Origin of the sequence: Rhodoblastus sp. (assembly GCF_019449565.1) — a bacterium.
Lineage (GTDB): Bacteria > Pseudomonadota > Alphaproteobacteria > Rhizobiales > Beijerinckiaceae > Rhodoblastus.
The window spans coordinates 1-57,671 of record NZ_JAGRPM010000080.1 but is presented as its reverse complement, the minus strand read 5'-3'; the positions used below and the strand labels follow the sequence as shown (position 1 = coordinate 57,671).

General features: G+C 61.4%; 48 protein-coding genes and 1 tRNA gene (1 of these 49 running past the window's edge). 27 read left to right on the top strand and 22 right to left on the bottom strand.

Annotation, left to right across the window (positions count from 1 at the left end; genetic code table 11):
• Positions 1-659, bottom strand: partial view of a hypothetical protein gene (locus QZ409_RS17615; protein WP_296713878.1) — the 5' portion only. Its footprint begins 829 nt before the window's first position; the window shows 659 of its 1,488 coding nt (coding positions 1-659); its start codon is at positions 657-659; its stop codon lies beyond the left edge, outside the window.
• A gap of 189 nt (positions 660-848) precedes the next feature.
• Here QZ409_RS17615 and pyrH point away from each other — a divergent pair, with 189 nt between their 5' ends.
• The 12 genes from pyrH to lpxB all read left to right on the top strand — a co-directional run bounded on the left by pyrH (position 849) and on the right by lpxB (position 13,929).
• Entirely contained in the window at positions 849-1,577 is a 729-nt protein-coding gene (pyrH, locus tag QZ409_RS17610; protein ID WP_296713876.1) for a UMP kinase, read from the top strand.
• 99 nt (positions 1,578-1,676) lie between these two features.
• On the top strand, positions 1,677-2,237 hold the full coding sequence (gene frr / locus QZ409_RS17605) for a ribosome recycling factor (protein ID WP_296713873.1): 561 nt from the start codon (positions 1,677-1,679) through the stop codon (positions 2,235-2,237).
• Positions 2,238-2,386: 149 nt separating this feature from the next.
• Entirely contained in the window at positions 2,387-3,172 is a 786-nt protein-coding gene (locus QZ409_RS17600; protein WP_296713871.1) for an isoprenyl transferase, read from the top strand.
• 33 nt (positions 3,173-3,205) lie between these two features.
• Positions 3,206-4,102, top strand: coding sequence for a CDP-archaeol synthase (locus tag QZ409_RS17595; RefSeq protein WP_296713869.1), 897 nt, complete (start codon positions 3,206-3,208; stop codon positions 4,100-4,102).
• A 7-nt stretch (positions 4,103-4,109) separates the two neighbouring features.
• Entirely contained in the window at positions 4,110-5,306 is a 1,197-nt protein-coding gene (gene dxr / locus QZ409_RS17590; RefSeq protein ID WP_296713867.1) for a 1-deoxy-D-xylulose-5-phosphate reductoisomerase, read from the top strand.
• Between the two features lie 82 nt (positions 5,307-5,388).
• Positions 5,389-6,534: an RIP metalloprotease RseP gene (rseP, locus tag QZ409_RS17585; RefSeq protein ID WP_296713865.1), complete on the top strand. Its 1,146-nt coding sequence runs from the start codon at positions 5,389-5,391 to the stop codon at positions 6,532-6,534.
• Positions 6,535-6,908: 374 nt separating this feature from the next.
• Complete coding sequence (bamA, locus tag QZ409_RS17580; RefSeq protein ID WP_296713864.1) at positions 6,909-9,386, top strand: outer membrane protein assembly factor BamA; 2,478 nt, start codon at positions 6,909-6,911, stop codon at positions 9,384-9,386.
• Positions 9,387-9,532: 146 nt separating this feature from the next.
• Complete coding sequence (gene lpxD, locus QZ409_RS17575; protein WP_296713861.1) at positions 9,533-10,585, top strand: UDP-3-O-(3-hydroxymyristoyl)glucosamine N-acyltransferase; 1,053 nt, start codon at positions 9,533-9,535, stop codon at positions 10,583-10,585.
• Between the two features lie 79 nt (positions 10,586-10,664).
• The gene (gene fabZ / locus QZ409_RS17570) at positions 10,665-11,144 is read left to right on the top strand and encodes a 3-hydroxyacyl-ACP dehydratase FabZ (protein ID WP_296713860.1); all 480 of its coding nucleotides are present in this window, start codon (positions 10,665-10,667) and stop codon (positions 11,142-11,144) included.
• 3 nt (positions 11,145-11,147) lie between these two features.
• The gene (gene lpxA, locus QZ409_RS17565; protein ID WP_296713859.1) at positions 11,148-11,948 is read left to right on the top strand and encodes an acyl-ACP--UDP-N-acetylglucosamine O-acyltransferase; all 801 of its coding nucleotides are present in this window, start codon (positions 11,148-11,150) and stop codon (positions 11,946-11,948) included.
• Positions 11,945-12,790, top strand: a complete 846-nt coding sequence (lpxI, locus tag QZ409_RS17560; RefSeq protein WP_296713857.1) for a UDP-2,3-diacylglucosamine diphosphatase LpxI — start codon at positions 11,945-11,947, stop codon at positions 12,788-12,790. The genes lpxA and lpxI overlap by 4 nt, the downstream gene beginning before the upstream one ends.
• Positions 12,787-13,929 carry a lipid-A-disaccharide synthase gene (gene lpxB, locus QZ409_RS17555; RefSeq protein ID WP_296713855.1) on the top strand — a complete coding sequence of 381 codons (1,143 nt, stop codon included), beginning with the start codon at positions 12,787-12,789 and terminating at the stop codon, positions 13,927-13,929. The genes lpxI and lpxB overlap by 4 nt, the downstream gene beginning before the upstream one ends.
• A gap of 14 nt (positions 13,930-13,943) precedes the next feature.
• Here lpxB and QZ409_RS17550 read toward each other — a convergent pair whose 3' ends face one another.
• From QZ409_RS17550 to gltX, 3 genes are all read right to left on the bottom strand, one after another.
• Entirely contained in the window at positions 13,944-14,510 is a 567-nt protein-coding gene (locus tag QZ409_RS17550; RefSeq protein WP_296713853.1) for a hypothetical protein, read from the bottom strand.
• Positions 14,507-15,793: a citrate synthase gene (gene gltA, locus QZ409_RS17545; protein ID WP_296713851.1), complete on the bottom strand. Its 1,287-nt coding sequence runs from the start codon at positions 15,791-15,793 to the stop codon at positions 14,507-14,509. Before gltA ends, QZ409_RS17550 begins: the two co-directional genes overlap by 4 nt.
• 146 nt (positions 15,794-15,939) lie before the next feature.
• Positions 15,940-17,394, bottom strand: a complete 1,455-nt coding sequence (gene gltX / locus QZ409_RS17540; protein ID WP_296713849.1) for a glutamate--tRNA ligase — start codon at positions 17,392-17,394, stop codon at positions 15,940-15,942.
• A 108-nt stretch (positions 17,395-17,502) separates the two neighbouring features.
• Here gltX and QZ409_RS17535 point away from each other — a divergent pair, with 108 nt between their 5' ends.
• Complete coding sequence (locus QZ409_RS17535; RefSeq protein ID WP_296713848.1) at positions 17,503-19,788, top strand: ComEC/Rec2 family competence protein; 2,286 nt, start codon at positions 17,503-17,505, stop codon at positions 19,786-19,788.
• Positions 19,789-19,813: 25 nt separating this feature from the next.
• Here QZ409_RS17535 and lexA read toward each other — a convergent pair whose 3' ends face one another.
• Complete coding sequence (gene lexA / locus QZ409_RS17530; RefSeq protein WP_296713845.1) at positions 19,814-20,518, bottom strand: transcriptional repressor LexA; 705 nt, start codon at positions 20,516-20,518, stop codon at positions 19,814-19,816.
• 201 nt (positions 20,519-20,719) lie between these two features.
• Positions 20,720-21,601 carry an ATP-binding protein gene (locus tag QZ409_RS17525; protein WP_296713843.1) on the bottom strand — a complete coding sequence of 294 codons (882 nt, stop codon included), beginning with the start codon at positions 21,599-21,601 and terminating at the stop codon, positions 20,720-20,722.
• 182 nt (positions 21,602-21,783) lie between these two features.
• Here QZ409_RS17525 and yajC point away from each other — a divergent pair, with 182 nt between their 5' ends.
• The 4 genes from yajC to QZ409_RS17505 are packed head-to-tail and all read left to right on the top strand — an operon-like array spanning position 21,784 to position 25,109.
• Positions 21,784-22,125, top strand: a complete 342-nt coding sequence (gene yajC, locus QZ409_RS17520; RefSeq protein ID WP_296713841.1) for a preprotein translocase subunit YajC — start codon at positions 21,784-21,786, stop codon at positions 22,123-22,125.
• A gap of 34 nt (positions 22,126-22,159) precedes the next feature.
• Positions 22,160-23,740 (top strand): protein translocase subunit SecD, encoded by a 1,581-nt coding sequence (gene secD, locus QZ409_RS17515; RefSeq protein ID WP_296713839.1) that lies wholly within the window; start codon positions 22,160-22,162, stop codon positions 23,738-23,740.
• Positions 23,741-23,752: 12 nt separating this feature from the next.
• Positions 23,753-24,718, top strand: a complete 966-nt coding sequence (secF, locus tag QZ409_RS17510) for a protein translocase subunit SecF (RefSeq protein WP_283364949.1) — start codon at positions 23,753-23,755, stop codon at positions 24,716-24,718.
• Position 24,719: 1 nt separating this feature from the next.
• The gene (locus QZ409_RS17505) at positions 24,720-25,109 is read left to right on the top strand and encodes an Mth938-like domain-containing protein (protein ID WP_296713836.1); all 390 of its coding nucleotides are present in this window, start codon (positions 24,720-24,722) and stop codon (positions 25,107-25,109) included.
• A gap of 365 nt (positions 25,110-25,474) precedes the next feature.
• On the opposite strand, the gene uvrA is transcribed toward QZ409_RS17505, so the two are convergent.
• On the bottom strand, positions 25,475-28,558 hold the full coding sequence (uvrA, locus tag QZ409_RS17500; protein WP_296713833.1) for an excinuclease ABC subunit UvrA: 3,084 nt from the start codon (positions 28,556-28,558) through the stop codon (positions 25,475-25,477).
• Between the two features lie 212 nt (positions 28,559-28,770).
• Here uvrA and ssb point away from each other — a divergent pair, with 212 nt between their 5' ends.
• From ssb to QZ409_RS17485, 3 genes are all read left to right on the top strand, one after another.
• Positions 28,771-29,280, top strand: a complete 510-nt coding sequence (ssb, locus tag QZ409_RS17495; protein ID WP_296713832.1) for a single-stranded DNA-binding protein — start codon at positions 28,771-28,773, stop codon at positions 29,278-29,280.
• 240 nt (positions 29,281-29,520) lie between these two features.
• Positions 29,521-32,265, top strand: coding sequence for a DNA gyrase subunit A (gene gyrA / locus QZ409_RS17490; RefSeq protein ID WP_296713830.1), 2,745 nt, complete (start codon positions 29,521-29,523; stop codon positions 32,263-32,265).
• Positions 32,266-32,274: 9 nt separating this feature from the next.
• A complete protein-coding gene (locus QZ409_RS17485) occupies positions 32,275-33,003 on the top strand; it encodes a class I SAM-dependent methyltransferase (RefSeq protein WP_296713827.1) in 729 nt (242 codons plus the stop codon).
• Between the two features lie 9 nt (positions 33,004-33,012).
• Here QZ409_RS17485 and mazG read toward each other — a convergent pair whose 3' ends face one another.
• The 3 genes from mazG to QZ409_RS17470 form a co-directional block, all read right to left on the bottom strand.
• Positions 33,013-33,855, bottom strand: coding sequence for a nucleoside triphosphate pyrophosphohydrolase (gene mazG / locus QZ409_RS17480; RefSeq protein WP_296713826.1), 843 nt, complete (start codon positions 33,853-33,855; stop codon positions 33,013-33,015).
• 68 nt (positions 33,856-33,923) lie between these two features.
• Positions 33,924-34,604: a cold shock domain-containing protein gene (locus tag QZ409_RS17475; RefSeq protein ID WP_283364956.1), complete on the bottom strand. Its 681-nt coding sequence runs from the start codon at positions 34,602-34,604 to the stop codon at positions 33,924-33,926.
• Positions 34,605-34,961: 357 nt separating this feature from the next.
• On the bottom strand, positions 34,962-35,249 hold the full coding sequence (locus QZ409_RS17470) for a hypothetical protein (RefSeq protein WP_296713823.1): 288 nt from the start codon (positions 35,247-35,249) through the stop codon (positions 34,962-34,964).
• A 3-nt stretch (positions 35,250-35,252) separates the two neighbouring features.
• Between QZ409_RS17470 and QZ409_RS17465 the strand changes: the two genes are divergently transcribed.
• Positions 35,253-35,840, top strand: a complete 588-nt coding sequence (locus QZ409_RS17465) for an acyltransferase family protein (RefSeq protein ID WP_296713820.1) — start codon at positions 35,253-35,255, stop codon at positions 35,838-35,840.
• Positions 35,841-36,042: 202 nt separating this feature from the next.
• On the opposite strand, the gene QZ409_RS17460 is transcribed toward QZ409_RS17465, so the two are convergent.
• On the bottom strand, positions 36,043-37,074 hold the full coding sequence (locus QZ409_RS17460; protein ID WP_296714044.1) for a Ppx/GppA phosphatase family protein: 1,032 nt from the start codon (positions 37,072-37,074) through the stop codon (positions 36,043-36,045).
• A 243-nt stretch (positions 37,075-37,317) separates the two neighbouring features.
• Here QZ409_RS17460 and QZ409_RS17455 point away from each other — a divergent pair.
• From QZ409_RS17455 to QZ409_RS17445, 3 genes are all read left to right on the top strand, one after another.
• Positions 37,318-37,391 (top strand) — tRNA-Gln (locus tag QZ409_RS17455).
• A 113-nt stretch (positions 37,392-37,504) separates the two neighbouring features.
• Entirely contained in the window at positions 37,505-39,427 is a 1,923-nt protein-coding gene (locus QZ409_RS17450) for a DUF6538 domain-containing protein (protein ID WP_296713817.1), read from the top strand.
• A 142-nt stretch (positions 39,428-39,569) separates the two neighbouring features.
• A complete protein-coding gene (locus QZ409_RS17445; protein WP_296713815.1) occupies positions 39,570-40,625 on the top strand; it encodes an AAA family ATPase in 1,056 nt (351 codons plus the stop codon).
• Positions 40,626-40,639: 14 nt separating this feature from the next.
• Here QZ409_RS17445 and QZ409_RS17440 read toward each other — a convergent pair whose 3' ends face one another.
• The 4 genes from QZ409_RS17440 to QZ409_RS17425 are packed head-to-tail and all read right to left on the bottom strand — an operon-like array spanning position 40,640 to position 47,580.
• On the bottom strand, positions 40,640-42,619 hold the full coding sequence (locus QZ409_RS17440) for an ATP-binding protein (protein WP_296713813.1): 1,980 nt from the start codon (positions 42,617-42,619) through the stop codon (positions 40,640-40,642).
• On the bottom strand, positions 42,612-43,802 hold the full coding sequence (locus QZ409_RS17435; RefSeq protein WP_296713811.1) for a restriction endonuclease subunit S: 1,191 nt from the start codon (positions 43,800-43,802) through the stop codon (positions 42,612-42,614). The genes QZ409_RS17440 and QZ409_RS17435 overlap by 8 nt, the downstream gene beginning before the upstream one ends.
• On the bottom strand, positions 43,799-45,424 hold the full coding sequence (locus tag QZ409_RS17430) for a class I SAM-dependent DNA methyltransferase (protein ID WP_296713810.1): 1,626 nt from the start codon (positions 45,422-45,424) through the stop codon (positions 43,799-43,801). The genes QZ409_RS17435 and QZ409_RS17430 overlap by 4 nt, the downstream gene beginning before the upstream one ends.
• Positions 45,425-45,432: 8 nt before the next feature.
• Positions 45,433-47,580: a DEAD/DEAH box helicase family protein gene (locus tag QZ409_RS17425; RefSeq protein ID WP_296713808.1), complete on the bottom strand. Its 2,148-nt coding sequence runs from the start codon at positions 47,578-47,580 to the stop codon at positions 45,433-45,435.
• A gap of 262 nt (positions 47,581-47,842) precedes the next feature.
• Here QZ409_RS17425 and QZ409_RS17420 point away from each other — a divergent pair, with 262 nt between their 5' ends.
• Positions 47,843-49,297, top strand: a complete 1,455-nt coding sequence (locus QZ409_RS17420) for an exonuclease domain-containing protein (protein WP_296713806.1) — start codon at positions 47,843-47,845, stop codon at positions 49,295-49,297.
• A gap of 111 nt (positions 49,298-49,408) precedes the next feature.
• Here the strand turns inward: QZ409_RS17420 and QZ409_RS17415 are convergent, their stop codons facing one another.
• Positions 49,409-49,762 carry a hypothetical protein gene (locus QZ409_RS17415; RefSeq protein WP_296713803.1) on the bottom strand — a complete coding sequence of 118 codons (354 nt, stop codon included), beginning with the start codon at positions 49,760-49,762 and terminating at the stop codon, positions 49,409-49,411.
• Positions 49,763-50,045: 283 nt separating this feature from the next.
• Here QZ409_RS17415 and QZ409_RS17410 point away from each other — a divergent pair, with 283 nt between their 5' ends.
• Positions 50,046-50,414 carry a hypothetical protein gene (locus QZ409_RS17410; RefSeq protein WP_296713802.1) on the top strand — a complete coding sequence of 123 codons (369 nt, stop codon included), beginning with the start codon at positions 50,046-50,048 and terminating at the stop codon, positions 50,412-50,414.
• Between the two features lies 1 nt (position 50,415).
• Entirely contained in the window at positions 50,416-53,163 is a 2,748-nt protein-coding gene (locus QZ409_RS17405) for a relaxase/mobilization nuclease domain-containing protein (protein ID WP_296713801.1), read from the top strand.
• Between the two features lie 3 nt (positions 53,164-53,166).
• Here the strand turns inward: QZ409_RS17405 and QZ409_RS17400 are convergent, their stop codons facing one another.
• From QZ409_RS17400 to QZ409_RS17375, 6 genes are all read right to left on the bottom strand, one after another.
• Positions 53,167-54,291, bottom strand: coding sequence for a hypothetical protein (locus QZ409_RS17400; protein WP_296713800.1), 1,125 nt, complete (start codon positions 54,289-54,291; stop codon positions 53,167-53,169).
• Between the two features lie 286 nt (positions 54,292-54,577).
• Positions 54,578-55,300 carry an arsenical resistance protein ArsH gene (arsH, locus tag QZ409_RS17395; RefSeq protein ID WP_296713797.1) on the bottom strand — a complete coding sequence of 241 codons (723 nt, stop codon included), beginning with the start codon at positions 55,298-55,300 and terminating at the stop codon, positions 54,578-54,580.
• Entirely contained in the window at positions 55,293-55,727 is a 435-nt protein-coding gene (gene arsC / locus QZ409_RS17390; protein WP_296713795.1) for an arsenate reductase (glutaredoxin), read from the bottom strand. The genes arsH and arsC overlap by 8 nt, the downstream gene beginning before the upstream one ends.
• Positions 55,711-56,796 (bottom strand): ACR3 family arsenite efflux transporter, encoded by a 1,086-nt coding sequence (gene arsB, locus QZ409_RS17385; protein ID WP_296713793.1) that lies wholly within the window; start codon positions 56,794-56,796, stop codon positions 55,711-55,713. Before arsB ends, arsC begins: the two co-directional genes overlap by 17 nt.
• 52 nt (positions 56,797-56,848) lie before the next feature.
• A complete protein-coding gene (locus QZ409_RS17380) occupies positions 56,849-57,373 on the bottom strand; it encodes an arsenate reductase ArsC (RefSeq protein ID WP_296713788.1) in 525 nt (174 codons plus the stop codon).
• Positions 57,366-57,671 (bottom strand): metalloregulator ArsR/SmtB family transcription factor (locus tag QZ409_RS17375; RefSeq protein ID WP_296713787.1); only part of this gene is annotated, 306 nt, incomplete at its 5' end. The genes QZ409_RS17380 and QZ409_RS17375, both read right to left, overlap by 8 nt.

Below are 57,671 nucleotides of genomic sequence, written 5' to 3'. Positions count from 1 at the left end.
CCACGCGCGGCGGCGATCCTCTTCTCCGGGCGTGCGGCCAGCACGGCCTCAAGCGCGAAGGGGCCAATCAAGGCGAGGCCGACGATGAAGCTGCCGTGCAAATTGGACCAGATCGTCATCACCGGGAGCAAAGCCAGCGACGGCGCTTTTTCTTTGTCGCGCGCCGAAAACAGCCCTGCGGCCAAAGCGGCGAGCGCGGGCAGGGCTAAGACATGCGGTCGGGCCAGCATGCTGCCGGTGACAAGGCTGAATCCGAGCGCGGCGAGGCAGAGCAGGGCGAACCCGTGGAGATCGCGGGCCAGTCGCCGCATGAAGATGAAAAGGGTGGCCGCTACCGCCGAAGAGGTCAGGACCACCACGCCGCTCCATCCGCCCAAGCGGAAGCAGAGCGCCAGCAGAACCTCGGACAGCCATTCATGGGCGGTCCAGGGTGCGCCGCCAAAGCTGAAGGTGAAGGGATCAGTGGTCGGAACGGCGCGATGGTCCAGGATCCAGTCGCCCGCAGCAATGTGCCAAAAGGTGTCGCCATCGTTGAGAATGGCGGGTGAGGCAAGGGTCAGGGCGAAGAGCAGCAAGGCCGCCGCCGCGGGCGTCCAGGCGCCCTGGCGGATCGTTCCGGCGGGGGACCGGGCAGTCAGGGGCAGGGTCGCAGAGGTCATGAGGCGAATTCGAGGCTCGTCGCGGCGGGCATTGCGGCGAGCTTAGACGGAAGGCGGTAAAGAAAGGCTGCTCTTGAGATATCCAAAGAGCCACGCCGGATTTCCACTCCGGCGATTCCAAAGATCGGCGCGATGCTTTAGAAGCGGGGCGCGGCCGGTCGAATCGCGGCCAGCGCAAGGGAGCCCGCCATGAACGCTTCTCTTCAGACCCCGAAATGGAAACGCGTGGTCGTGAAATTGTCGGGCGAGGCCCTTCAGGGCAGCCAGACTCACGGACTCGATTCAGCGACCCTCGACCGGATCGCTGACGATCTGGTCACGGCGGCCGATCTCGGCGTCGAAATCGCGGTCGTGGTGGGAGGCGGTAATTTTTTTCGCGGGATTCAGGGCGCCGACAAGGGCATCGAGCGCGCCCGCGCGGATTCCATCGGCATGCTCGCCACGATCATGAACGCGCTGGCGATTGAATTTGCGATTGAAAAGCGAGGACGCGCGGCCCGGGCGCTTTCCGCCGTGCCGATGCCGTCGCTTTGCGAGCCCTATTCGCGTCAGACGGCGCTCCATCACCTCGGCAAGCGCCGGATCGTCATTCTCGCCGGCGGAACAGGCAATCCCTTCTTCACGACGGATACGGGCGCGGCTTTGCGCGGCGCGGAACTGTCCTGCGACGCGATCATGAAGGCGACCCAGGTGGACGGCATCTATACGGCTGACCCCAAGAAAGACCCCAATGCGACGCGCTACGAGAGCCTGACCCACGACGAAGCGATCGCGAAAAACCTCGCCGTGATGGATACGGCGGCCTTTGCGCTTGCGAGAGAGAACCGGATTCCGATAATCGTGTTCTCGATCGCCGCGCCGCGCGCCATTACAGAGGCGCTGTCGGGGCAGGGCAAGGCGACAATCGTGGTTCCGTGATGGAAAAGACCGGGCTCGGCGCAATTGGCGATAGCCATCGCGACGCAGCCCGCTACAGAACAAGAAGGCGCTCGGGCGCCGTGAAGACAGGTGGTTTCGATGAGCGCTCCATTCGATCTGGCGGAAATCAAACGGCGCATGCAGGCCTCGATCCAGGCCCTCAAGCATGAATTGGGCGGCCTTCGGACCGGCCGCGCCTCCGCGGCCTTGCTTGAGCCTGTGCATGTCGTGGCCTATGGCCAGTCCATGCCGCTCAACCAGGTAGCGACCATTTCGGTGCCGGAATCCCGCGCCCTGGCCGTGCAGGTCTGGGACAAGGGCATGGTCGGTCCCGTCGACAAGGCGATCCGCGACGCCAATCTCGGCCTGTCGCCGACCGTCGAAGGCCAGATCCTGCGCATCCGCATTCCGGAGCTGAACGAGCAGCGCCGCAAGGAACTCGTCAAGCTGGCGCATAAATATGCGGAGGATTCCCGCGTCGCCGTGCGCCATGTCCGTAGGGACGGCATGGACACCTTGAAAAAGCTGGTCAAGGACAAGGCGATCAGCGAGGACGACGAAAAGCGCCACGAGACCGAGGTGCAGAAGGCCACCGACTCCGCCATCGGCGAGATCGATACGGTTCTGGCCGGCAAGGAAAAAGAGATCATGCAGGTCTGAGCGGCCTTCAATCCGTCGGGCGTCGTTTCCGGCGGATGATTGTGCTAAGGCAATTGGGCGTGCAATGATTGGCGCGCGCGGGAAGTCCGCTTCAACCCGGCTCCGGCGCTGGCGAAGCGGCGCGCTACAGGGGCGGCGGACGGAGCTCGATGAGCGAAAAGCAGACAAGCGGCGGCGGCGCCGATCAGGCGGACGCAGCTGACGCCCACGGGCTGCATGTCGGAATCATCATGGATGGCAACGGCCGCTGGGCGGCCGCGCGCAGTCTGCCGCGTTTCGAAGGCCACCGCCGCGGCGTCGAGGCCCTTCGCCGCACCGTGCGCGCGGCCACCGATCTCGGCGTGCGCTATCTCACCGTCTACAGCTTCTCCAGCGAGAACTGGGCGCGGCCGCCGCAGGAAATCGCCGAACTGATGGGCCTCTTGAAGCTCTTCATTCGCAATGACTTGCTCACGCTCCAGGAATCAGGCGTCCGCATCAGGGTGATCGGCGAGCGGGACAATCTCAAGCCCGATATCGTTGCGCTGCTCGACGAGGCCGAGCAGCGCACGCGCCACAATGACAAGCTGCACCTGATCGTCGCCTTCAATTATGGCGCGCGGCAGGAAATTACCGAGGCGGCGCGCGCTTTAGCGCGCGAGGCCGCAGCCGGGCGCCTTAACCCCGACGACATAGACGAAGCCGCCTTCACGGCGCGCCTTCATACCTCGGGCATCCCGGACCCGGACCTCATCATTCGCACCTCGGGCGAAATGCGGCTCTCCAATTTCCTGATGTGGCAGGCGGCCTATAGCGAACTGGTGTTCCTGCCGATCTACTGGCCCGATTTTGACCGCCAGTCCTTCGAGCAGGCGATTGAGAGCTTCCGCGCCCGCGAGCGGCGTTTCGGCGGCGTCGGCGCTGCCTGCGTCCCGAAAGTGAAATCCGCCTCATGATTTTCGGCTGCCTTGCCCAAGAACTTCGGCTGAATGGCCATGAATGAAAAGGATCTGGCGCCGCCCGCCGAACCGGCCTCGGCCATCCGGCCGGGCCTGATGTCGCGCCACCATCTGGAAGATCTCGGCGTCCGCGCGGCTTCCGGGCTGGTGCTGGTGGCGACGGCCGTCGGATCGCTCTTCGCAGGCGGCTGGCTGTTCGTGCTCTATTGGCTGATCGCCGCGCTGGCCGTGCATTGGGAATGGCAGCGCCTGATTGGCGCTCCGCTGCCCTGGCTGCGTTTTTTCAGCGGCGGCTTCGCCCTCTGCGCTGCCGCGGTGCTCTACCGGCTCGGGCTGACCGAACTCGCTTTCGCAATGATTCCGCTGGCCGCGGCCTTCGCCGCCTGGGCCGGGGGCTCAGGCTTCCTGCTCTGGAGCGGGTTCGGCCTGTTTTACGCGGGCGGCCTGCTGCTGGCGACGCTCTCCCTGCGTCATGCGCCCTTTTTCGGCGTCTGCGCAATTGGCTGGCTGTTCGCCGTCGTCTGGGGGACGGATGTCTGCGCTTATTTCGGTGGACGGCTAATCGGAGGACCGAAGCTCGCGCCGCGCATTTCGCCCGGAAAGACGTGGTCGGGTTTTCTCGTCGGCGTCGTTTTCGGCGCGGCTTTCGGCGCCTTCGTCGCCCATGTCTGGCCCAATGTGCAGGCTCCGCTGGCGCCGGTTTTCCTGCTCGGCCTCGCCGCCGGCGCCGTGGCGCAGGGCGGGGACCTGTTCGAATCCTGGGTCAAGCGCCGTTATGGCGTCAAGGATTCCAGCCGGCTTATTCCGGGACATGGCGGCGTCATGGACCGGCTCGACGGCTTCATCGCGGCGGCGATTTTCGCCGCCTTGTTCGGCATGGCGCGCGGTCTGCCAAGCGCGGCGGCCGGTTTGCTCTATTGGCAATAGGATTCGAATGACAGCTCCCGCTCCCGTCTCGCCGCCCCGCAAACTGACCATCCTTGGCGCCACCGGCTCGATCGGCAGGTCGGCGGAAGCGGTGATCCTCGGCGCGCCGGGCGCCTTCGAGACGGTCGCGGTCGCGGGCGGGCGAGACGCCAAAAATCTGGCGCGGGTGGCGCGGGCGCTGGGCGCCACATTCGCCGCCGTCGCCGATCCTGCGGCCTATGCCGAGCTCAAGGCGGAGTTGGCGGGAACCAATATCGCGGTCGGCGCGGGACCCGAGGCGCTCAAGGAGGCCGCCGCGATGGAATCCGACCTCGTCGTCGGCGCCATCGCGGGCGCGGCGGGCGTGATCCCGACTTTTGCCGCCGTGGAGGCGGGGCGGGACGTGGCGCTCGCCAATAAGGAATGCCTCGTCTGCGCTGGTGAGCCCTTCATGCGCCGTGCGCGCGAGATGAACGTCCGCATCCTGCCGATGGATTCCGAGCACAACGCCATTTTCCAGGCGCTGGGCGGGGAAAGCGCGAAAACCATCGAAAAAATGTGGCTCACCGCTTCGGGCGGCCCGTTCAGGACCTGGAGCGCCGAGCAGATCGCGGCGGCCACGCCGGATCAGGCGCTCGCCCATCCGAACTGGGCGATGGGCCCCAAGGTGACCATCGATTCGGCGAGTCTGATGAACAAGGGCCTCGAACTGATCGAGGCGCTGCATGTGTTCGGCATCGACGCCAGCAAGCTCGATGTTCTGGTGCATCCGCAATCCATCGTGCATGGGCTCGTTTCGTTCACTGACGGCGCCGTGACGGCCGGAATGGCCGTGCCGGACATGAAGGTTCCCATCGCGCATTGCCTCGGCTGGCCGGACCGCGTTCCCACCCAGGCGCGCCGGCTCGATCTCGCGGAGATCGGCTCCCTGACGTTCGAGAAGCCGGATTTCAACCGTTTCCCCGCGCTCCGCGTCGCCATGCAGGCGCTCGCGGCGGGCGGCGCCATGCCGACCATTCTGAACGCTGCTAACGAAATTATGGTCGCGGCATTTTTAGAAAAACGAATTTCCTTCAATGATATAGCGAAACATGTTGAAGCAATTTGCGAAATTTTCGACAAGGAGGGAGCGGCCCGGACTCCGCCAGACATTGATGCCGCCCTTGCCGTTGACCATATTGTGAGAGAAAGGTCGCTGGCGGTCCTCGCAGGCCTTGGCCATTAAACCGTGATGCGTCATGGTAACGAAATGGTAACCATTTTCGCGGCGGGCGTGACCTAGTCCTCCGTCGCGGGCGGAGTAGGTCATGGCGATTTTTCATTGGCTTTGGACTGCAGGGTCCTATCTCGTGCCCTTCCTCTTCGTGCTCAGCCTCGTCGTGTTTGTCCACGAATTCGGCCATTTCCTGATCGGACGGCTCTGCGGGATCAAGGTTGACGCCTTTTCCATGGGATTTGGGCCTGAATTGGCGCATTACGTGGATCGCAGCGGAACCCGCTGGCGGTTGGCGGCCATTCCGCTCGGCGGCTATGTCCGCTTTCACGGCGACGCCAATGGGGCGAGCCAGCCCGATTTCAACGGAGCTTCCCAGATGCCGGAAGCCGAGCGCGCGGTCTCCTTCTTCGCGCAAAAAGTTTGGAAGCGCGCGGCGGTTGTCGCGGCGGGCCCAATCGCGAATTTCATCCTCGCGATCGCGATCTTCACGGCTCTATTCTATATCGAGGGCCGCTCGGTCCTGACGCCGCGCATTGAAAGCGTGGTCGCCGGCGGCCGCGCCGCCGCCGCAGGGTTCCAGAAGGGCGATCTGGTCGTGTCGATTGACGGGCAGCCCATCGACAGCTTCGCTGAAATGCAGCGCATCGTTTCGTCTTCGGGCGACACGCAGCTGCGTTTCACGGTTGAGCGCGAGGGCAAGAAAGTGGCGATTGACGCCACGCCGGAGCGCAAGGACACCCGGACGCCATTCGGCGTCAGCCGGGGCGGGGTGCTTGGCGTCGCCGCTGGCGGCGCGCCGCAAGATTGGCGTACGGTCAACTACAGCCTCCCCCAAGCCTTCGTCGAGGCGACCGGCGAGACCTGGTATGTCATCGAGCGCACGGGTTCCTATCTGGGCGGGCTGGTGATCGGCCGCGAATCGCCGGAGCAGTTGTCGGGTCCGATCCGCATTGCCGAAGTATCCGGCGAAGTGGCCAAAGCTGGAATCTGGCCATTGTTCAATCTCGCGGCGATTCTCTCGATCTCGATCGGATTGCTGAATCTGCTGCCAGTGCCCCTGCTCGACGGCGGCCATCTGCTTTATTACGCCTGCGAAGCGATCCGTGGCAGGGCGCTGACGCAGCGGGCGCAGGAGTTCGGATTCCGCATCGGCCTCGCCTTCGTGGCGGCGCTTATGCTGGTCGCGACCTATAACGACCTCGTCCGCATTACCCGGCAATGGCTGAATATCGGCTGATATCCCATTTCGATGGGACGCAGCACTCCATGAAACGATGCGCCCGCCGCCCCAAGCGACGGGCGTTTTCATGGGGTTCTGTCGGGGATTGCGGCGAAAATGTGAAGCAAAAACGTGGCTTACCGGCCACGGCGGCGTAAAAAAACGAGACAGCGGCCGTTAGGCGTTTGCAGGGTTCCGTAAACCTTGTAGAAGCAGAGTGAGATGGGCAGGCTGGGTTTATGTTATCCAGCCGCGTCTGAAGTTCGGCCGAATCGCAAGATTTCGGCCTCCGCTTGCGGGGCGACTCCCCAAGCGCTGGAAGCGTTCACGGGGACCGGGTTTCAATGAAGTTTCGCCGAGGTCTTAAAGGTCGGTCCGCATTGGCGGTCGCGTTGGTTGTCGGTACGCTCGCGGCGCCGAACCAGGCGTTTGCCGAAACTATCGTGGTCGAAGGCAATCATCGCGTCGATGCGGAGACAATCCGCTCGTATTTCGTGGGCGGCGACGCCAACGATGCGGTCAAGAAGCTTTACGGCACCGGATATTTCTCCGACGTGCAGGTCAGTCATCGCGGTTCGACGCTGGTGGTGCATGTCGTCGAGAACTCGACGGTGATCAATCACGTCGTTTTCACCGGCAACAGCAAGGTCAAGTCAGAGGACCTCGAAAAGGAAGTCCAGCTGAAAAACCGCGGCGCCTATAGCCGCGCGGTCGCCGACGCCGACGTGCAGCGCATCATGGACATCTACCGTCGCGCCGGACGCAACGCCGCTTCCGTCACTACGCGCACGGTCGAAGTCCCCAATGGCACGGTCGACGTCGTCTATGACATCAAGGAAGGCGAAAAGACCGGCGTCAAGGAAATCCGTTTCGTCGGCAATCAGGCCTATTCCAGCGGTCGCCTGCTGGGCCTGATGGACACGACAGAGATGAATTACCTGTCGTTCTTCAAGACTTCCGACGTTTACGATCCTGACCGCCTGGCCAAGGACGCCGAGGCGATCCGTCGTTTCTATCTCAAGAACGGCTATGCCGACTTCCGCATCATCGGCGTGGACCCGGTCTACGATCCGGCGCAGGGCGGCTATGTCGTAACGATTTCCCTCGAAGAGGGCGGCGTTTATCACGTCGGCTCCGTCCAGGTCGAATCGCACATCGCTGGCGTTTCCGACGCCGCGTTGCAGTCATCGCTCCAGATTCACGCTGGCGACACCTATGACGGCGACGCCGTTCAGAACACCGTTTTGCGCATGACGAAGGAAGTCCAGAAACTGGGCTATGCCTTCTCGCAGGTTCGTCCGCGCGGCGATCGCGATCCGGCGAACCATACCGTTTCGATCGCCTTTGTCGTCGAGGATGGGCCTCGCGTCTATGTCGAGCGCATCAACATCCGTGGCAACACGGCGACGCGCGATTATGTCATCCGCCGCGAGTTCGATATCGGCGAAGGCGACGCCTATAATAAGGTGCTTGTCGACAAGGCGGAGCGCCGCCTGAATTCGCTGGGCTTCTTCAAAAAGGTCAAGATCTCCAACGATCCCGGATCCGCGGCCGACCGCGTTATCGTGAATGTCGATGTCGAGGAGCAGTCCACCGGTTCGTTCTCGGTTTCGGGCGGCTATTCGACGACCGAAGGCTTCATCGCGGAAGTCTCGGTCACGCAGAGCAATTTCCTCGGCCGCGGCGATTACATTCGCACCTCGGTCTCCTATGGCCAGTACACCAAGGGCGTCGAGTTCAACTATACCGAGCCCTTCTTCCTGGATAACCGGCTTGCAGCGGGCTTCGACCTCTATTCCAAGATGTCGAGCGCCTCAAACTATGCCTATTATTCGAACTGGGTCACGGGCGGCACCATTCGCTTTGGCATTCCGCTGACCGACGATCTTTCGATCGCTCCGCGCTACACGCTGTATAATTCGCAGCTGACGATTCCGAATAACTCCAGCCGTCCCTATAACGACTGTACCTATCCGATCTGGGGCATCACGCCCGGCACGCCCGGCGCGTTGCCGGTCAACGATATCAATGGCAGTTCGAGCTGTTTGACCAATGGCGAAGCGTCGCTGGCGCTGAAGCAGGCGCAGGGCAACTGGCTGACGTCGATGATCGGCTATACGCTGTCCTATAATACGATCGACAATCCGCGCGATCCGCATAATGGCATTCGCGCTGAATTGAAGCAGGATTTCGCCGGCGTTGGGGGCGATTCCAACTTCCTGCGCACGACGGTCGATATTCGCGGTTATCATGAGCTTTATTTCGACAATATCGTCGGCATCGGGCATGTGCAGGCAGGCAATCTTCTGAATACCGGTAGCCAGCCTCTGCGCATCGTCGATAACTTCAATCTTGGCCCGAGCCTCGTCCGCGGCTTTGCGGCCGGCGGCATCGGTCCGCGCGATGTCACCAACATCTATACCAATAATAACGGTAACGCGCTCGGCGGCACCGATTATTGGGGCGCTTCACTTGAAGCGCAGTTCCCGATCTGGGGCGTCCCCAGGGATCTCGGCCTCAAGGGCGCCGTCTATTTCGATGCGGGCAGCCTTTGGAACTACCAGGGCATGACTAATTTCGGCAGCTATCTGGGGTATAATGCCGCTCAGGCGCTGTCTTGCACCTATATGAACAATAACACTCCGACGGGCGCGCCGAAAAAGACTTTTGCAGCGAACGGCGTTCCGATCCAGCAAACGCCTTGTATCGATGTCGGCAGCAACAACTCGGTCATTCGTTCGGCCGTCGGTCTTGGTCTGATCTGGGCTTCGCCCATGGGTCCGATCCGCTTCAACTATTCCTTCGTACTGTCGAAGGCCAACACCGACGTCACTCAGGCGTTCAGCTTCACCGGCGGCGCGAATTTCTGATCGCGCAGCGCACGAATAAGAGGGCGCGGCCGAAAGCCGCGCCCTTTTCCTTTGGCGGGAAGGCTCTTTTTGGCGGGAAGGCTCTTGCCGGCCGCATATCGCTATGTCTCACAATTCAAGTCTCTTCAAAGAAAGGGAGCGCCGAAATGGACGAGATGAAGTTTTTTCGTCGCGCGATTTCGCCTACTCTTGGCGAGATTGTCGAATGGACGGGCGCAAAACCGGCCGAAGGCGTTGATCTGAGCGTCACCATTGTCGATGTCGCGCCGCTCGACCGCGCGCGGCCCGGCGACCTGGTCTTCCTCGACAACCCCAAATACGCCGATCAACTCGCCGCCACGCGGGCGACCGCCTGTCTGGTCGGCGAACGCTATGCGGATCGCGTGCCCGAGGGCGTCGCAGCCCTTGTGGTGCGGGAGCCTTATCGGGCCTGCTCTATCGTCACGTCGCGGCTTTATCCCGACGCCGCGCGTCCCGTCTCCCTGTTTGACAGCCACGGCGTATCGCCCGGCGCGAATGTCCACCCGCTCGCGCGCCTGGAAGCGGATGTTATTGTCGATCCTGGCGCGGTGATCGGTCCCCATGCGGAGATTGGCTCGGGCGCCGTCATCGGCCCCAATGCCGTCATCGGCCCGCGCGTGCGGATCGGCCGGTCCAGCGCCGTTGGCGCGGGCGCGACCGTCTGCAATGCGCTGATCGGCGATCGCGTCATCATTCATCCCGGCGTGCGGATCGGGCAGGACGGCTTCGGCTTCGCGATGAGTCCAAAAGGACATCAGAAGGTGCCTCAAGTCGGGCGCGTAATCATTCAGGACGATGTCGAAATCGGCGCCAACAGCACGATTGATCGCGGCGCCAACCGGGACACGATTATAGGCGAAGGGACGAAGGTCGATAATCTCGTGCAGATCGCCCATAACGTCGTGATCGGTCGCCACTGCGTCATCGTCAGCCAAGTTGGCATATCCGGATCGACGGAGTTCGGAGATTTTGTCGTCGCTGGTGGCCAGGCCGGCATCACAGGCCATTTGCGGATCGGCATGGGAGCGCAGATCGCCGCGCAGTCCGGCGTCATGAATGATGTCGATCCGGGCGCCAAGGTTGGCGGGTCTCCGGCCAAGAATGCGCGCGACTGGCTGAAGGGCGTCGCCGCGCTCGACAGATTGACCAAAAGTCGCGGCCGAGGGCGCGAGGAATGAGTTTTTGCGCTGGCTTTCGACGCGAATGTGTCGTTAAAGCGGGCTTATCGTTCAGGGCTTTATTTTCATGGAACTTGATATGTCGGACCAGGGCGGAACTTTGGAGACGATCGATATCCAGCGGCTGATGCAATTGCTTCCGCATCGCTATCCTTTTCTTCTGGTTGATCGGATCATTCAGGCGCGCGGCGACGAATTCGGCGTCGGCATCAAGAATGTGACGATCAACGAGCCGCAATTCACCGGCCATTTCCCCGAGCGGCCCGTTTTCCCCGGCGTGCTTCTGATCGAAGCAATGGCCCAGACGGCCGGAGCGCTCTGCGTCAATTCGCGTCTCGGCGGCGCGAAGCCGCCGCTGGTCTATTTCATGACCATCGACAAGGCGAAATTCCGCAAGCCTGTCGTGCCGGGCGACCGCGTCGAATTCCACATGACGCGAATCAATCAACGGCGGAACATCTGGTGGTATCAGGGCAAGGCGATGGTCGACGGCGCGCTTGTCGCCGAGGCGGAAATCAGCGCCATGATCATCACCGAAGACGCTGACAAACAAGGCTGAACCATGTCCATTCATCCCACTTCGATCGTCGAGGACGGCGCGAAACTGGGCGACGGCGTCCAAATCGGCCCGTTCTGCCATATCGGCCCGAATGTTAAGCTCGGCGACGGCGTGAGTCTGAAATCCCATGTCGTCGTCAATGGCCACACCACCATTGGCCCGCGCGCCCGCATCTATCCCTTTGCCTCGGTCGGTTACGAGCCTCAGGACCTGAAATATAAGGGCGAGGAAACCACGCTGACGATCGGCGCCGATTGCGTGATCCGCGAGGGCGTGACGATGAATCCCGGCACGGTGACGGGCCGCTCGGCGACGATCATTGGCGATCGTTGTTTCTTCCTCGCCAATTCGCATGTCGGCCACGACAGCATCATCGGCAGCGACTGCGTCTTTTCCAATAATGTCATGATCGCCGGCCATGTCACCATCGACGACTTCGTGATTTGCGGCGGCGGCTCGGCCATCGTCCAATATGCCCGCGTCGGCGCGCATTCCTTCGTCAGCGGCATGACTGGCATTGGCGCCGATCTCATCCCCTTCGGCCTGGCCTTCGGCAGCCGCGGCTTCCTAATGGGCCTCAATCTCGTCGGCCTCAAGCGGCGAAACTTTACCCGTGAAGCCATTCATGACCTGCGTCGCGCCTATCGCGCTCTGTTCGCGCCGGAAGGCACGTTGAAAGAGCGAGTCGAGGACGTCGCCGAAGAATTCGCCGATAATGCCGAGGTCATGATGATCGTCGATTTCATCCGCGCCGGCGGGGATCGCGCGCTGTGCATGCCTCAGATTGAGCGGCTGGCGCCGTGAACGACCGCGTCGCCCTGATTTGCGGCGGCGGCGAGTTTCCCCTCGTCGCCGCCCGCGCGGCGCGGCGGCGCGGGCTCGAGGTCTTCATTCTCGGGCTCAAGGGCATGGCGAGCGAAGCGATTGAGGAATTTCCTCATGTCTGGCTGGGCGTCGGGCAATTGGGCGCCGCGCTGCGCGAGATCTCGGCGCGCGATATCAAGGACGTCTGCCTGATCGGCGGGCTTGGACGGCCTGAATTTGCCGATCTGCGCCCGGATTGGGGGGCGATCAAACGCCTGCCGGACATTTTTCGCCTGCTGAAGGGCGGCGACGACCATGCGCTCAAGGGCGTCATTCGGCTATTCGAAGGAGAGGGGTTGCGGGTGGTCGGCGTCGATTCTTTCGCGCCGGAGCTTTTGGCGGCCGCTGGGCCGATGAATCGCGTCCCCTTTCCGAAGGATTGCGCTGAAGATCTCACTTTCGGCCATGATTGTCTAAGCGCGCTGTCAGCCTTCGATTGCGGTCAGGCGCTCGTGCTGTTCCATCGCCGCATCATCGCGCTGGAAGCAGCCGAGGGCACCGACGCCATGCTCCTCCGGGTCGCGGATCTGCGCGAAAATGGACGCTGGCGGGCCAAAGGGCCGGCTGGCCTGCTGATCAAGGCGCCGAAAAAGGGCCAGGACCTTCGCGTCGATCTGCCCGCCATTGGACCGGCGACAGTGGCCTCGGCCGCGAAAGCCGGGCTCATGGGCATTGCTGTGGAGGCGGGCAGGGTGCTGATTCTCGACCGCGCCGCGGTCGCTGCTCAGGCAGAAAAGGCGGGACTGTTCCTTTACGGCTTCTCCCGGGAGACGGCGGCTTGAAAATTTACATGATCGCCGGCGAACCCTCGGGCGATCTGCTCGGCCAAGGCTTGATCCGCGCCTTGCGCGCCCGCGCCCCCCATGTCGAATTGTCAGGGGTCGGCGGCGAAGCCATGCGCCGCGAAAATTTCGACAGCCTGTTTCCGATGAACGAAATTTCGTTGATGGGCGTGCTGCCGGTGCTCGCCAATCTGCGCCATTTGCTGAAGCGCATCGACCAGACCGCGCGCGCGGTGATCGCCGCCCGTCCCGATGCGCTGATCCTGATCGACAGCCCGGATTTCACCCATCGCGTCGCGAAGCGCGTGCGCAAGGTTCTGCCAGATCTGAAGATCGTCAATTATGTCGGACCGACCGTTTGGGCCTGGCGACCCGGCCGCGCGAAAAAGATGCGCGCCTATGTCGATCTGATTTTGGCGATCTTTCCCTTCGAGCCAGAGGCGCATCTGCGCCTCGGCGGGCCGCGCTGCCTCTATATCGGCCATCCCGTGATCGAGCGGGCGGCGCAATTGCGCGGCGACGACGAGGCCAAGAAATCCGGTCCGGTGTTGGTTCTGCCCGGTTCACGCGCTTCGGTTGTCCAGCGTATGGGCATTCCCTTCGGCGAGGCCATCGCGCGACTCGACGTGGCCCATCCGGGGCTCGACTATATTCTTCCCACGGCGACGAGCGTGGTGGAAAAAGTTCGGGCAATGATCGCTGACTGGCCGGTCAAGCCGCGCGTCGTGGTGGATGACGCCGAAAAATACGCCGCATTCCGCTCTGCTCGCGCCGCACTCGCGGCCTCCGGCACCGTTGCGCTGGAACTGGCCATGTCGCGGACGCCCGCCATCGTCGCCTATCGAATCCCCAAGATCGAAGAATTTTTCGCGCGGCGCCTCATTCAGGTGAGCATGGTGTCGCTGCCCAACCTGATCATCGGCGAAAAGGCCTATCCGGAATATTTGCAGGATGAGGCGAATGGCGCGCTGCTCGCGGAACGTCTGGCCGAGATCATCGAGGACAGTCCGGAACGGCGCCGGCAGCTTGCGGCGCTGGGCCTGTTGCGCGAGCGGATCGCCATAGCGGAAGGGCAGAAGCCCAGCGAAAAGGCGGCTGAAGCCATTTGCGAGCTTATCGGCGCAAGTCAATCAAATTAAAAGAGATTACGGCCTCAGCGTGGGTTCATGATCGCCAGCGTCTTCTTGCCGAAGGTGGTCAGGACGACAACGCGCGCCCTGGCGTCGCCGATCTGCGGGCTGTAACGCAGGAAGGGCGTATTCGGGTTTTCATTCCCAGCGTAGCCAAACGCCTTTTCACCAAGGCAGGCTTCGACCGTCGCTTTGAGATCGGCCAGGCTCAGCTTCTCCGCCTGGCAGGAATAAATGATCTCGCCGATTTTTTTCTTGTCGACGATCTCGCAGGCGCCAAAAAGCGGATCGGTGACGCCGAAGGTCGCCAGCGAGTCACTCTCGCCCTTGACTGCGGCGCGAATGGCTTTGAATCCATCCGGCGCCGCGACGATCAGCTTCCTGAAGGCTGAGCAATCGAAGGCCTTGTCGTCGATAAGCTCCGGTTCGCCGCGTTTTTCAACCAGTCCGCCTTCTTCGATCGCGTTGGCTTGCGCCAAAACGAAACCGCCCCCAAGGCTGAGCCAGATGAGGGCGGTTGCGGAGGCGGACCGCGCCGCCGCGCGCAAGGCGCGGGACGCGGGCCGAACTTTTTCCGAGAGATAGATCAACGCGAGCCGATCTTCACGTAATCGCGCTGCGGCGCGCCCGTATAGAGCTGGCGCGGACGGCCGATTTTCTGGCTCGGGTCTTCGATCATTTCCTTCCATTGCGCGATCCAGCCCACGGTGCGGGCGAGAGCGAACAGAACGGTGAACATCGAAACCGGGAAGCCCATCGCCTTGAGGGTGATGCCGGAATAGAAGTCGATATTCGGATAAAGCTTCTTTTCGACGAAATATTCGTCGTGCAGCGCGATGCGCTCCAGTTCCACCGCCACGTCGAGCAGCGGATCATCCTTGATGCCGAGTTCGCCGAGCACTTCATGGCAGGTCTTGGCCATGATCTTGGCGCGCGGATCGTAGTTCTTGTAAACGCGGTGGCCGAAGCCCATCAGGCGGAACGGATCGTTCTTGTCCTTGGCCTTGGCGATATATTTCGGAATATTTTCGACCGAACCGATTTCCGAAAGCATCTTGAGCGCGGCTTCATTGGCGCCGCCGTGAGCGGGGCCCCACAGGCAGGCGATGCCCGCGGCGATACAGGCGAAGGGATTGGCGCCCGAGGAGCCGGCGAGACGAACGGTCGAGGTCGAGGCGTTCTGCTCATGATCGGCGTGCAGGATAAAGATCCGGTCCAAAGCGCGGGAGAGGATCGGGTTGACCTTATATTCCTCGCAGGGCACGGCGAAGCACATGCGCAGGAAGTTCGACGTGTAGTCGAGGTCGTTCTTCGGATAGATGAAGGGCTGGCCGACGTTGTACTTATAGGCCATCGCCGCCATGGTCGGCATTTTCGCGATGATGCGCATGGTGGCGATCACGCGCTGCTGCGGGTCCGAGATGTCGGTCGAGTCGTGATAGAAGGCCGAGAGCGCGCCGACCGAGGCCACCATGACCGCCATCGGATGGGCGTCGCGGCGGAAGCCGGAGAAGAATTTCGCCATCTGCTCGTGGATCATCGTGTGGCGGGTGATCCGATAGTCGAAATCCGCCTTCTGGGCGGCGGTCGGCAATTCCCCGTACAACAGCAGGTAGCAGGTCTCGAGGAAGTCGCCATTTTCGGCGAGCTGTTCGATCGGATAGCCGCGATGGAGCAATATGCCTTCGTCGCCGTCGATATAGGTAATCTTGGATTCGCAGCTCGCCGTCGAGGTGAAGCCGGGATCATAAGTGAACATGCCGGTCTGGCTGTATAACTTGGCGATGTCGGCGACAGCCGGCCCAATCGAGCCATGCTTGACCGGCATTTCTACCGTCTTGTCACCTAGGATAAACTTGCCCGTTTCGCTCATGAGACTCGCCTTTTCGCTGACGCTGCAGGCCGCGCGTCGCCGGTCGCCCGCCGCGATTTGACGGGCGAAATACGGCGAAAACGCGGGAAATTTGTGCGCTGCAAATGACTAGCTCATTGTCGGCGCCTGTTCAAGATGACAACAACTTAAACATTGGGGGCGCCGCCCTGCGCCGCGTCCCGGATCCGGCCGAGGCTTTCCTCGCGGCCGAGCGTGACGAGAACATCGAAAATACCCGGCGAAGTTGCGCGCCCCGTGAGCGCCGCGCGCAGCGGCTGGGCGACCTGGCCGAGCTTGGCGCCGGTTTCGGCGACATGGGCGCGCACGGCGGCCTCGGCCGCCGCTGCGGACCATTCGGGCAAGGCTTCGAGCTTCGGCGCCAGCGCCGCGAGATGGGCGCGGCCCGCCTCGCCAAGCAGGTCGCGCGCCTTTTCGTCATAGGAAAGGGGCCTCTGCGCGAACAGGAACTGCGCGCCATCGGCGAGTTCAACCAGGGTCTTGGCGCGCTCCTTGAGGCCAGACATGGCGCTGCCGAGCTGTGCTTTTTTCCTGTCGTCGAGCTGCGCCGCAAGCTCAGGCCCATTGGGCAGATAGGGCAGGGAGGCGATGAATTGCTCCAGCAGCGGGGCGTCGTCCATCGCCCGCATATATTGGCCGTTCATGTTTTCGAGCTTTACATAGTCGAAGCGCGCCGGGGAGCGGTGAACCTGATCGAGGGAAAAGGCCTCCACCAGCTCCGGCGTCGAGAAGAATTCACGGTCGCCCTGGCTCCAGCCGAGCCGCGCGAGATAATTGCGCAGGGCCTCGGGCAGGTAGCCCAGCGCCCGATAGGCGTCCACGCCGAGCGCGCCGTGGCGCTTGGACATTTTCGCGCCGTCCGGCCCATGGATGAGCGGGATATGGGCGAAGGCCGGGACGTCCCAACCCATGGCCTGATAAATATGGGTCTGGCGCGCGGCGTTGGTCAGATGGTCGTCGCCCCTGATGATCTGGGTCACGCCCATATCGTGATCGTCCACCACCACCGCCAGCATATAGGTCGGATTGCCGTCGGAACGCAGCAGCACCAGATCGTCGAGATCCTTGTTAGGGAAGGTGACCCTGCCCTGGACCTTGTCCTCGATGACCGTCTCGCCTTCGCGCGGCGCCTTGAGCCGGATCACCGCCTTGCGGCCTTCGGCGAGGGCTTTCGCCTCGGCCTCCGTGCCGCCGAGTTCTCGCCAGCGCCCGTCATAGCGCGGCGGGCGGCCCTCCTTGCGCGCCAGGTCGCGCATTTCGTCGAGCTCGGCAGGGGTCGCATAGCATTTATATGCCCCGCCACTGGCGAGCATTTGGGCGGCCACCTCACGGTGGCGGTCGGCGCGGGCGAATTGATAAATGGTCTCCCCATCCCAATCGAGGCCCAGCCATTTCATGCCGTCGATGATGGCTGAGATGGCGCCTTCGGTGGACCGTTCGCGATCGGTGTCCTCGATACGCAGCAGCATCTTGCCGCCGGTCTGGCGGGCCAGCAGCCAATTGAATAAAGCGGTGCGCGCGCCCCCGATATGAAGATAGCCGGTGGGCGAGGGAGCGAAACGCGTGACGACGGATTGGGACATGTCTAGAAAACCTGATGCGGCGCGCGGGATTATGGCGCGAAGGAGCGTGGCGTTGCGGCGGCGCGTTCGTGTAGCATGGGCTCTGGCGGCAGAAAAAGAGACAATCGCATGGCGTCCCTGCCCAAAGGGCTGACGGAGCGGATTCTCGGGGGCGCGGGGCTGGCTGGCTGGACGCCGGACGCCGCGCTCGCCGCCTTGCGTCGCCGCTTTGGCGCGGCAGTTGAGGAGGAATGGGACCTGCGCCGGCCCTTCCTCTGGCTTCCGGCCGCCGCCGGCGCGGGCGCGATCTTTTATATTGTCGCGCCCACTGAGCCGGTGCTGTGGATCGTCGGGACCGCCGCCGTCCTGTTCGCGGCTCTGGCCTTTGCCGCGCGGGATCGCCGCGTCCTGTCCACATTGTTCATCGGGCTTGCGGCGATGGCGGCGGGAGAATTTTCGGGCGGCTGGCGCGCCGCGCGGGTCGAGGCGCCGGTGCTGGAGCGCACATTTGTCGGCGAAATCGCAGGCTTCGTCGAGGAGGTGGATCATCGCGTCCAGGGCGCGCGATTCCTGTTGCGCGTGACCGAGGCCGAAGGACTGGCTCCCGAAAAAACGCCTTTTCGCGTGCGGCTGACCTCGCGCGGCGTTCCGGCCTTCGCCGCCGGCGATTTCCTCACCGTCAAGGCGCGGCTGTTGCCGCCGGCCCATGCCGCTCTGCCGGGCGGCTATGATTTCGCGCGCGATGCTTTTTTCCAGCGCATCGGCGCGGTCGGCAATGTGCTCGGTCGGGCCGAGGCCGTGCCCGCGCCCGAAACGCCGGACTGGCGGCTACGTTTTTTCGCCGGCCTGGACCGGGCGCGCAATGCCCTGGCCTTGCGGGTTTACAATGCGATTGGCGGCGATAATGGCGCGATTGGCGCGGCCATGGTGACGGGCAAGCGGGACATGCTCTCCGAAACCGCGCGCGAAACAATCCGCAAGGCTGGCATTTTTCACATCATCACCATATCCGGCGTGCAAATGACCCTGGTCGCCGGCATTTTCTTCGTTGGATTTCGGGGGCTGCTCGCGCTCTTTCCCGCTCTGGCGCTCAATTATCCCATCAAGAAATGGGCGGCCGCGCTCGCGATGATTGGCGCGCTGGCCTATGGCCTGTTCACGGGCTCGCGCGTCGGATCCGAGCGAGCCTTGTTCATGACATTGATCCTGCTCGGCGCTGTGCTGGTCGATCGTCCGGCGCTAACCATGCGCAATCTCGCCTTCGCGGCGCTGGCGGTGATCGCGCTGGAACCCGAGGCTTTGCTCGGCGCGAGCTTTCAACTCTCCTTCGCCGCCGTCGCGGCGCTCGTCGCCGTTTACGAATCGCGCGCAGCCGCGCGACGTCCGACCGCCCCTGCAAGGCTGGATGGAACCGAAGCGGAGAAGGCAAAGCGCGGGCTGGCCGACAATATCGCCGAAATGAGCCGCCATGGGCTGCCCGGCGCCTTGGTGGCGACCTTCTGCGCCACGTCGGCGACGGCCTCCTTCATGGCTTATGATTTCCATGAACTGAGTCCCTATGTCCTGATCGGTAATCCGCTGACGCTGGCGATGATCGAGCTGTTCGCGGTGCCCGCCGCGCTGCTCGGCTCGCTGCTCTTCGCTTTCGGAATCGACGGCTGGGTCTGGTCCTATCTCGGGGCGGGCATCGCCATGATCATGACCTTCGCCCGCTGGATCGGCGAGGCGCCGGGCGCAACAGTCGCGCTGCCGGCTTTTGCGCCCTGGTCGATCGCCTGCCTGACTCTGGCCGTTCTGTCGTCGGTGCTGTGGCGCACGCGCCTCCTGAAGCTGACGGCTCTGCCCTTAGTGGCCCTCGGCCTGCTCGGCGCGGCCAATGGCGGGCGTTTCGATCTCGCAGTGGCGCCGACGGGCGAGCTGGCAGCTCTGCGCGACGCCGATGGGTTCCTGACCTTGCTCGGAAAGCGAAGCGATAATTTTGCCGCCGAGCAATGGTTGCGAGCCGACGCCGACTTGCGCTCGTCCGCCGAGACGGAAAGATCGGGGCGCTGCGATTCGCTCGGCTGCGTCGGCGTGTTGCGCAATGGCGACCAGGCGGCTCTGGTGCTCGACCCATCCGCCTTTCATGAGGATTGCACGCGGGCCCAGATCGTGATTTCGCCGCTCTATGCGCCGCACTCCTGCGCGCCAAAAATCCTGCTCGACCGGCGCAAGCTGGCGGAAACCGGCTCGGTTACGTTGGCCTTCGGGCCGGAGGGCGCGGCATGGCGCACGGCCCGCGCTCCGGGAGAAGACCGCCCCTGGTCGCGCGCGCCGCGCGGTCGCGCCACGCCCCTTGCCCCGATGCCCCAAACCTCCGTCTCGTCGGAGTCGCCCGCAGGCTGGAAGGAGCCGCCGGAAGCGCCCGTGGAGTAAAGCGGCGCACGCGGGGGAGGGCAGATCAATATTTGCGCAAAAGGCTGACCAGCTTGCCTTGGATATTGACGCGGTCCGGCCCGAAAATCCGGGTTTCATAGGCAGGATTGGCCGCTTCCAGCGCAATCGAGGCCCCGCGCTTGCGCAAACGCTTCAGCGTGGCTTCCTCATCGTCGATCAACGCGACGACGATATCGCCCGATTCGGCGGTGTCCTGCTTCTTGATGACGACCGTGTCGCCATCGAGGATGCCGGCTTCGATCATCGAATCGCCGCGCACTTCGAGCGCATAATGCTCGCCGCCCGAGATCATGTCCGGCGGAAGCGCGATCGAATGCGAGCGCGTCTGCAGGGCGGAAATCGGCGTGCCGGCCGCGATGCGGCCCATGACCGGAATAGTGACCGTCTCGTTCGAATCAAAGGAATCGCCGAGCGCGACCGGGCGCGACTTGCCGAGATTGCCCTCGATCACGCTGGGAGCGAAGCGAGTGCTGCGCGGCGTCGCGGGCGTGGACGATTCGGGCAGGCGCAGGACTTCGAGCGCCCGCGCTCGGTTGGGCAATCGGCGGATGAAGCCGCGCTCCTCGAGCGCCATGATCAACCGGTGGATGCCCGATTTGGAGCGCAGATCGAGCGCGTCCTTCATCTCGTCGAAAGACGGCGGCACACCCGTCTCCTTGAGGCGCTCGTGGATGTAGCGCAGCAGTTCGCTTTGTTTTTTCGTCAACATGGTCGCGCCTTGTCTCGCCTCGCGGGCTGCCGTCATTTGATCCGCTGAATACTGGACTCAACTCAGACAAATCATGAACGGAACATAGACGTTCGCGCTTGGTTCCGCAATATAAATGTTCCAGCTTCGTTAGCAAAACCGGACATGTCGAGGTGCGACAAGCCTGTGGACGCGGCTTGATGGCGCGAGCTGCGGCAAGGTCTAGTCGATCTTCTGGCCGAGCCGCCCCGCCAGGTCCTGAATATATTGATAGGCCGCGCGGCCGGAGCGCGAAGCGCGGGTGATCGCCCATTCCAGCGCCTCGGCGCGGATCTGCTCTTCAGGCGCCTCCAGCCCATAATGCGCGATGTAAGCGAAGACCATGGCGAGGTAGTCGTCCTGGCTGCATTTATGGAAGCCGAGCCAGAGTCCGAAACGATCCGACAGCGAGACCTTTTCCTCGACCGCCTCGCCCGGATTGATCGCGGACGAGCGTTCGTTGTCCATCATGTCGCGGGGCAGCAGGTGGCGGCGGTTCGAGGTCGCATAGAACAGGACATTGGCCGGACGGCCCTCGACGCCACCCTCCAGCGCCGCCTTGAGCGATTTATAGGAGGCGTCGCCGCCGTCGAAGGAGAGATCGTCGCAGAAAACGATGAAACGGGGCGCAGCGTCGCGCAGCTGGGCCATCAGCGCGGGCAGGGATTCGATGTCCTCGCGGTGGATTTCGATCAGCTTGAGACCCGGAAAATCCGGCGTGGCGGCGAGCCGGGCGTTGATGTCGGCATGGGCGGCCTTGACCAGCGAGGATTTGCCCATGCCGCGCGCGCCCCATAGCAACACGTTATTTGCAGGCAAGCCGCGCGCAAAGCGCTGGGTATTGCCGAGCAGCTGGTCGCGCAGATAATCGACGCCCCGCAGCAGCGCGAGCTCGACGCGGCTGACTTTCCTGATCGGATCGAGTGTCTGCGTTTCGGCGCGCCAGACGAAGGCGTCAGCCGCCGAAAAATCGGGCCGCGGCGGCGGCGGCGGACTCAGCCGCTCCAGCGCCTCGGCGATGCGCGCGAGCAGGGTTTGCACGTTCGGGGTCTCTGCTAGGGTCATCGGCGTCCGTCCGGTCGGAAAGGGCCGGTTTAGGGCCGCTCCGCGAAAGACTCAAGGCTTTCCCCGCCGCTGGCGATTGCTTTCAGCTTTGCAGCCGCTATAGTCCGGCGCGATTTTCATCCTGGCGCCCGAAGCGCCGCAGGCACCCGGCGCCGCAGCGCGCCCAAAAGCGGAAACGTGACATGAACTTCATCACCCCGGCTTTCGCGCAGACGGCGGCGGGCGCGTCTGGCGGAGCCGACATCCTGATGCAGCTGGCGCCGTTCGGCATCATTCTGATCATCATGTATTTCCTGATCCTGCGGCCCCAGCAGCAGCGCGCCAAGGCGCAGCAGGACATGATCACGAACATCCGCCGCGGCGACACCGTCGTCACCAATGGCGGGTTGATCGGCAAGGTCACCAAGACCATCGACGATAGCGAAATCGAGATAGAAATCGCTCCGAACGTCCGCGTGCGCCAGAGTCGCGTGGCCATAGCCGACGTGCGCGCCAAGGGCGAGCCGGTGAAGGACAACGCCTGAGGGCGGAAGAAAAAGAACGGACTAGCCGCCCGCAATGATGCGCTTTGCCCCCTGGAAGGTCGCCCTCACGGTCGCCGCGACCCTCATCGCCATACTGATCTGCCTTCCCAGCATGATCGGGCCGGATAATCGCGCGCGGCTCGCGGCCGTTCTGCCGTCCTGGCTACCGCCGAACTCCATCGTGCTCGGCCTCGACCTTCAAGGCGGCGCGCATCTCCTCTATGAGGTGGATCGCGGCGACGTCATCCGATCCATGACCGGCAATTTGCGTGACGACCTGCGCCGCCTGCTGCGCGACGAAAAGATCGCCATCGCGGGCGGCATCGGCGTCAATCCGCGCGGCGTTCAGGTCCGCATTCCCGACGCGGCGGATCGCGCGCGAATCATGCCCAAGCTTTACGGTCTGGTGCAGGTCGCGGCGGGTCCCGGCGGTTCGGGCCTCGATATTTCCGACGCGGGAGACGGGTTGCTCAAGCTCACGCTCACCGATGGGGCGATTGATTCCAAGGTCAAGCGCGCGGTCGAGCAGACGATTGAAGTCCTCAACCGCCGCGTCAACGGCCTCGGCACGACCGAGCCGAACATCCAGCGCCAGGGTTCCGACCGCATCCTCGTCGAGGTGCCCGGCCTGCAGGACACCAACCGCCTGAAAGACATTGTCGGCACCACCGCCAAGCTGGAATTCCGTCTCGTCGGCGAGCCGGGCGCCAATCCCGGCGACGTGGACATGCTGGATCAGGCCGATCAGCCCGGCAAATTGGCGGTCGAAAAGCAGGTGATGGTGCAGGGCGAAGATCTCACCGACGCCCAGCCTGGCTTTGATTCGCGCACGGGCGAGCCCGTGGTCAATTTCCGCTTCAATATTCGCGGCGGCCAGAAATTCGGCCAGGTCACCTCGGCCAATGTCGGCCGTCCCTTCGCGATCGTGCTGGACAACAAGGTCATTTCCGCGCCGCGCATCCTGGGGCCGATCACCGGCGGCTCCGGCCAGATTTCCGGTCGTTTCAGTGTGGAGCAGGCCAATAATCTCGCCATTCTGCTGCGCGCGGGCGCGCTGCCCGCCAAGTTGAATATCGTCGAGGAGCGCAGCGTCGGCCCGGGCCTTGGTCAGGATTCCATCGACGCCGGCAAGCGCGCCGCCTATTGGGCGGCGGGACTGGTGGTCGCCTATATGCTGGTCACCTATGGCGTATTTGGCATCTTCGCCAATGTCGCGCTGCTGATCCATATCTCCATGATCTTTGCAGCCCTCGTGCTTTTGCGCGCGACGCTGACCCTGCCGGGCATCGCCGGCATCGTGCTGACCATCGGCATGGCGGTCGATTCCAACGTGCTGATCTATGAGCGCATCCGTGAGGAATCCCATGCGGGCCGCTCGCTGATTTCGGCGCTTGACGCCGGCTTCAACCGCGCCTTCGCCACCATCGTGGATTCCAACGTCACCATGTTCGTGGTCGCGGCGATCCTCTATTTCCTGGGCTCCGGCCCGGTTCGCGGCTTCGCGGTCTCGCTCGCGCTCGGCATTCTCACCACCATCGTCACCGCCGTGACCATGACGCGAATGATGATCGCCCTGTGGTATCGTTATGCGCGCCCGACCAAGCTGCCGATTTAAGCGGGACTTTCAATGAAGCTTCTGCGCCTCGCGCCTGAAAACACCAAATTCCCGTTCATGCGCTTCCGGCGCGTGTCCTATCCCTTTTCGGCGGTGCTCTCGATCATTTCGGTCGTGCTATTCCTCGTCGTGGGCATGAATTTCGGCATCGACTTTTCCGGCGGCACCTTGCTGGAGGTGCAGGCTCGGTCTGGAACGGCGGATCTGTCCTATATCCGCGACCTGTCGGACCATCTTGGCCTCGGCGATCTCGAAGTGCAGGGGTTCGGCACCCCGGCCGACGCCTCGATCCGCTTCGGCATGCAGCCGGGCGGCGACGCGGCGCAGCAGGTCGCGGTCGAGAAGGTCAAGACTGCGCTCGGCGATTCCTATGAATTCCGCCGCATCGAGGTCGTCGGCCCGCGCGTGTCGGGCGAACTGGTGCAGCAGGGCACGCTCGGCGTGGTGCTGTCGATCTTCGCGGTGCTGGCCTATCTCTGGTTCCGCTTCGAATGGCAGTTCGCCATCGCGGCCATCATCGCGACCATGCATGATCTGCTGCTGACGGTCGGCTTCTTCTCCATCACGCAGCTCGAGTTCAACACCACCTCCATTGCCGCCATCCTGACCATCGTCGGCTATTCGCTGAACGAAACCGTCGTCGTGCTCGACCGCATCCGCGAGAACATGCGGAAATACAAGAAGATGCCAACGGACCAGCTGATCGATCTCTCGATCAACGCCGTGCTGCCGCGCACCTTGATGACGGCGACGACCGTGTTCCTGGCGCTGCTGTCGCTGGTTGTCTTCGGCGGACAGGTGATCCGCTCTTTCTCGCTGGCGATGATGTGGGGCATTTTCGTCGCCACCTATTCCTCGATCTTCATCTGCTCGCCGACCCTGATCTATCTGGGCCTGCGCAATGAATCGCGTTCGGCGAGCGAAGAAGTCGCCGGAGTCGGCGCCAAGACCGGCGCCCGGCCGCTGTCGAGCGCCTGATTTGGCGATAGGGCGCAAATATGACGGCTTCCTGCCGGGCCGCTTTCCGATCGACAGCATCGGGGCCGGGGGATTTCAGTTCGGCGGGATGTCGCATCGCGGCTCGCTGCTTGCGCTGCCGGATGGAATCCGCGCCTTGGCCGCAACGAGCTTTTCAGAAATCGACGAGGCGTCGCTGGCGCCCTTGTTTGCGCTGCCGCGCGGCTCGGTCGAATTGATGCTGTTCGGCTGTGGCGCATCGCTGCAACTGGTCCCGCCCGCCTTGCGGCAGAAGCTGCGCGATTTCGGCATAGCTTGCGACCCGATGAGCACCAGCGCGGCATGCCAGACCTATAATATTCTGCTGGGCGAGCGACGCCTCGTCGGCGCGGTTCTGATCGCCGTCCAGTGACGGATGGATTCAGAAGAATTCCAGGATTGCAAAAGAAAAAAGCGCCCGCCGGGGGGAGGAACCGGCGGGCGCCATTTTGAACAGGGGGTAGTCCGCGCCCGTTCAGAAGTCTGTCCAGACGAAGCGGAGGGGACATTTGCCGTCCGTCTAGAAGGCCAGTCTCTGCGCAGATGCGGCATAAGTGAACCAATTATTTTGCAAAGCAGCATTTCGTTTTTGCATAGCTTCGCTCATCGGCTGTTCATTTTTCCTTCGCCCATAACGCATGGCGCATAAGCGCAAAATTGCCGCCCCAACCTTTCGCTTATGACCTGGGCTGGGGACGAGCGACGTCGCGCCATGTAAGTTCTCACTCTGCTTAGTTTTCACTCGGCGGCCTGGGCGCCGCTGGGGCGTCGCTCCAGCACGTCCTTGAGATATTTCCCGGTATGCGAGGCGGGCTCGCGCAAGATGGCCTCCGGCGGGCCTTGCGCCACGATGCGCCCGCCGCCGTCGCCGCCCTCCGGCCCCATGTCGATGACCCAATCCGCTGTTTTGACCACTTCGAGATTATGCTCGATCACCACGACGCTGTTGCCCTGGTCCACCAGTTCATGCAGCACCTCAAGCAGCTTCTTGACGTCATGGAAATGAAGCCCGGTAGTCGGCTCGTCGAGAATATAAAGCGTCCGCCCGGTCGAGCGGCGCGATAATTCCTTGGAAAGTTTTACGCGCTGGGCTTCACCGCCCGAAAGCGTTGTGGCCTGTTGCCCGACCTTGACATAGCCGAGGCCGACGCGCGCAAGGGTCTGCATCTTGTCGCGGATCGAAGGCACGGCCTTGAACAAATCGGCGGCCTCTTCCACCGTCATGTCGAGCACGTCGGCGATGCTCCGGTCGCGATAGCGCACTTCAAGCGTCTCGCGGTCGTAACGCTTGCCCTTGCAGACGTCGCAAGTGACGTAAACGTCGGGCAGGAAGTGCATTTCGATCTTGATGACGCCGTCGCCCTGGCAGGCCTCGCAGCGGCCTCCCTTGACGTTGAAGGAGAAGCGTCCCGGGCCATAGCCGCGCGCTTTGGCCTCAGGCAGGCCGGCGAACCAGTCGCGGATCGGCGTGAAGGCGCCGATATAGGTGGCGGGATTGGAACGCGGCGTGCGACCGATCGGCGACTGGTCGATGTCGATGACCTTGTCGATCAGCTCCAGCCCGTCAAGAGTATCGAACGGGGCGGCATGTTCGAGCGCGCCGTTGAGCCGCCGCGCCACCGCTTTGTAAAGCGTATCGACGATTAGGGTCGATTTACCGCCGCCGGAAACGCCCGTGATACAGGTGAACAGACCGAGCGGAATTTCCGCCGTGACATTCTGCAGATTATTGCCGCGCGCTCCGACCAGGCGCAATTTTCGGCCTGCCTCGGGCTTGCGACGCTTTTTCGGCGTCGCCACCTGCATCCGGCCGGTGAGATAGGCGCCGGTGAGGGAATTCTTGTCGGCGAGAATGTCAGCCGGGGTTCCCTGCGCCACGATCTCGCCGCCATGGACGCCGGCGCCGGGGCCGACATCGACGACATAATCTGCGGTGAGGATGGCGTCCTCGTCATGCTCCACGACGATGACCGAATTGCCGAGGTCGCGCAGCCTACGCAAGGTTTCCAGCAATCGGGCGTTGTCGCGCTGGTGCAGGCCGATGGATGGCTCGTCGAGAACGTAAAGCACGCCGGTAAGACCGGAGCCAATCTGCGATGCGAGGCGGATGCGCTGGCTTTCGCCGCCTGAAAGCGTGCCGGAGCCGCGCGAAAGCGTCAGATAATCCAGACCGACGTCGATGAGAAACTTCAGCCGCTCGTCGATCTCACGCAGGATGCGGGAGGCGATTTCCAGCCGCTTTGCGTCGAGCTTGCGGGGCAGGGCCGTGAACCAATCCGCCGCGTCGCGCACCGCCAGCTCGGAAATTTCGCCAATATGCTTGTGGTCGATCTTGACCGCGAGGGCCTCCGGCTTGAGGCGATAGGCGTTGCAGGCGGGGCAGGGGCTGGCCGCCATGAAGCGCGAGATTTCTTCGCGCGACCACTCGCTCTCCGTCTCGATATAGCGCCGCTCCAGATTGCGGATGACGCCCTCGAACGGCTTTTTCACCTCATAGGAGCGGACGCCGTCGGCATAGGCGAATATGAGCTGCTGATCACCGGAGCCGTAAAGAATAATGTCTTTCGCCACTTGCGAAAGGTCCGACCAACGGTCCGACAGGCGGAACTTGAACGCCTTGCCGAGGGCTTCGAGCGTCTGGGCGTAATAGGGCGAGGGCGATTTGGCCCAGGGCGCGATCGCCCCTTTGCGCAGGGTCGTCTCCGGATTGGGGACGATCAGGTCCGGATCGACCTTCTGCTGCGAGCCGATGCCGCCGCATTTCGGGCAGGCGCCGAAGGGATTATTGAAGGAGAACAGGCGAGGCTCGATCTCCGGGATCGAAAAGCCGGACACGGGGCAGCAGAATTTCGACGAAAAGATAATGCGTTCCGGCTCCTTTCCTTCGGAGGTCTCCGCGAAGTCCACCACAGCGATACCGTCGGCGAGATCAAGCGCGGTCTCGAAGCTTTCGGCGAGGCGCGCGGAGATGTCGGGCCGCACAACGATGCGGTCCACCACCACGTCAATGTCATGCTTGAACTTCTTGTCGAGCGTGGGCGCGTCGGCGATGTCATAAAACTGGCCGTCGATCTTGAGGCGCTGGAAACCGCGCTTCATGTAATCGGCGATTTCCTTGCGATATTCGCCCTTGCGGCCGCGCGCGACCGGCGCCAGCAGATAAAGCCGCACGCGTTCCGGCAAGGCAAGCACGCGGTCCACCATCTGGCTCACGGTCTGACTTTCAATGGGCAATCCAGTGGCGGGCGAATAGGGGATGCCGACGCGCGCCCATAGCAGGCGCATGTAGTCGTGAATTTCCGTGACCGTGCCGACGGTCGAGCGCGGATTTTTCGAGGTGGTTTTCTGCTCGATGGAAATGGCGGGTGAGAGACCCTCAATATGGTCCACATCCGGCTTCTGCATCATTTCCAGAAATTGCCGGGCGTAGGCCGAAAGGCTTTCGACATAGCGCCTCTGGCCCTCGGCATAGATCGTGTCGAAGGCCAGCGACGATTTGCCAGAGCCGGAGAGGCCGGTGAAAACTACCAGCTTGTCGCGCGGGATCGTCAGATCGACATTCTTGAGATTGTGCTCGCGCGCGCCGCGCAACGCGATGACGCGGCCCTCGCCGATGCGGTAGGCGCCTTCCTCTATGGCGGATCTCGATAGCGCCGCAACTCTGGAGGGCGCGGCTGTCTTCGAAGGCGTGGCTGTCTTCGAAGGCGTGGCTGTCTTGGAAGCCGTGGCTGCCTTGGGAGGCGTGGCTTCCGCCTGAATCGACGCCTTCGCCGCCGAGGCGGCTTTCCGGGGCTTTTTGGGCTTCGCGGGGCTTGAATCCATCATTGCTTTCCACAGGCGCGCCGCTCCGACGCCGACGCTTCACGCCCTATGTAACGCCTTTTCGTCAAAATTCACCGGGGTAGGGTTGCATGATTCGCGCCAGCGCGCTAGAACATAAACGGAACATAAGGGCGCTGTGGAAAAGAGATTTTGGCGGGCGCATGAAAGTGTCCGGGCGTATAACATGCCCGGCCAATACGGGAGCGAGACAGATGTCGGGCAGCGTCAACAAGGTGATTTTGGTCGGCAATCTGGGCCGCGATCCGGAAGTGCGGCGGATGGGATCGGGCGACCCTGTCGTGACCTTCTCGCTGGCGACAACTGAATCCTGGCGCGACAAGGCCACCGGCGAGCGCAAGGATCGCACCGAATGGCATAATGTCGTGATTTTCAACGAAAATCTCGGCAAGATCGCTGAACAATATTGCAAGAAGGGCGCGAAGGTTTATCTCGAGGGCCAGTTGCAGACCCGCGAATTCACCGACAAGGAAGGCAACCAGCGCAAGACCACGGAAGTCGTGTTGCAGCGGTTTCGCGGCGAGCTGACCCTTCTCGACAGCCGGAGCCGCGGCGGCGACGAATCCGCCTATGGCGGCGCATCCTCCGGCGGCTTTGGCCGCCAATCGCCGATGGAGCGCGCTCCCGCGTCCGGGGGAGGCGGCAAAAGCGGCGGCATGGGCGGTCGCGCGTCGGATTCCATCGACGACGATATTCCGTTCTGAGTGGCTTCGCCGCGCCTGCATAGACCACGGTTGCGAAACTGCGCGCCAGGCCGCCGTCGCGTTCGGCGGCCCCGCATGACGATTTTATTTCGCCGTTCATCGCCGCATCAGCATAACACGGCACAACTTGTTGTTTTAACGAAATAAACTCTGCGCTCGCCGCAGCCCGCGAAACTGGCGTTCACGGTAAGAATCGCCTAGAAAGAGCTGGCTCTTTTTTCATCAACACGCGAGCGCATTTTGGCCGATCAAAACGACGACACGCCGGTCCCGCCTGCCTCGGACATTCGTCCGGTCTCCATCACCGACGAGATGAAAAGCTCCTATCTCGCTTATGCGATGAGCGTGATCGTGAGCCGCGCGCTGCCCGACGTCCGCGACGGCCTCAAGCCGGTGCATCGCCGCATCCTGCATTCGGCGCAGGAAAATAATTTTCTGCCCGATCGCCCCTATGTGAAATCGGCGCGCATCGTCGGCGAGGTGATGGGTAAATATCACCCGCACGGCGATCAGGCGATCTATGACGCGCTGGTCCGCATGGCCCAGCCCTTCTCGATGAGCCTGCCGCTGATCGACGGGCAGGGCAATTTCGGCTCGGTGGACGGCGACCGCGCGGCGGCGATGCGCTACACGGAATCGCGTCTGGCGCGGTCGGCCCTGGCGCTGATCGAGGACATCGATTCCGATACGGTCGATTTCCAGCCCAATTACGATGGCAAGGAGCGCGAGCCGACCGTCCTTCCCGCGCGTTTCCCCAATCTTCTGGTCAATGGCGCCGGCGGCATTGCGGTCGGCATGGCCACCAATATTCCGCCGCATAATCTCGGCGAGGTCATCGACGCTTGCGTCGCCCTGATCGACCGGCCCGACATGACTTTGCCGGAACTGATGGAGATCGTGCCGGGGCCGGATTTCCCCACCGGCGGCAGCATTATGGGCCGCGCCGGCATCCGGCAGGCCTATGAGACCAGCCGGGGCTCGATCCTCATTCGTGGCGTCGCGACCATCGAGACTTTGCGCAAGGACCGCGAGGCGATTGTCTTCACCGAAATTCCCTATCAGGTGAACAAGGCGACGCTGATCGAGAAGATCGCCGAACTGGTGCGCGACAAACGGCTTGAGGGTATTTCCGACCTGCGCGACGAATCCGACCGCGAAGGCATGCGCATCGTCATCGAGATCAAGCGCGACGCCGTGGCCGATGTGGTGCTGAACCAGCTTTACCGTTTTACCGCGCTGCAAAGCTCCTTCGGCGCCAATATGATCGCCCTGAACGGCGGCCGCCCGGAAAGCCTGACCCTGATGGACTGCCTGAAGGCGTTCATCGATTTCCGCGAGGAAGTTGTCAGCCGGCGCACCAAATTCCTGCTGAACAAGGCGCGCGACGGCGCGCATATCCAGGTCGGCCTGGCGATCGCCGTCGCCAATATCGACGAAGTGATCCGCCTCATCCGCACGTCCGCCGACGCCGCGGCGGCGCGCGAGGCCCTGATGGGCCGCGTCTGGCCGGCCCATGACATGGCGCCCTTGGTCGCGTTGATCGCCGACCCCCGCCATTCCATCGACGAGGACGGCAATTGCCGGCTCTCCGAAGCGCAGGCGCGCGCTATTCTCGAACTGCGCCTGCAACGCCTTACGGCCCTCGGTCGCGACGAAATCGCTGAAAACCTGAACAAGCTGGCGGTGGAAATCGCAGACTATCTCGAGATTCTGCGCTCGCGCGAAAGATTGTTCGGCATCGTGAAGGATGAAATGCTGGCGGTGAAAGCGGCTCACGCCGTGCCGCGCCGCACGCAGATCCTCGATGTCGATGGCGACATGATGGATGAGGACCTCATCCAGCGTGAGGAGATGGTGGTGACCGTCTCGCACGCCGGCTATATCAAGCGCGTTCCGCTCTCGACCTATCGCGCCCAGCGGCGCGGCGGCAAGGGCCGCTCCGGCATGCAGACCCGCGAGGAGGATTTCGTCCAGCGGCTGTTCGTCGCCTCGACCCACGCGCCGGTGCTGTTCTTCTCCTCGCTCGGACAGGTTTACAAGGAAAAGGTCTGGCGGCTGCCGCTGGCGGCGCCGCAGGCGCGCGGCAAGGCTCTGGTCAATATGTTGCCGCTGGAGCAGGGCGAGCGGATTACGTCAATCATGGCCCTGCCAGAGGACGAAGCGCTCTGGGAAGGCCTGGACGTGATGTTCTCGACGACGCGCGGCACCGTGCGGCGCAACAAGCTGTCGGATTTCACCCAGGTCAATCGCGCCGGCAAGATCGCCATGAAGCTCGATCCCGGCGAAGGTATTGTCGATGTCCAGATTTGCCAGGAGAGCCAGGACGTTCTGCTCACAACGGCCAAGGGCCAATGCATCCGCTTCCCGGTGACGGATGTGCGTGTGTTCAAGGGCCGCGATTCCATGGGCGTGCGCGGCATCAATCTCGGCGAGGGCGATCAGGTCATCGCGCTGTCGATCCTGACCCATAGCGACGCCACTCCCGCCGAACGCATCGCTTTCCTGAAAATGCGCCGGGCGTCGGCGGAAGAGGCCGCCGAGCCGGAGGCGGTCGAGGAGACTGAGGATGGCGGCGAGGTTGCGGCGCAGCTCGATGCTGAAACCTATGCGCTCATGGAGCTGGCCGAGCAGATCATCCTGACCATTTCGGCCAATGGTTATGGCAAGCGCACGTCGTCCTTCGAATATCGCGTCACGGGTCGCGGCGGCAAAGGCATTGTCGCGATGGCGGTGAACGCCCGCAACGGCGATCTCGTCGCCTCCATGCCTGTCGAGACGGGCGACCAGATCATGCTGGTCACCGACGGCGGCCAGCTCATTCGTTGCCCGGTCGCAGGCATCCGCGTTGTCGGGCGCGGCACGCAGGGCGTTATCGTTTTCAACACCGCGGAGAGCGAGAAGGTCGTCTCGGTCGAGCGGATCAGCGAAGATGAGAATGGCGACGGCGAGGCCGAGGGCGACGAAGCCGGTCCTGGCGAGGAATAGGAACGCGTTATGGCGGGGCAGTCGCGGACTTTCGATCCGCTTGATCCTGAACAGGCCGCTAAGCGCGCGGCGGCGCGGCAGAGGCTCGACGCCATTGACCCGGCCAAGCAGCAGGGTGGGGCGCTGAAGGACCCGAAAAGGCGTGAATGGTTCGAAGCCGTTTACGCGCTTTCCGGGGACGACCCGGCCAATGTGCCCTGGGGCAATATGGTCGCCCATCCGCTGCTGACGAATTGGCTGGCCAAAGGCCCGGATCTTCGGGGGCTGACGGCGTTGGATGTGGGTTGCGGGTTGGGCGACAACGCCGCGGCTCTGGCGGAGGGCGGCGCGAAAGTCACGGCCTTCGACCTCGTGCCGCGTGCGGCGGAATGGGCGCAGGAACGCTTTCCCGGCAGCAATATCGAATTCCAGGCCGCCGATCTGTTCGCGCCGCCGCCCGAATGGCGCGGCGCTTTCGATCTCGTGCACGAGACCTATACTTTGCAGGCGCTTCCAGCGGAAATTCTGCCTGCCGCGCGTCAGGCTCTGACTGATTTGATCAAGCCGGGCGGACGCCTGCTGGTGATCTCCCGTGCGCGCGACGAAGGGCAGGGGAGCGAGGGGCCGCCATGGCCGCTCGCCCGTTCGGATATCGAGGCGTTTGCCGCCTGCGGCCTCGTGCTGGAAAGTCTGGAAGACGTTCCGCCGGTGCCGACGCCCAGCCGCCACTGGCGGGCTGTGTTGCGCAAGCCTGCCTGAGCTTTCGCGTCAAGAAGAGGTTTCGAGAATCGCTTCGAGCTTCTTGGCCTCATCCCACAGCGTGTCCATCTCCATCAGCGTGGCCTCGCCGAGTTTTTTGCCCCGGCGTTCGAGTTCCCGCTCAATATGATGAAAGCGGCGTTCGAATTTGGCGTTGCAGCCGCGCAGCGCGCTTTCCGGGTCTGTTTTGACGTGGCGCGCAAGATTAGCGACCGCGAACAAGACGTCGCCGATTTCGCTGGCGACATGGGCCTTGTCGCCACGGTCCAACGCCTCCTCGACTTCGTCGCATTCCTCACGGATTTTCGCCAGAACCAGGCGGGCGTCGTTCCAATCGAAGCCGACCTTGGAGGCTTTGTCCTGCAATTTGATCGCTCGGGTCAGTGCGGGGAGGGCACCGGGCACATCGGCGAGAAAGCCTTGCCGCGCCTGATCCGGCAGGCCCGCGATCCGGCGCGCCGCGGCCTTTTCAGCCTTCTCCTGCGCCTTGATTTCGGCCCAGGCCCCTTCCACCGCTTCCGGCGTGCGTTGCTCGGGTTCGCCGAAGACGTGCGGGTGACGGCGGATCAGTTTCTGTGTGATGGCCTCGACCACGCCGCCGAAATCGAACAGGTCGCGCTCCTGCGCCATGCGGGCCTGAAAAACAACTTGGAGTAGAAGGTCGCCCAATTCATCGCGCAGATCGACGAAATCTTCGCGCTCGATCGCATCGACAACTTCGCAGGCTTCTTCGACAGCATAGGGCGCGATGCTCTTGAAGTCTTGCGCCAGATCCCAGGCGCAGCCCGTGTCCGGGGTGCGGAGGGCGGCCATGATTTCGAGGAGGCGGGAAATTTCGCGCGAAGGCTGCATCGGATATCCCAAATGAAAAGAGCAGGGCGCCGGCGCCCTGCTCTGAATTGCGTTCAATCTGCCAAAGCTCAGGCGAGCGAGATGGCGACCGCTTCACGGCCCTTCTGCGTGTCGACGACCTTCATGGTCACCGGTTGGCCTTCGGGCAGCTGCGAAATTCCGGCCTGGCCGAGGATGGAGATATGGACGAAAACGTCCTTGCCGCCATCATTCGCCTGAACGAAACCGAAGCCCTTGGCGCCATCGAACCACTTCACGGCGCCCTGGATTTCCACGGCGTTGGAAAGGTCGGGCGCACGGCGCGCCGCCGGCGGACGGGCCGGATCGAAGGTGCGCTGCGGCGCGCGTTCGGCGGCGCCAGCAGTGTCGACTTCGAGCACGCGGGTGACCTGCTGGCCCTTGACGCCATTGGCGACAACGACTTTCAGCTTGGCGCCGGGCGGAACGGTCTCATAGCCGGCCGACTGCAGGGCGCCGATGTGCAGGAAGGCGTCGCCGCTGCCATTGGACAGCTCGACGAAGCCGAAGCCCTTGTCGCCCTTGAACCATTTCACAACGGCGTCGATCGCATTGGCGGCGCCAAAACTGGCCTGCGGCGCTGCGCCGAAATCGCCAAAGCCACCGCCCATGGGCGGACGGTCAAATGCGGGGCGAGTGGGGCGAACCTGGCGCGGATTGTCATAAGGCGAGGGCCCATCATCATCAAAACCGCGCTTCCTGGGTCCCCGAAAATCTTTACCTTTGCTCATGACCGCCTTTAGATCTCCGCCTCATTTCAATCGTGACGTACAGCTCAGAGTTACGCCGTACGACACCTTGCTCCCGCCACGGCCGTAATTGACCGCCCGGAAACGCCAGCCGATGGTGTGTGGATATTTTCGCCCAAAGCCCGCGCAATAACCTTTTAGCAGCAACTCCCCCGGTTTGGCTAGATTTAATCAGCCGCAAATCGCGCCAAGAATGACCAAAAAGCTGGCGTTTTTGCTCGTTGGCCCGATTGGACAGCCGGTTGTGCGCAGTTTGTCGAGCAGCATCACAATTTCGTGAACAGAAGGAGCTGGCGCCGGGCCGTCCGCGTGAATGGTCGGAAAGACAATGCGTCTGCGTCAAAGAGGCCAGCGAACGCCGCCGGTACAATTCACTTTATCCATCTGGGAGCCTTTTCTGGACCGCTTGAAGTGCATCGTTTTGGGCGCTGGCTTGTGCGGCACGCCTTCGGCCAGGGTCCAAGCGTTCCAGTGCCAGTCCTCATGGCCGAAACCCAGCGCCAGATCGTTGCGACGAAAAGGAAATAGGCGGTAGAGTTCCGTGCGGGCGAAACTCATCGCGTCCCAATAATTGAGCCAGGCCAGATAGCTCGGGTCGCATAGACCGCTCTCGGAATCGAGCTGCAATATTTGTCCGCCGGATATATGGGCCAGTTCCGGGGCGTAACGCTTCCGCTTTGGTCCCTGAGCGTCGAAGATGGACTCTATGCTTTTACAGCCTTGTTATTTATGTTTTCGTTACATAAATCTCCATTGCTTACAGCGTCTATCATTGTCCTATTGCTGCTTGGCGAGAGATATGTCGAAGATCCCACGACAAAATACCGGCTTTTCCATACGTTCGTTTCGTTTTTTGCTGGGAACCTGGTCAATATCTACCATGATCGGCTGCGGAGGCTTTCATGGGTTTGGCCTGCAATCGTCGTCGTCATTTGCAGGGCAGGCTTGGCGGACGGTTTAGGCTTGGCAAGCTTGCCGCTTTTGATGGCCGCGACCATTTTGCTGGCGATATGCCTGCCGCAAGGGACATTTCGACTCCCCGATTTGTCCTATGGAATCTATATCTGGCACGGCCCGATCATGATCGCGTTGCTTGATCCTGTCGGCATGGGTCGAAACGCGCAATGGGTCATCGCGACGGTGCTGGCGTCGATATTTATCTCGGCTTTATCCTGGTATTTTGTCGAAAAGCCAGCTTTGCGCTTGAAGCGTCAATGACGATGCGACGGACAGCGATCAGGTGAAGGAGGGGATTACGAACCGTGATCGATTCGCATAATCAATATTATGGAACTTTGCGGCGTGTCGTGGATATTACGTTCTGAGGCTGAAAACCGCAGCCGGCGAAAAAAGCCGCCCCACGGGTCGATGGCGGCCTATTGCCGCTTTGAGCCTTCCGCGCCGGGCGCCATCGCCGCGATCAAAAAGCGAAGGAACGATCCGCCCGCATCAGCTCCAGCAGAATCCCCTCGCGCAAGCCGCGATCGGCGATACGGATTCGCTCGGAAGGAAAACAGCGGCGAATTCCTTCGAGAATCGCGCAGCCCGCCAGCACCAGATCGGCGCGGTCCGGGCCGATGCAGGAATTGCGCGAACGCTCCGCAAAGGACATGCGGCGCAAGCGATTCATCACCGCATCTATTTCCGCGTGGGACATCCAGAGTCCGTCTACACGGCGTCGGTCATAGCGCGGCAAATTCAAATGAACGCCCGCAAGGGTCGTGACCGTGCCCGAGGTTCCGAGCAGATGGAAGCGGTTGCACCGCTCTTCCTTCGCAGCCGAGGCCAGAAATTGCTGCAATTCGGAAACGACCAGTTCGGTCATGGCGGCGAATTGCGCAAAAGTGACGTCTGCGCCGCCGAATCGCTCGGCCAGTGTCACCACGCCAAGCTGAAGCGAGGTCCAGTGCCGCACCCTGTCGCCGCCAGGAATTCCTGCTCCGGAGCCAAGCCAGACGATTTCGGACGAGCCGCCGCCGATATCGAACAGCACCACGCTTTTGGCCGCCGAATCGGCGAGCGAGGCGCAGCCCTCGGCGGCGAGGCGCGCCTCGGTCTCGCGGCTGATGATTTCGAGCGCCAGGCCGGTGCTTTCCCGCACCCGTTCGATGAATTCGGCGCCGTTCGCCGCCGCCCGGCAGGCCTCGGTGGCGATCAGGCGGGAGCGCGTGACGCCTCGTGAGGCCATCTTGTCGCGGCAGACCAGCAAGGCGTCGATAGTGCGCCGGATCGCGGCCTCGGAGAGCTGTCCGCTCTGGCTTAGCCCCTCCCCCAGGCGGACGATCCGCGAAAAGGCGTCGACAATGCGAAAACTTTCGCCAAAGGGATTCTCGTGGTCGCAGACCGGCCGCGCCACCAGCAAACGGCAATTATTGGTGCCGAGATCGAGCGCGGCATAGGTCGCCGTGCGCCGCGCGAGCGAAGGCCCCCCGCCGGCGGAAAACCGCGGCAGAGTCGCCGACTGGCCGTCGGAATGATTGGCCCCTGTCGCGTCAGCTGACGGCACTATTCCTCCCGCGTCTCCGCGCGCTACTGGTCAACGCGCCAGCATAAAGCGCCGACAAGCGGGCCGACAAGGGATTTATGTGGAAAACACAGGTCCACCCGGCAAAAGCGCCCAGTTTGTGATGCAAATGGGGGGTTGCGTTCCACCGGCCCTTTCGTTATGTGAAGCCCAGCTTGGCCACGCGCCCGGTGGGAGATAGTTCAACGGTAGAACAGCGGACTCTGACTCCGTTAATCTTGGTTCGAATCCAGGTCTCCCAGCCACATTTTTCCTTAACCGACTGATCTGGCGCGGCTTTCTGCCGATTGCGCACTCGCAGGATTCTTAGGGTCCAGAGGCGTGGTCCAAAGTCGTGGTCCAAACGGGCCGCCGGATCATGAGCGCTGGGTACCATCTCCGTCGACGTGGCGCAGCCGTCCTCTTTCGCCGGGCGGTGCCGTTCGATTTGCGGGCGAGATTCCAAAAACAGGAAATTGTCAAGGGCCTTGGACCTTTATCAGCGCGTATGGCACAATATTTTGCACATGCCATGTGGATTCGCTGTGAAGAGGTTTTTGCCGCCGTGCGCCAGGATCAGACGCTGACCCCAGCCCAAATCGATCAGATGATCGGGCTTTATCTTGCCGACTGCCGAAATGGCATCGAAGCGGACAAGGCCTCGTTATCGCCAAATGTCGGCGACGCCAGTCGGCGCCGCCTTATCGACATCCACGGTTTCGCGGGCCTCGGCGCCGAGATTCGACGGCGCGCCGAGAATAATGACATCGCCATCAACACCGAGGCCGTCGCCGACCTCGCGACGCGCGTCGGTGCGACGATTCCGCCGGGCTCCCTGGATGAGCGCCTGGCGACGCGCGCCCTCGGCCGGGCGCTGGGGGACGAGTATCTCCGTGTCGCCCACAGCCACGCCAACGAGCTCACCGGGCCGCTGGGCTTCTTGATGCGGTCGAAACTTCGCATCTTCAATCCGGCGCCAGACAGCGAAACGATTTCGGTTGCGACAAGACCTTCGTCCGGATCGATTTCTGGCGTCCCCGGCAAACCGCCAACCGCCGCTGGCGCGGAATCGAAGGCAACGGCGTCCAACGCGAAATGTCCGGTTCTCACCGACGCGTTCGCCGAATTCCTCGACCGTCAGATCAACACCCGAAAAGAGATGCCGTCTGACCGCCGGCGCGAATTCGAGAGCACCTGTTCGGTCGTCACCTGGATTCTTGGGGACAAGCCGCTCGATGAATATGACGACGACGACATGAAGCGCTTTGAGAAGGAATTCCTGGCGCTTGCAAATGATTATAAGAATTTTCGAGCAGACGGGGACAGCCTTGAGAGCACAAAAAAGAAAATAGAAAACGCCCGCGAAACAATTCCGTTCATTCAGGACGCGAACAAACGCCTAATTATCGAAGAACGACTCAAGACAATAAATCCGAAAACCTTCAATAAACATATTAGCAATTTCAAAGCCGTGCTTGTTGCCAAAAAGCTGAAAAATATCACAGAAGGCTATCACATCTGGATCGACAAATCGAAGAAGGCCCGCCGCGCCGAAAGGGATGCGGCGAAATTCGACGACATCAAACGTCTGTCCGAAGCGCCTTACTGGACCGGCCGGAGGTCGGCCTATCATGTCGCCGTCCCCGGGAACGTCATCATTCGTGACGCTATGTACTGGACGCCGCTGCTGTGCGTTCATCATGGATTGCGGATCGAAGAGGCCGCCCAACTGCGCAGGCGGCACTTCCGGTACGAAATAGCCCCCTTGCTGGGCATGATCCTTTGCATTGATCTGGCCAACGATCCCTCGCTCAAACTCAAGAACACCAATGCTGAGCGGCCGGTGCCGTTGCACGACGCCATGTTCATTTTGGGCTTCGACATCCACCTCGCGCAATTCGGACCTGACGATCTCATTTTCCCGGAACTCTCGAACGACAACGCCCACGAAACCTATGGCGCAGACTTGGAGAAGCGCTACGGCCGCATGCTGAGAGAGGTTTTTGATCGCGCGACGGCGAAACGGCTGACGCATCAATCTTTACGACACTTCGTCGCCACCACGCTTGGCAACACGGAATTCAAGGACTCCTGGGTCAACGAGTTGATGGGCCACGAAGGCGTGCGCGTGTCGGAGGCGGAGCGATATAACAAGGGCCTTTACGTCCAAAACCTCAAGCGCATGATTGATGCGATCGAATTGCCGATCGATTACGCCAAATTGCGCGAGTTGGCCGACGAATCCGCCCGGCGGCAGAATGCGAAGCCTAAGCCCAAGAGAAAGCCCGAGACAAAGCCGTGAGTCTTGAGAAGCCCTTTCGGGCTTCCGGATGCGTTGGGCCTCAATGTGAGCGCCCTGACGAGCGGCTGTTGCCTCGGGCATGATCAAAGGAAGATAAGTTGCCGTTGGTTTCCATAGGATTTTTCCTTGGAGACCCCATAAAATGCCAAAGAACACCCATGCCGACGATGCGGATCGCACGAATTGGCGTTTGCCGCGCCCCGAGCCTGCGTCCATCCAGCTGTATGAACCGGCGCAGTTAAAAGCGCTGATCGAAGTGGCGGGGGGCAATTCTGGCGGCGACTTCGGCGTCGATTCCGACGATCGGAAGCGGATCGCCGCGCTGGAGCGCGTCGCCGCCAGCTTCCTCGGGCCAGAGCGAAAGGTGCTCACCGGAACCCCTGCCCTGGTGGACGATCTCGATGCGTTGAAACAGCGGATTCCAAGCTTCGGACCGGTCGTCGACCTCTTCCGACGTGAGGCGTTGGCCTCCTCCCTGAACGGCGCGCCGATGCGGGTGACGCCCCTACTGCTGGTCGGACCTCCCGGAATCGGCAAGACCTATGCGGCCCGGCGGCTGGCTGCTGCGCTGGGCGAGACCTTCGTCTCGATCTCGATGACGCTATGCGACGACGTCGGCGATCTGGTCGGCCACAGCGCCTCCTGGCGGGCCGCCCGCCCCGGCCTGATCGCCACCACCCTGCTCGACGATCTCTCGGCGTCGCCCGTCATCCTCGTCGACGAAATCGAAAAGGCGCCCCACATGGGCCATCAGGAGCGGCCGCACGACATTTTCCTGAACCTGTTTGAACCGGAGAACGCCAGCGCCTTCGCCGACGCCTTTCTGGGCCTGGAAATTCGCGCCGACCATCTCTTCTGGCTCTGCACGGCCAATGCGACGGAAGGAATCCCCGCGCCCGTCCTCGACAGGATGCTCATCATCCCCATCGAACCGCCAGAAGGCGCCGAACGTCGATACGTCGCGCAGAACGTCTTCAACACGTTCGCCGCCTTGCGGCGCAGTACTCAGCGCCGCCTCGATGCGGACGCGCTGGCCATCCTCGCTGAGTACAGCCCGCGACTCATGGGAAAATTGCTGTTGCTGGCGTCCGGCTACGCCGCCGAACGCGGCACCATGACAATTTTGGCCGATGATCTCGAACGGGCGAAAAGCATCGCTAAAGGAGAAGACCCGATGTCGCGCATCGGCTTCATCTAGCGCCGGGTCGAGGATTAGCCATTGAGACCTAACCGCGTGAAAAACGCTGAATTCCGCGCTTTGGCGTCCTTCAAAAGTTTTGAAAATGGGACGATTTCCACGAATGCCTTCGGATTGTCGGTGTACCCGAACATGCCCTCGTTATCTGGCGTTGGCTGCAGCGGCAATCCGATAAGTTGCTTTCTAAGCCCCTCGGTCAAGTCGGCGACGATGTAGCAATCGAAGGATGTGCGCTCGCCGACGTTTGAAATCACGCGACCGTTCTTATCGCGGAACGTCCTCGACGACTTGATGAGGTTGACGTACCGCAGCGCCTGCCTGATCGGATCTTCGTGCGGATACGACTCCAATCCGGGTCGCTTGAATTCCACCAGGACAACTTTGTCGCCGGATTGCTCGCCCTCGCGCCAAGCCAGACAGCTGTCATAGAGGAATGCCAAATCAGGTCGCTCCTGACTGCCGGTATTCAGGTACGACCTCGCCTCCTTGTCGGACGCGAAGAAATTGAAGAAGGCGAGCCGATCATCCAATAGCCAAAGATTGTGGTCGTCGATTTCGGCGACTTGCGATGAGTCTATTTTCATAGGGCAAATGAGCGCGTGCACAGCGTCCTCAAGATGGTGTCTGCGCTTTTCCGGGTCTTCGTAAGCCGTCAGAGCGTCGAGAAAATCGAGAATCGCCTTGCGCTTGCTGACATATTCCGCCAACGCGCCTTTCTTCTCGTCGTCCACATAACGCATATATTCATCGACTTTTTCTTGAATCTCCGCGTGGTGATCAGGGGGCGACGATATCTCATCGGACAAACGTCGAAATTCGCGCTGCCGGCGATATCGTCGGCGACTCATTGAGACAAAAATTTCTTCTTGTTTGCCCGCGCTGTTGAGCGGGAGGCCCTCAACGAACGCATCGAACTCATTATTGATGAACAGGAATTGCGGGTTCTCGCGTATCAGAGCCTGGGTGCTTCGGACCATTTCAGCCCGTGAGAGCGAAATATAGGCTTGCAGGTATTCTCTGACGCTTGACGCGACGCCTCTCCGAATGACGGTTTCCTCGCTGTTGGAGAACGTGAAGCCGTCGCGCTCCTGGTTCACATTCTCGTCGAGGTAATTCCCCGATGCGCAGCCTATATAAATCGCCTCTCCATCAAGGCTTCTGAGACCAATCTGCTCATCTATGCACTGTTCGGTGACGCTACGCTCATGCCCGCAGAGAAACATCCAATTATAGCTTTGCCCTCTCGGCCGAATGTCCTTGTTGCATTTCATGTGCCGGACGGTGATCGCTATTTCGTTCCCATCGTCTAGTTGTACAGGAACAGTTGCGACCGCTGTATCGACAATCTTGTCCCTGAAATAATCTGGAAGATCGAACGACTCAGCGCCGTCGATCAATTCGGCGAAGGGACACGCGCCGGATGCCAGGATTGGTAGAAAGTGCGCGATCAGGCGTTGAGCCAGCGTCTCAGCCCGGGAAGGAGAGCGACTTTTGTACTCACTCTTGAACTCCCCGAGGGTGATGATGGTTCGAGGGGCGACCGCCCCATCGGCGGCTCCATTCAGCTCATTCCGCATCTGATTGCTTTCGTCGAGGACGAAATCAAAGGAGCGCCTCAACAACCGGCCTCCATCGGCATAGATGCTTTCGATCTTCGCCCCGCCAAACACTCGCAACCATGACAGGCGTCCGACGCCCTTGCCGCCGATGCCGATTTTAAGTCGGCTGTCTGGGGTTCGGAAGGAATGATAATTGTCGTCTGTGAAACCTATCCCGTTGTCTTCGATCCTAAAGCCATTCACATCGTCGTTGCCGTCGCGGAGGACGGTGATCTGGATGCGTCCGTCACGGACAGCATCTGCTCCAAATCGGAGATTGATGGCGTGGAGAGCGTTGCTGAACGCCTCCATCAGCGGCAACAAGGCGTTTGTCTCAGACGGCTTCAGCGGAAGGCGGTTCACTCGCCCAACGATATCGCTGGCAAGATCAGTCATGTCCGTTCCCTATCCGTGGTTGGTCGAAAACCTCCGACGACAGCGCGGCGGAGATTTCCTCCGTTTTGGCTGCGGCGGCGTCGAGATTGCGGGCGAGCCGTTCTAAATGGCTGACACGTTCTGCAAACGCGGTTTGCAGTTGGCGGGGCGGGAGCGGGAAGGAGAACTTCACAATCGCGCCCTGGCTGATCTTGAATGTCCCATTGGTCGTCTTGGCTGCTGCGTCAATTTGCGCCCGCAGATGATCGGACGACCAAACAGCCGCGAGATATGCAGGTGCTAATTCCGACTCGTCAATTCGCAGTGCGATCATCGTATCCGGGAAAGCCACACCCGGCATGTCGGAATGAGGAAACGCTCCTTGGCCCACAAGATGGCGATTCCCATTGCCGCGACAGATCAAAAACAGTGACCGGGATACTGTCTGTTCTTCGGCGAGCGGCGCGGCAAACATGCTTTCTTTCTTCGCGCCCGGATCGAATGACCCGCGCGTAATCGCTGACAGCGTCAGGACGTTGCCGACCACCTTCCCCATTTTGGAGGGAGATATGCCATTGCGAAGCTCACTCCCCTGAAGATCGCCAACCGTTACCACTGGCCACCCTTTCGGATTGGTCGCCGGATCACCGAACGTGTCGTTGAACAGCGCGGGGATGATGGCGCGGGCTTTGGCGCGGGCGGCGTCGGCGCGGCGTCTGATTTCCGACGCACGCACCAAAAGACCCACAACGCGGTGCTGCTCGCTTTTGGACGGAATTGGAATTTCCAGATCACGTATGATGTTTTGACTGATATTCGGCTGTGCTCCGCCGATGCTGCTCGCGAGGAGTTGGCGGCGTTTATTCAGCAAGAAGAAAAAAAGGAAATCCCGATCAACTTTTGAGTTTGGGCGAATCGCGCAAATGGCCTGATTGGTGGCGGCATCAAGGTCAAGGATTCCGAGCTTTCCGACCGTCGCGCCGTACATCGCAATGAGCAAGGTGCCCTTGGGAAAGACCTTGGCGCTGGAAGCCGCCAGTCCGGCCTCCGTAATGGTCTCATCGGTCTCCAGCACCAAACCGTCATTGAGATTTCCGGACTTCACCCAAGGAATGTCGCCTCCGAAAAACTCCGATCTGGATCGCGACGGCGTACCACCGCTCGTCGTGTGGCAAACGTCGCCTAATCGGCACAGCTGAATCACGCCGCGCTCTCCCCAAGCTCGGCAACCAAGGCCTGGATGTCGCCCAAGATCGCCGCCGTCTCGTCGCGCAATTCCGCCAGCAATTCGCGTGGATCGCGATGGTCGGCCGCCTCCCGGCTTTCGGGGCGATACCGGGAAGCTGATAGATTCCAATCCTCGCTCTCGATGGCCTCTGCGGTGGCGAACCAGAACTTCTCCGTCCAGCGATGGGCGAAATCCCAATCCTGCCAGTCCTCCCACAGCTCATCGCGGCTGTTGAAGGCGCCGACCAGCCCCGGCAGGTCGTCGGCCTCGATCGGCTGTTCGTGATTGGCGTCGAGCTTGAAACCATCATTGTCGGCATGGAGGAACATCACCTTCTCGGTGGGCCCGTTCTTGGCGAAGATGAGCACCGAAGTCTTGACGCCCGAGTACGGCTGGAACACGCCGCCCGGCAGCGACAGCACCGCCTCGACGCGATTGTTCTGCATCAGGATGCGCCGCAGTTCCTTGTGGGCGCCGGTCGAACCGAACAGGACGCCCTCCGGCACGATCACCCCGCAGCGGCCATCCTCGACGAGGTTGTCCATCATATATTTGACGAACAGCAGCTCCGTCGCGGTGCTGGTCCCCACCCTGACGTCATCGACAATGCGATCACGGTCGATCCTGCCGGAAAAGGGCGGATTGGCCAGCACGATATTATAGCCCTCGAGCGGCAGGCCTTTTTCCGCCTTCATCTGGCGGTCGAAACTGGTGGTGAGGACGTTGCGCTTGAGAATGCGAACATCCGGCAGGCCGCGCAAGGCCAGGTTCATCGAGGCGAGGCTGACCATCTTCGGATCGACGTCATTGCCATAAAACGTTTCGGCCTGAAGCTTTCGCCACTGCGCCTGTTTCAGCTTGTCGCCATAGCCGCGCTCAAAGGTCTTGCCTTCAAATTCCGCGACCTCACGGCCATTGGCCGAGGAATTGGTGAGGCGGATGTGCTCATAGGCCGCGACGAGGAATCCTGCCGTGCCGGCGGCGGGGTCGTAGACCGTTTCCCCGATCTTCGGATCAACTAGATCGACGATGGCGCGGATGATGTGGCGCGGCGTGCGGAACTGGCCGAGTTCACCCGCTTGCTTGATCTGGCGCAGGACATGTTCGAACAGATCGCCCTTGGTGTCAGGGTCGGCCTGCTCCAGCCGCAATTCATTGACCAGCGTCACGACCTGGGTGAGGACGGTCGGCTCATCGACGGTCAGACGGGCCTGGGCCATGAAGCTCATGCCGAAGGCATCGCCAATCGCCCCGAAAAAGGGAAAGACTTCGTCGCGGACGAAGGTCACCAATTGCTCGCCCGACAAGGCGTTGGCCCAACTCGACCAGCGCATGCGCGTACGCGGAACGGTTTCCACGCCTTTCCGTGGCGCATTGAGAGGATTGCGCAGGATCCAGTCGCCCGCGAACAGCGAGTCGTAATGCCGCCCGGTCGCCTTCGCCTGCCGGAGATTGGCGCCGTCGATGCCCTCGATCATGTAGAAGAAGAACAGGAAGCTGAGTTGCTCCGCGTTCGACAGAGGGTCCGGATAGCCGCCGCCATAGAGGTAATCACGGATCTGATCGACCTTGCGGCGCATGTCTGGCGTAAAGGGCATGAAAACCTTCAATTCAGAGGCTTGTCCGAACGCGTCGGGGCATCGTCTGACTCATCCGGCGGGGAATCGCCAAAGACCGCATTGTTCATCGAACGCAACACGCGTTCAAGCTCGGCCTCGCCGCCGAAATCGGCGCGGGCGCGTTCGAAGCCGCCGTTCATCGACAGAGGCGGCAGATCGAAGCGCCAGCTCTCAAAGGCGTTGAACTCGGCCGCGTTGGCCTTGATCTGCTCCTTGATGAGGTGCAGCAGGCGCAATTGATCGGAATTGAAGTTCTGACCGTCGAGCCAGGTCTCGAAGCCGGCGCCCAGATGTTCGGCGCGCGCCTCATCAACGTCCATGAAGGCGTTGCCGTTTTCGTCGATCGTGACCCATTCCCGGGTCGCAGGATCAATCTCGTCGTGAACGTCCAGCGTGAGCATCTTGCGGGTGACTCCGCTCGGCTTCAGCGCCGGGCGCACGACAACCGCACCACCCTCTCCCGGGCTCTCATCATCACCATGACGAAGGGTGACGCCGGTGAAATCCCACATCGTAAAACGGTCCTTGCCCGGCGCTTGGCGCGTGCCGCGACCACGCATCTGCTGGTAGAGGATAGTGCTGTGGGTGAAGCGCGCCATCACCAGATTGCGGATTTCGGGACAATCGAAGCCGGTGTCGAGCATGTTCACGCTGACGAGGATCTGTGGGAACGGCTCCTTCTTGAAGCGCTTGATCTTGGCCTGCCCATCGATGGTGTCGTCGGGCCCCTGGCCAGAGACGACGAAATCCGCATAGCGCGTCGTTGGGCTTGGCTTCTTGTCGGCGAAAACCTCGTCGAACATGCGCGCCAACGTTTCCGCGTGGCGCTTGGTGACGGCAAAGACAATCGTCTTGCCTGGCTCGGGCGCCCGGCGGGCGCCGTGGGGGCCGTTGTAGCCATTTTCCAGAACATCGCGGAATTCGCGCACCATGGCGCGATTGCGCTCTGGAATCGTGAATTTGCGCTCAAGCACGGTGGGATCGACGATCAGGGGATCGCTTTCGGCGAATAAAGCTTCCAATTCGGCCCGGGTGTCGTCGTCCAGCGCATCCCAGTCGATTTCGTTCCGGGCGACGGCGAATCCCTCGGTGGCCGCAGTTCGCGCCGTCATGGCGCGATAGATCTCGTAGGGAACCAGGTGGCCGTCGGCGATGGCCTCGGCCATGCTGTAGCTATAGGTCGGACGATCGACCTCGAAGAAGCGCAGGGTGTCGCGGATCGCCACCCGATCATCATCATCGACTCCTGGAGCATCCCGCATGACGCACGGCGTGGCGGTCAGCCCGATCTTGACGCCGTCGAAATGATCCAGGGCCCGCCGCCATTGCCCGTAAATGCTGCGATGGCATTCGTCGATGATGATGGTGTCGAAATATCCGGAGGAGTAATTGGCATATTCGTTGACCAGCGTTTGCAGGGTCACGATCGTGATCCGCTTCTCGTCCTGAAAGCGTCGCCCCGTTCTGGGTACACGAAAACAGGGAAGGTGTGGCAAATGTTCGGCGAAGGCGTCTTCGGCCTGAATGGCGAGGGTGTTGCGGTCGACAACGAACAAGGCGCGCGTCGCCCAGTTCGCTTCGAACAGTCGTTTCATTAATGCGGCCGCGGTCCGCGTCTTGCCCGTGCCGGTCGCCATTTCCACGAGCATTTTACGGCGGCCGTGGACGATCTCCCGGCTCACGGCATCAATGCAGGCGGTTTGGTGATAGCGGCCGTCGCCGCCGGCGATCCTGGTGTCGATCGGAACATCGAGCAGATTTCGGCGGATTTCACGCGCCGCCGTCCGCCGAATGAGATCGTCCTGGCTGAAGATAGTTTCTATGAGCCGAAAATGCGCGTCCTGGCTCTTGTCACAGAACCAGACCTCCTCGCCATTCGACAGAAAAATGAACGGAACGCCCAATTGCTCGGCGTAACGGCGGCCTTGCGGTTCGCCGGCGGCGAGGCTGACGCTGGTGCTCTTGGCCTCCAACACCGCGAGCGCCCGGCCCTGGCGGTCGAACAGCGCATAGTCCGCCTTACCACCATCATCGAGTGGATATTCGAAGCGAACGCTCAGGCCGTCGGTCAGCCGCCAGTCCGCGTCCTTCAGAAGCTGGTCGATCTTGACGCGTGCAAAGGCCTCATTTGTCAAACAACCGGCTCCGCCAAATTTGCCGCCATCTCACCACGATCGGCGGTCATGCGCATCCAGATCTCCAATTTAGGGTCGATGCCCCGCATTAGGCGTTGGCAGAGCGTTGGTCCGACCGCTCTGAATTTAGATTGGGACCTGAGTCTTGGCAATGTGACGGGCCCGATGTCGGGCACAAATGGTTGGGGCATGGGTCAGCCCGGAACGATGAAAGGGGAAAGTCGAAAAAAGGGTTTTCGTCCAGCCAGTTGGAGAAAATCCCGTGAAAACTTGCCATGTATTTTACGATGTCGAAACGACAGGAACACTGAGAGGTTACGACCAGATCCTGCAGATTGCGGCGGTCAGGACCGATAGCGACCTGGAGACGATTGATCAGGAGCGGTTCGATCTGCGTTGCCGCCGCTTGAGTTACCAGATCCCTTCGCCCGGCGCCTTGCTTGTCACCGATTTTGACCCAGAGGATCTCGAGCGCGCCCCGCTGTCTCACTATGAGCTCGTCCGCGCCGTCCATCAGAAATTCGCAGATTGGAGCCCGTCTGTCTTCTGCGGCTACAATTCCTTGAAGTTTGACGAGATCATGTTGCGTCAGGCTTTTTATCAGACCCTCCACCCGATCTATCTCACCCAGATCAACGGCAATCGCCGCGCCGATGTTCTGACCATGGCGCAAGCAGTGGCGATTCATGCTCCTGGCGCGCTCAAATTAAACGAAAGCGGCTCATTCCGTCTCGGGGAATTAGCGCGCGCAAATGGCATCGATCTGACCGAAGCCTCGGCGCATGACGCAATGGCGGATAGCAAGGCGACCATCCAGCTGATGCAAAAGATGCGAGATCTCGCCCCGGCGCTCTATTCCCGGATGATGCAGAACGCCGACAAGAATTTTGTCATCGGCTTCGTGAAGGACAACCCCGTTTTCCAATGGTCGGCAGTTTTCGGCAGAAACCGCATTTCCAAACACGTCACATTCATCGGGTCGCCCGACGACGACCGGAGCGCCATGTTCCTGTTCGATCTGGCTTACGATCCAGAACAATTCTTTCGCCTGCCGGACGACGCGTTGGCGGAGTTCGCATTTGGGCCACTCAAAGTCATCCGAACCGTGCGCGCTAACGGGTTTCCAATTATCCTGCCCCTCGGATCTTCGCCCTCCGGGGATGGTTCCAACGACCCATCCGAATGCGAATTATTGCGGAGAGCGAATGCGATCGCCCGGAACGAGGATTTTCGCCGACGCATCATTCGAATACTGCGGCGTGAATTTGAGGATCGCCCCAAAGCCACCTTCGTTGAAGACCGCATTTACGAATCCTTCATCGGAAACCGTGATGCGGGGCGTTGCGCACAGTTCCATCAGATTCCGTGGGAACAACGCCCTGCCCTTGCGCGATTTCTCGACGATCCCCGATTGAGGGAATTGGCGACCCGTCTCATTTTCGCGGAGCATCCCGAACTCCTCCCAGAAGATGCACGCCGCGAACTCGTCGCGTGGCAAATGACGCGAATGGAGGCGGACGGCGACGTTCCGTGGCTTTCAGTTCCTGCCGCCATAGCCGAACTGGGCCGCATGTGGCGAAGCACGGACATCGGAACGCGTCAGCGATTGGAGAAATTTGCGCGGTATTTCGCGAGAATTCGGTCGGTCGCGACGCTGTTTCCGCATGGACCGGCCAGGGCCGACGAAAAAGGCTCTCTTTTGCGAACGGGCTCGTAATCAACCGGTCCACTATCTCGAGCAAAAACGCCTGCAGATACGAAAAGGGGACGCATCCGCGCCCCCTTTTTTGCCCTGTAAGCAAAACCCCGCGGCCTCGATGAAATAGGATCAAAGCTGTCCCGTCTCATAGCCGCGCGAAGACTTCGATTGGCCCTGCCTTGTGCCTTTAGGCACGGTCTTTTTCGCGCTTGTCGCTTTGACCGCATCGCAGATCACCCGCACCCGTGGGACGAGCAAAGCGAGATCCGCCGACGCTGCCACCTGATCTTGAGAGAGCACCGCAATGATTTGGGGGTCGGACAGGCCGGCTTCCAAAACAGGCCTGAACTGCTCCAGGACGGAGTCCGGAATGGCCGACAATATCACATGCGTCAACGGCGCCGTTTTCAACTTCTCCAGAGATTCGCCGAGACGGCCGATATCGATTTCGATGGCTTTGTTCGTTGCTTTCATTCTGGCCATTACCTGCCTCCGTTGCATTAAAATGCTGATGTCGAGCTGATTTAAAAACGCTCATCAACAATAATCTCACATTTTTTAAAGTAGTTCAATCCACACAGCGCAACAACTATAGCTTTTCGCTTGACTTAATTTCTGTAATACGAGATAAGAAGAGGCATATACAAAGAGTTTGGTGGTAGCCAGCAATGGACTTGTTAAACACAAGTCCTGCCGGGCCCCTTTGGGACTGGCGTAGCTGGTCTCTCGGTTCCCTCGCTTTCCCATCTACGCAGGGAGGAAATCCATGTCCAAGAAGACGAAATTCATCGGCGCCCGGGTTGCTCCCGAGGTCTCAATCTCGCTTCAAGAAAAAGCCACCTATCTTGGACTGTCAGCGAGCGAAGTGATCGCCACGGCGGTCACGCGTTTCTGCGCATCCGATTTCGGCCTGTCTTCGATGCGTAATGAAGACCAGTTCCGCCGCCGCGCCGAAGTGGTGGTGGCGCTGGGCGCCATCGCCAGCGACGCGCGCAAGGCGGGTGGCCTTTTTGCGCTTGCCGTCAAACGCGCGAACGGCGTTGACGTCGGCGGCATGGAAACCGGCCGCGCGCGAATTCTCGCGCTTGCCGAGGAGGCCTCGGAGGCGATCCGCACACTGCTCGACGAGGCCTGAATTGATCGCGCGCTCGATCAAGGGAAATTATTTCAAAGGCCTCCTGGCCTATCTCCTGTCAGTGGGGCGGGATTTGCCCGCTGAAGCGATCAGAATTTTTAATCTTGGATCGCTTCGAACCGCGGTTGCCGAGATGAGGGCCAACGCGTCGAGATCCAACCGCATCCAGCATGCGGTTGGCCACTTGATCCTTGCATTCAGCGCTGCCGAGCGCCCGGAACCAGATGTTCGCGCAGCAATGGCCGAGCGCTTCCTCGAGGTCCTTGGTTTGGCGGCACATCAGGTCGTCATGGTCGATCACTCTCTCGAGCCAACACATCTTCGAACCGATCGGCATGGCGAGCTTCATATGATGGTTAGCCGGATCGGCGTGGACGGACGCGTCGCCAAAAGTCTCGACAGTTTTGATTTCGCCACCTGCGAACGCGCCGCCGCGCAAGTCTCTCTTGAATTTGGCCTGACACCCGTGCCTGGGCGGTTCAATACTCTTTCCGGGGAGCGCTATGGCCCTGCGCTGGCCGTACGAAGCCCCGATGCGCCCGAGCCCATCTCCGAAACCGCGCGCGGCCTGAAGGCGGCGACGGGAGACGATGTGCTCATTGAAGAACTCCGCGCAGACGACGGGTTGCGCTCGGCGATCATCGAAGCGCGACAACGATCCGATTGGGTGGCGTTTGAAGAAGCCTTCTTTTCGCGCGGTTACCGATTGGCGTTCGCCGCCAGAACCAAGGGCAGGAAACCGGCGTTGTCCTGCGGCATGATTGTCCTCGATCGCGACAATCCGGACCGCAGATGTGCGCTGAGCAAAATCGGCAGAGCGGCGTCGGAAAAATGGGGACTGCCCAGCATAGTAGGGCGCAAAGGCTCGATCGACGGCTTTGTGTTTCCCGCGATGGGACCCCCACCGCCGGGATTAATTTATGAGGCGCCGCGGCGCCAGCGAGGCCAACCAGCCGCCCCGGAATTGCCGCCGATGCGGGCGGAGATCGCGCGTCGCGCGAAAAAGCAAAACCGAATCAGCGGCGGATTCGATCGTGAAAAAGCCTATCAGGCGTTCAAGAAAGAACTGTCCGAAGCCAAGGCGCACAACGCGCGGATCGAAACCGACCGCCGCGCCGAGCATGCCTTGATCCATCAGGCTGCTGACGAAGAGTTCCAGGCGATCGTCGCCATGGCGAAAAGGCGTCGAAAGCTGGTGCGCGGATTTTTTGGCTATCGCTCTCCAATCGCCGCACTTTGGAACGCCCTCGCCGATTTAGCTGTCGACGCCAAACTCGGGAAACTGAAAGCGATCAAAAGCAGACTTCGAAACGAGATCGATGTCCGGATGCGTCACCGCCGTCGCCAACTGCCCCTACTGAGCGATTTCATGCGCGCAGCGCACACCGCGAGCACGGCCAACATCGAAGCGGAAGCTCCAACCAGGCCGGTTTCCACGGTCGCGCCCAACCTTGACGCGATTACCGCCGAGCAGGCGCGCCCTGAATCAAGTTCCATTGAGAAAGGGGAGAAACCGTCAAAGGAAAAAAACCCACAAACTCAAACCACTTACGAAGCAATCAAAAAGGAAGGCATCAATTATGACAACGTCACCATCCACACCACCGGCCAGCGGTCAGCCACGGAACATAGCGCCGCAAATTCTCAACGAGGCCACCCAAGCGCACGAATTCTCGGCGCAAGCCGCCCAGAACTCCCAGAAGCTGTTGGAACTGATGACCCCGGAAAGCGATCAAGCGGATCCCCTGAACGTCTTGATGGATATTCTCAAGGGGATAGCCGACGCCAACGCCCAGATCATCAGCATGCTCGGCTTCATCAACCGGCAGAACGCGGCGAACCAAGAGCTGATCAAAATGCTATTGGCCGAGCGTTCGCGCAGCGGCAATTCGTGATCGCGCGATTGAAACATTGGGCGATCGATAACACCGCTGCGCTGGGCGACGCATTGGAGAACGCTCGAGCATCTTTCGTTCAACCTGGCGCAGGATCAGGGGGACCATCGGCGGTCATTGCCCCTACGATGCTGGCGATCGCTCGCCTTCGCGCTTGGTCTGCGCGACACCAGGTCGCGCTGGCCGACTTCTTTGATCCCGTTTCGGCGCCGCCGGCGTCGCCAACCGCTATGCCGCCAAAATCCGTGGTGAACATCGTCGGCGGGGGGCTCGATCCATCAAAAACCAACACCCAACACATCCAGAGCGACCTGCTGGCAAAATCTGCGAGAACGCCCCCTGCGAACAAACCCACCATCCAGCTCGCTGGTGGAGTACCGACGGCTCGCGACGCTTCGCTGCGCAGTGGTCGGACGACGGCGTCTCCTATTGCCGAAACAATTCCGAAAAGCAGCGAGCTTCTGGTAACCGAGACGGAAACGTCTGTTTCCGGCGATGCCGGCCGCAAGCCTCCCAAGGACCGCTTCGTCCCGAAATCCGACCATGTTCAGGAGAAGCCGTCGGACAAACCCAATCCAACAGGGGAATTCGATCCCAATAGCCTGCCGACCCCGCACCTTCGTCGTTTGGCATCGACCATGATCACCACCCACAACGAGAAGGTCTTCGGCATGGCCGCCGATTGCTTCCAATTCGCCCAGAAATCGAAATTTGCGGACCGCGCGGCGAACATCGCGGGCCTAAAACGTTGGGCGCGCGCCCATCCGGACCGAGCAAAAGAATTCTGTGCGGATTTTCCCTATTTCACATATCGCGATCTCAATTACCTCCACGACAAATTAAAATCACGTTGAAGGTCACCCACCGGCGGCCAGGCCCGACTCCACAAAGGCCAGGAATGCGCGCGCTTGCGTCTTCATCCGCTTCAAGGTTTTGGGCGCACGACCGCAGGGAGCTGCTTTTGCCTCTGCTTCCGCTATGGACTGATCGACTGTCAGGTTGCGGTTGCGTGATGATTTGCCGATCGTTTTCGGCAATCGCTGCGACAACGCAATCAGTTCATCGATCGTCTGCGTTCCGCGAAGGCGTCTCACATCATCTACCCCGACCGTCGCAATAAGCCGCTTGGCCAAGTCCCGATATTGGTTGGCGGTTCGGCAAATCGATTTCTCGCCATGCTTTTCGAGCTTCCAGTCATGCAGGGCGATCCACCGGTCCATCCAACCAGAAATCGAATAATCCTCGTCTTCAACGATCCCCGATGACGTCTCCACCACTGGCGGCGGGAAGGGAGGCACGGCGCCGGGATCAATTCGGCCTCGCAGAATCTCGAAGTTGCCGTCCGCGCCAACTTCCACCCTGAAATCGTTGGCCCTTATTGCGTCGGCGATGGCGAACGGGGCTTCGCCGAGCCGCTCCTCGTAGAGCTCGCGAGAAACGGGAGCGACGGCGCTAATATTTCGTAGCGCTTGTGGCAAATCTTTTGATGCAATCTCAAACGTCTCAGCCGCCTTGGTTTCGAGCTTTTCGCGATAACGGGCGAATATTCGGCAAAGCTGCTCGGTCAAATCGGCGATTGGCTCTCGGCCCGCTGCGACTGTCAAGTATTTCAGGAAATCACCCGAAGGTAAAAAGACGGCCGAACTTCCCGGACTATAAACCTCTCGAGCGTAGCCATTTTCCAACCTCTGGCGGAATTTAGATCGCATTTGCTCATCGAATCCGTCGGCGATGAGCGAGGAATCGATTTCGTCGGAATATTGGACAGCCCGGCCGCGATCGGCAGCCCAATAATTGAGCGCCGCAAAAATGCTTGCCTGCCGAGAATGCTCACGCAGCTCCACCAGCCGCTGTTCGTGATCCATTTGTGCGACGGCCACCAGGATATTGCGCGATCTCTCTTGGTAATCGTGACTCACGATATCGAGATAGCGCTGCGCCCATTCGCGCATCAAAGATAATTCCGTTCGTTTCACTTCCATCCGAATACCTTAGCAGAAAAAGAACAGATCCAAAACACGACTCCATTTCGATAGCCGCCCGCCAAGCCGTTACAAAAGCGGAGACGACGGGAATCCTCGGAAAGCACGCATTTCCGACATTTCCGGCAATGGCAACATGGCGCCAGGACCGGAAGTGCGGCGTTGGATGAACCCATCCGCGTTTATGGTGGAAAGCTGCCATTGCCTGCGCTCAATCAAGAACAGAGAGGACTCCTCCGCCCATCAACGCCGCCCAATGCTTAACGGCGACATCTGGAAACTGCGGTCAAATTGAGCGCTGATTAACCCGTTTCGACAGTTCCGCGGCGCTTTCCTTGCGCTCGGAATAGCGATCGACGAGATAGTCGGAGCAACCGCGCGTCAGCAGCGTGAACTTGACCAGTTCCTCCATCACGTCGACAACGCGGTCGTAATAGGGGGAGGGCTTCATCCGGTCGTGGTCGTCGAACTCCATGAAGGCTTTCGCCACCGATGACTGGTTGGGGATGGTGATCAGCCGCATCCAGCGTCCGAGGATGCGCATCTGGTTGACGGCGTTGAACGATTGCGAGCCGCCGCAAACCTGCATGACCGCCAGGGTCTTGCCCTGGGAAGGCCGGACTGCGCCCAACGTCAGCGGAATCCAATCGATCTGCGCCTTCATGACCGCCGTCATAGCGCCATGGCGCTCCGGCGAACACCAGACCATGCCTTCCGACCACATCACGAGATCGCGCAGTTCGGCGACTCTGGGGTGATCCGCCTCGGCGTCGTCAGGCAAAGGCAGACCGCTGGGGTTGAACATGCGCGTCTCCGCGCCGAAACGACGCAGGATGCGCGCGGCCTCTTCCGCCAGCAGGCGGCTGAACGAACGTTTTCGCAACGAGCCGTAAAGCAGCAGGATGCGCGGCGCGTGTTTTTCTCGCGGGGCGTTGAGCAGGCTTTGCTCGTCGACTGGCTTGAAATAGGCCTCGTCGAGATTGGGATTGGAATCCGCGTGATCAACCAACCCGGCGGCCCTCCGCGTTGATAAGTAATTGGCCGTCTTCCTTGCACAACGGGCCGGGTGGCAGACGATCAAGAAGATCGAGTACGGTCTCGCTCGGACGGCAGAGCTTGACGCCTTTCGGCGTGCAGACGATCGGCCGGTTGACGAGGACCGGATGTTCGACCATGGCGTCGAGCAGCGCTTCATCAGGAACCAGAGGGTCGAGCAAGCCAAGCTCCGCCGCCGGCGATTTCGTCGTCCGCAAAGCCTTGCGCGGCGTCAATCCCGCAGCGGCGAACAGGCCGAAAAGCTGCGGCTTTGTCCAACCCGTTTTCAGAAATTCGATCACGGTCGGCCTATAGCCCGCTGCTTCGATGATCGCCAGCACGTTGCGCGACGTGCCGCAATCCGGGTTATGATGAATGACGACATCATGCGTTTCGGACAACGGCCTTCTCCTTGACGCCATCGGCGGCGACCCGCCGCTGGACTGCGGAGCCGGACTCGTACCAGCCGCGTGTGGCATTGACGATCTTGACCACCGTCAACATAACCGGCACCTCGATCAGGACTCCTACCACGGTCGCCAGGGCAGCGCCCGAATGGAAACCGAACAGGCTGATCGCGGCGGCGACGGCCAGTTCGAAGAAATTGCTGGCGCCGATCAGGGCCGAGGGGGCGGCGACACAATGCGCCTCGCCGGTCACCCGGTTCAGGAGATAAGCCAGGGCCGCGTTGAAATAGACCTGGATGAGGATCGGAACCGCCAGCATGGCGATGACCAGCGGTTGGGCAAGAATTTGCTCGCCTTGAAACCCGAACAACAGCACCAGCGTCGTTAGGAGGGCGACGAGCGACAGAGGCTGCAATGTCGCGAGCAATGCGTCGAGAGCGGGCTGGCCGCCGCGCGCGAGGACCGCCCGGCGGATAAATTGCGCGACAAAGACTGGAACGACGATGTAAAGGGCCACCGAAAGCATCAACGTCTGCCATGGCACGGTGATCGCCGACAGGCCGAGCAACAGGCCGACGATGGGGGCGAAGGCGACCACCATGATCACGTCGTTCAACGCCACCTGGCTCAGTGTGAAATGCGGCTCGCCATTGGACAAATTGCTCCAGACGAAGACCATGGCGGTGCAGGGCGCGGCGGCGAGCAGGATCAGGCCGGCGATGTAACTGTCGATCTGGTCGGCGGGCAGATGCGCCCGGAACAGCCAGCCGATGAACAGCCAGCCGAGCAGCGCCATCGAGAACGGCTTCACCGCCCAATTGATGAACAGGGTCACACCAATGCCGCGCCAATGTTCCGCTACCTGCGACAGCGCCGCGAAATCGATTTTCACCAGCATCGGAATGATCATCAGCCAGATCAGCCCCGCCACCGGCAGATTGACCTTGGCGATTTCAGCCGATCCGACGATATGAAAAACGCCGGGAAAGAAATGGCCCAACGCAACGCCCGCGACGATACAGAGAAAGACCCAGAGGGTCAGATAGCGTTCAAAAGTGGACATGAAGGGACTCCACGGTCGCCTGGGCGACCCGACTGACGGATGCGGCGCCGGTTCAGGCCAGCGCCTGGACGAAAGTTGCGCCTTCCATCTGACCGATCGCCTGCAGGCTTTGAGTCAGCGACGCCCGATCCAGGCTTTGGATCGGCAGGGCAAGGAAGGCCGAGATGCGGTCTTTCATATGGTGGAAGGCCGTGAAGAAGGCCCGTTCCTTGTCGAATTCGCTTCCTTCGACCGCGGCGGGATCTTCAATTCCCCAATGCGCCTTGATCGGCTCACCCGGCCAGAACGGGCAGGCCTCGCCTGCGGCGTTGTCGCAGACGGTGAAAACGAAATCCATTTTCGGGGCGTCGGCGCCGGCGAATTCGTCCCAGCTTTTCGAACGGGCGCCGTCGGTCGGATAGCTCGCCGCCGTCAGAACCCTGAGAGCGAACGGATTGACCATTCCCTTGGGCTGGCTGCCGGCGGAAAAGGCGCGGAATTTTCCGGCGCCGTCCTTGGCGAGAATTTTCTCGGCCAGGATCGACCGGGCGGTGTTGCCGGTGCAGAGAAACAGGACGTTGAAGACGCGATCAGCCATGAGCGGGAGCCTCGGGCGGGCAGCAGGGGGCGAGGTCGGCGATCAGCGACGCGCAGAAATCGGCACGCCCGCCGCAGCAATCCTTGAGGAGAAATAGGACAAGCTCGCGGAAACGAGACAGGTCCGCACGGTAGATGATCGAGCGACTTTGGCGTTCACCCCGCACCAGGCCAGCGTTGGACATGATTGAAAGATGCGCTGAAAGCGTGTTTTGCGGCACGCCGAGGAGCCGCGCCAATTCGCCGGCCGGAACGCCGACCGGTTCGGCCCTGACGAGCAGGCGAAAACATTGCAGGCG

What these genes read in the sequence shown, in the direction of transcription:
- pyrH (WP_296713876.1), top strand. Translation starts at nt 849, where the DNA reads ATGAACGCTTCTCTTCAGACCCCGAAATGGAAACGCGTGGTCGTGAAA.
- frr (WP_296713873.1), top strand. Translation starts at nt 1,677, where the DNA reads ATGAGCGCTCCATTCGATCTGGCGGAAATCAAACGGCGCATGCAGGCC.
- QZ409_RS17600 (WP_296713871.1), top strand. Translation starts at nt 2,387, where the DNA reads ATGAGCGAAAAGCAGACAAGCGGCGGCGGCGCCGATCAGGCGGACGCA.
- QZ409_RS17595 (WP_296713869.1), top strand. Translation starts at nt 3,206, where the DNA reads ATGGCCATGAATGAAAAGGATCTGGCGCCGCCCGCCGAACCGGCCTCG.
- dxr (WP_296713867.1), top strand. Translation starts at nt 4,110, where the DNA reads ATGACAGCTCCCGCTCCCGTCTCGCCGCCCCGCAAACTGACCATCCTT.
- rseP (WP_296713865.1), top strand. Translation starts at nt 5,389, where the DNA reads ATGGCGATTTTTCATTGGCTTTGGACTGCAGGGTCCTATCTCGTGCCC.
- lpxD (WP_296713861.1), top strand. Translation starts at nt 9,533, where the DNA reads ATGGACGAGATGAAGTTTTTTCGTCGCGCGATTTCGCCTACTCTTGGC.
- fabZ (WP_296713860.1), top strand. Translation starts at nt 10,665, where the DNA reads ATGTCGGACCAGGGCGGAACTTTGGAGACGATCGATATCCAGCGGCTG.
- lpxA (WP_296713859.1), top strand. Translation starts at nt 11,148, where the DNA reads ATGTCCATTCATCCCACTTCGATCGTCGAGGACGGCGCGAAACTGGGC.
- gltA (WP_296713851.1), bottom strand. Translation starts at nt 15,793, where the DNA reads ATGAGCGAAACGGGCAAGTTTATCCTAGGTGACAAGACGGTAGAAATG.
- gltX (WP_296713849.1), bottom strand. Translation starts at nt 17,394, where the DNA reads ATGTCCCAATCCGTCGTCACGCGTTTCGCTCCCTCGCCCACCGGCTAT.
- QZ409_RS17535 (WP_296713848.1), top strand. Translation starts at nt 17,503, where the DNA reads ATGGCGTCCCTGCCCAAAGGGCTGACGGAGCGGATTCTCGGGGGCGCG.
- lexA (WP_296713845.1), bottom strand. Translation starts at nt 20,518, where the DNA reads ATGTTGACGAAAAAACAAAGCGAACTGCTGCGCTACATCCACGAGCGC.
- QZ409_RS17525 (WP_296713843.1), bottom strand. Translation starts at nt 21,601, where the DNA reads ATGACCCTAGCAGAGACCCCGAACGTGCAAACCCTGCTCGCGCGCATC.
- yajC (WP_296713841.1), top strand. Translation starts at nt 21,784, where the DNA reads ATGAACTTCATCACCCCGGCTTTCGCGCAGACGGCGGCGGGCGCGTCT.
- secD (WP_296713839.1), top strand. Translation starts at nt 22,160, where the DNA reads ATGATGCGCTTTGCCCCCTGGAAGGTCGCCCTCACGGTCGCCGCGACC.
- secF (WP_283364949.1), top strand. Translation starts at nt 23,753, where the DNA reads ATGAAGCTTCTGCGCCTCGCGCCTGAAAACACCAAATTCCCGTTCATG.
- uvrA (WP_296713833.1), bottom strand. Translation starts at nt 28,558, where the DNA reads ATGGATTCAAGCCCCGCGAAGCCCAAAAAGCCCCGGAAAGCCGCCTCG.
- ssb (WP_296713832.1), top strand. Translation starts at nt 28,771, where the DNA reads ATGTCGGGCAGCGTCAACAAGGTGATTTTGGTCGGCAATCTGGGCCGC.
- QZ409_RS17485 (WP_296713827.1), top strand. Translation starts at nt 32,275, where the DNA reads ATGGCGGGGCAGTCGCGGACTTTCGATCCGCTTGATCCTGAACAGGCC.
- mazG (WP_296713826.1), bottom strand. Translation starts at nt 33,855, where the DNA reads ATGCAGCCTTCGCGCGAAATTTCCCGCCTCCTCGAAATCATGGCCGCC.
- QZ409_RS17475 (WP_283364956.1), bottom strand. Translation starts at nt 34,604, where the DNA reads ATGAGCAAAGGTAAAGATTTTCGGGGACCCAGGAAGCGCGGTTTTGAT.
- QZ409_RS17450 (WP_296713817.1), top strand. Translation starts at nt 37,505, where the DNA reads ATGAGCGCTGGGTACCATCTCCGTCGACGTGGCGCAGCCGTCCTCTTT.
- QZ409_RS17445 (WP_296713815.1), top strand. Translation starts at nt 39,570, where the DNA reads ATGCCAAAGAACACCCATGCCGACGATGCGGATCGCACGAATTGGCGT.
- QZ409_RS17440 (WP_296713813.1), bottom strand. Translation starts at nt 42,619, where the DNA reads ATGACTGATCTTGCCAGCGATATCGTTGGGCGAGTGAACCGCCTTCCG.
- QZ409_RS17430 (WP_296713810.1), bottom strand. Translation starts at nt 45,424, where the DNA reads ATGCCCTTTACGCCAGACATGCGCCGCAAGGTCGATCAGATCCGTGAT.
- QZ409_RS17415 (WP_296713803.1), bottom strand. Translation starts at nt 49,762, where the DNA reads ATGGCCAGAATGAAAGCAACGAACAAAGCCATCGAAATCGATATCGGC.
- QZ409_RS17410 (WP_296713802.1), top strand. Translation starts at nt 50,046, where the DNA reads ATGTCCAAGAAGACGAAATTCATCGGCGCCCGGGTTGCTCCCGAGGTC.
- QZ409_RS17400 (WP_296713800.1), bottom strand. Translation starts at nt 54,291, where the DNA reads ATGGAAGTGAAACGAACGGAATTATCTTTGATGCGCGAATGGGCGCAG.
- arsB (WP_296713793.1), bottom strand. Translation starts at nt 56,796, where the DNA reads ATGTCCACTTTTGAACGCTATCTGACCCTCTGGGTCTTTCTCTGTATC.
- QZ409_RS17380 (WP_296713788.1), bottom strand. Translation starts at nt 57,373, where the DNA reads ATGGCTGATCGCGTCTTCAACGTCCTGTTTCTCTGCACCGGCAACACC.